Annotated in this window: 35 protein-coding genes; 21 read left to right on the plus strand and 14 right to left on the minus strand. The window is 52.7% G+C overall.

Annotated features, from left to right (window positions below; translation table 11 throughout):
- From VE954_RS09740 to VE954_RS09750, 3 genes are all read right to left on the minus strand, one after another.
- Positions 1–665 (minus strand): hypothetical protein (locus VE954_RS09740; RefSeq protein WP_324952127.1); only part of this gene is annotated, 665 nt, incomplete at its 3' end.
- A 1,598-nt stretch (positions 666–2,263) separates the two neighbouring features.
- Positions 2,264–4,201 carry a di-heme oxidoredictase family protein gene (locus VE954_RS09745; RefSeq protein WP_324952129.1) on the minus strand — a complete coding sequence of 646 codons (1,938 nt, stop codon included), beginning with the start codon at positions 4,199–4,201 and terminating at the stop codon, positions 2,264–2,266.
- A 39-nt stretch (positions 4,202–4,240) separates the two neighbouring features.
- Positions 4,241–5,326, minus strand: coding sequence for a glycosyl hydrolase family 17 protein (locus VE954_RS09750; RefSeq protein ID WP_324952130.1), 1,086 nt, complete (start codon positions 5,324–5,326; stop codon positions 4,241–4,243).
- Positions 5,327–5,653: 327 nt separating this feature from the next.
- Here VE954_RS09750 and VE954_RS09755 point away from each other — a divergent pair, with 327 nt between their 5' ends.
- The 10 genes from VE954_RS09755 to VE954_RS09800 are packed head-to-tail and all read left to right on the plus strand — an operon-like array spanning position 5,654 to position 17,273.
- The gene (locus VE954_RS09755; protein ID WP_324952133.1) at positions 5,654–6,460 is read left to right on the plus strand and encodes an ABC transporter ATP-binding protein; all 807 of its coding nucleotides are present in this window, start codon (positions 5,654–5,656) and stop codon (positions 6,458–6,460) included.
- A complete protein-coding gene (locus tag VE954_RS09760; RefSeq protein WP_324952135.1) occupies positions 6,457–7,809 on the plus strand; it encodes a GH1 family beta-glucosidase in 1,353 nt (450 codons plus the stop codon). The genes VE954_RS09755 and VE954_RS09760 overlap by 4 nt, the downstream gene beginning before the upstream one ends.
- Complete coding sequence (locus VE954_RS09765; protein ID WP_324952137.1) at positions 7,806–10,070, plus strand: glycoside hydrolase family 2 TIM barrel-domain containing protein; 2,265 nt, start codon at positions 7,806–7,808, stop codon at positions 10,068–10,070. The genes VE954_RS09760 and VE954_RS09765 overlap by 4 nt, the downstream gene beginning before the upstream one ends.
- A complete protein-coding gene (locus VE954_RS09770; RefSeq protein ID WP_324952139.1) occupies positions 10,067–10,924 on the plus strand; it encodes a hypothetical protein in 858 nt (285 codons plus the stop codon). The genes VE954_RS09765 and VE954_RS09770 overlap by 4 nt, the downstream gene beginning before the upstream one ends.
- Positions 10,905–11,498 carry a hypothetical protein gene (locus VE954_RS09775; protein ID WP_324952141.1) on the plus strand — a complete coding sequence of 198 codons (594 nt, stop codon included), beginning with the start codon at positions 10,905–10,907 and terminating at the stop codon, positions 11,496–11,498. The genes VE954_RS09770 and VE954_RS09775 overlap by 20 nt, the downstream gene beginning before the upstream one ends.
- Positions 11,499–11,515: 17 nt before the next feature.
- Complete coding sequence (locus VE954_RS09780; protein ID WP_324952143.1) at positions 11,516–12,769, plus strand: ROK family transcriptional regulator; 1,254 nt, start codon at positions 11,516–11,518, stop codon at positions 12,767–12,769.
- A complete protein-coding gene (locus VE954_RS09785; RefSeq protein ID WP_324952145.1) occupies positions 12,753–14,414 on the plus strand; it encodes an ABC transporter substrate-binding protein in 1,662 nt (553 codons plus the stop codon). The genes VE954_RS09780 and VE954_RS09785 overlap by 17 nt, the downstream gene beginning before the upstream one ends.
- Positions 14,415–14,417: 3 nt before the next feature.
- Positions 14,418–15,398: an ABC transporter permease gene (locus VE954_RS09790; RefSeq protein ID WP_324952147.1), complete on the plus strand. Its 981-nt coding sequence runs from the start codon at positions 14,418–14,420 to the stop codon at positions 15,396–15,398.
- A 1-nt stretch (position 15,399) separates the two neighbouring features.
- Positions 15,400–16,290, plus strand: a complete 891-nt coding sequence (locus VE954_RS09795; protein ID WP_324952149.1) for an ABC transporter permease — start codon at positions 15,400–15,402, stop codon at positions 16,288–16,290.
- On the plus strand, positions 16,287–17,273 hold the full coding sequence (locus tag VE954_RS09800; RefSeq protein ID WP_324952151.1) for an ABC transporter ATP-binding protein: 987 nt from the start codon (positions 16,287–16,289) through the stop codon (positions 17,271–17,273). Before VE954_RS09795 ends, VE954_RS09800 begins: the two co-directional genes overlap by 4 nt.
- Here VE954_RS09800 and VE954_RS09805 read toward each other — a convergent pair.
- A complete protein-coding gene (locus VE954_RS09805) occupies positions 17,262–17,711 on the minus strand; it encodes a hypothetical protein (RefSeq protein WP_324952153.1) in 450 nt (149 codons plus the stop codon). The two genes, VE954_RS09800 and VE954_RS09805, sit on opposite strands and share 12 nt — an antisense overlap.
- Before the next feature lie 244 nt (positions 17,712–17,955).
- Positions 17,956–18,561: a hypothetical protein gene (locus tag VE954_RS09810; protein ID WP_324952155.1), complete on the minus strand. Its 606-nt coding sequence runs from the start codon at positions 18,559–18,561 to the stop codon at positions 17,956–17,958.
- Positions 18,562–18,855: 294 nt separating this feature from the next.
- On the opposite strand from VE954_RS09810, the gene VE954_RS09815 reads away from it, so the two are divergent.
- Both VE954_RS09815 and VE954_RS09820 read left to right on the plus strand, forming a co-directional pair.
- Complete coding sequence (locus tag VE954_RS09815; RefSeq protein WP_324952158.1) at positions 18,856–21,627, plus strand: 7TM diverse intracellular signaling domain-containing protein; 2,772 nt, start codon at positions 18,856–18,858, stop codon at positions 21,625–21,627.
- 169 nt (positions 21,628–21,796) lie between these two features.
- On the plus strand, positions 21,797–22,441 hold the full coding sequence (locus VE954_RS09820; protein ID WP_324952160.1) for a hypothetical protein: 645 nt from the start codon (positions 21,797–21,799) through the stop codon (positions 22,439–22,441).
- A 76-nt stretch (positions 22,442–22,517) separates the two neighbouring features.
- Here the strand turns inward: VE954_RS09820 and VE954_RS09825 are convergent, their stop codons facing one another.
- The 3 genes from VE954_RS09825 to VE954_RS44175 all read right to left on the minus strand — a co-directional run bounded on the left by VE954_RS09825 (position 22,518) and on the right by VE954_RS44175 (position 24,726).
- Entirely contained in the window at positions 22,518–22,907 is a 390-nt protein-coding gene (locus VE954_RS09825; RefSeq protein WP_324952161.1) for a hypothetical protein, read from the minus strand.
- A gap of 268 nt (positions 22,908–23,175) precedes the next feature.
- Complete coding sequence (locus VE954_RS09830) at positions 23,176–24,276, minus strand: fatty acid desaturase family protein (protein ID WP_324952163.1); 1,101 nt, start codon at positions 24,274–24,276, stop codon at positions 23,176–23,178.
- Positions 24,277–24,462: 186 nt separating this feature from the next.
- Complete coding sequence (locus tag VE954_RS44175) at positions 24,463–24,726, minus strand: hypothetical protein (RefSeq protein ID WP_414698988.1); 264 nt, start codon at positions 24,724–24,726, stop codon at positions 24,463–24,465.
- Between the two features lie 45 nt (positions 24,727–24,771).
- Between VE954_RS44175 and VE954_RS44180 the strand changes: the two genes are divergently transcribed.
- On the plus strand, positions 24,772–24,957 hold the full coding sequence (locus tag VE954_RS44180) for a hypothetical protein (protein WP_414698989.1): 186 nt from the start codon (positions 24,772–24,774) through the stop codon (positions 24,955–24,957).
- Here the strand turns inward: VE954_RS44180 and VE954_RS09840 are convergent.
- From VE954_RS09840 to VE954_RS09850, 3 genes are all read right to left on the minus strand, one after another.
- Positions 24,934–25,098, minus strand: coding sequence for a hypothetical protein (locus VE954_RS09840; protein WP_324952165.1), 165 nt, complete (start codon positions 25,096–25,098; stop codon positions 24,934–24,936). The two genes, VE954_RS44180 and VE954_RS09840, sit on opposite strands and share 24 nt — an antisense overlap.
- Before the next feature lie 229 nt (positions 25,099–25,327).
- The gene (locus VE954_RS09845; RefSeq protein ID WP_324952167.1) at positions 25,328–25,741 is read right to left on the minus strand and encodes a hypothetical protein; all 414 of its coding nucleotides are present in this window, start codon (positions 25,739–25,741) and stop codon (positions 25,328–25,330) included.
- Between the two features lie 15 nt (positions 25,742–25,756).
- On the minus strand, positions 25,757–28,783 hold the full coding sequence (locus VE954_RS09850) for a hypothetical protein (RefSeq protein WP_324952169.1): 3,027 nt from the start codon (positions 28,781–28,783) through the stop codon (positions 25,757–25,759).
- Between the two features lie 405 nt (positions 28,784–29,188).
- On the opposite strand from VE954_RS09850, the gene VE954_RS09855 reads away from it, so the two are divergent.
- From VE954_RS09855 to VE954_RS09870, 4 genes are all read left to right on the plus strand, one after another.
- Positions 29,189–30,574 (plus strand): cytochrome P450, encoded by a 1,386-nt coding sequence (locus VE954_RS09855; protein ID WP_324952171.1) that lies wholly within the window; start codon positions 29,189–29,191, stop codon positions 30,572–30,574.
- 145 nt (positions 30,575–30,719) lie between these two features.
- Positions 30,720–31,166 carry a hypothetical protein gene (locus tag VE954_RS09860; protein ID WP_324952173.1) on the plus strand — a complete coding sequence of 149 codons (447 nt, stop codon included), beginning with the start codon at positions 30,720–30,722 and terminating at the stop codon, positions 31,164–31,166.
- An 8-nt stretch (positions 31,167–31,174) separates the two neighbouring features.
- Positions 31,175–33,397 (plus strand): adenylate/guanylate cyclase domain-containing protein, encoded by a 2,223-nt coding sequence (locus tag VE954_RS09865; RefSeq protein WP_324952175.1) that lies wholly within the window; start codon positions 31,175–31,177, stop codon positions 33,395–33,397.
- 70 nt (positions 33,398–33,467) lie between these two features.
- Positions 33,468–33,914, plus strand: coding sequence for a response regulator (locus VE954_RS09870; protein ID WP_324952177.1), 447 nt, complete (start codon positions 33,468–33,470; stop codon positions 33,912–33,914).
- A gap of 9 nt (positions 33,915–33,923) precedes the next feature.
- Here VE954_RS09870 and VE954_RS09875 read toward each other — a convergent pair whose 3' ends face one another.
- Both VE954_RS09875 and VE954_RS09880 read right to left on the minus strand, forming a co-directional pair.
- On the minus strand, positions 33,924–34,358 hold the full coding sequence (locus tag VE954_RS09875) for a response regulator (RefSeq protein ID WP_324952179.1): 435 nt from the start codon (positions 34,356–34,358) through the stop codon (positions 33,924–33,926).
- Between the two features lie 201 nt (positions 34,359–34,559).
- Positions 34,560–37,037, minus strand: coding sequence for a response regulator (locus VE954_RS09880; protein ID WP_324952181.1), 2,478 nt, complete (start codon positions 37,035–37,037; stop codon positions 34,560–34,562).
- Positions 37,038–37,301: 264 nt separating this feature from the next.
- Between VE954_RS09880 and VE954_RS09885 the strand changes: the two genes are divergently transcribed.
- From VE954_RS09885 to VE954_RS09900, 4 genes are all read left to right on the plus strand, one after another.
- Positions 37,302–38,021, plus strand: a complete 720-nt coding sequence (locus VE954_RS09885; RefSeq protein ID WP_324952183.1) for a response regulator transcription factor — start codon at positions 37,302–37,304, stop codon at positions 38,019–38,021.
- A gap of 191 nt (positions 38,022–38,212) precedes the next feature.
- Positions 38,213–43,681, plus strand: coding sequence for a HAMP domain-containing protein (locus VE954_RS09890; RefSeq protein WP_324952185.1), 5,469 nt, complete (start codon positions 38,213–38,215; stop codon positions 43,679–43,681).
- A gap of 44 nt (positions 43,682–43,725) precedes the next feature.
- Positions 43,726–45,462: an ATP-binding protein gene (locus VE954_RS09895; RefSeq protein ID WP_324952187.1), complete on the plus strand. Its 1,737-nt coding sequence runs from the start codon at positions 43,726–43,728 to the stop codon at positions 45,460–45,462.
- A gap of 184 nt (positions 45,463–45,646) precedes the next feature.
- Positions 45,647–46,204, plus strand: coding sequence for a DUF2975 domain-containing protein (locus VE954_RS09900; RefSeq protein ID WP_324952189.1), 558 nt, complete (start codon positions 45,647–45,649; stop codon positions 46,202–46,204).
- A gap of 42 nt (positions 46,205–46,246) precedes the next feature.
- On the opposite strand, the gene VE954_RS09905 is transcribed toward VE954_RS09900, so the two are convergent.
- The gene (locus tag VE954_RS09905; protein ID WP_324952191.1) at positions 46,247–47,161 is read right to left on the minus strand and encodes an RluA family pseudouridine synthase; all 915 of its coding nucleotides are present in this window, start codon (positions 47,159–47,161) and stop codon (positions 46,247–46,249) included.
- Positions 47,162–47,317: the final 156 nt, after the last annotated feature.

Below are 47,317 nucleotides of genomic sequence, written 5' to 3' on the forward strand. Positions count from 1 at the left end.
CCTGTGGAGTGCGAGGTAAAGGAATTGCCTGCCTCAAAATCGGCAATTGCATTTCTAAAATTATCGATGTTGAGCCCATGAAATTCCACGGCATCTGGTTCAGGACGTGTATAGCCTTGTTCATTCACCAGGAATTCAAAGGTTCTTGGCGAAACTTTCTCAATTAGGCTGCTTGTCCCTTCCACCAATTTGTCCTGTCCGAACCCCTTGACTACCTCCGCGAATCCGGTGAGTGCTGACGCGAACTGTCCTTGGCTCAGATTTTCAAGATCTGCCTTGAGGCCTTTCTTCATGGCAGAATGCGAGTTTAGAAACGCCGCGGGGACATTGATGCCATCGATCAGCTTTACAAAGTGCTCTTTTGCGTTTTTAAGTTCAGCCGGACTAAGTCTGTGCTCTACTAAATCTCGCTCAATGAGGGCCGACAAAGTTGCGATGTGCGTATGCGGGTGTTGATCCATGGAAATTGAAATATGGCGGGTATTTATTGGCTTGGCGGGCAAGCTCGGTGCAGTCCCAGATGATCCTGTCCCTGGTTTATCGCAATTTCCAGCAACTATATCTACGGTTCGACAAGGTATAGGGCCAAGCCTATCCAATATGGTGCCGGCTGACATTGCAGAGGTTGCGTAAATAAGGGACAATGAAGTTAGAAACTTTTTCAAAGTGTACCTTTCTTTTCTGATTTTCCTGTCATCCAGGTTATTCCTGAGAATTTACAGATCCAGCAAATCCAAATATATTGCAGGGACGCAACCCATAAAAGCCTTACACAGTAAGGGTTCAATGTCATAGAATCGATATGGCAGTATAGGCAAGCAAAAGTTGAGCGCGGTAAAGTTTGTCCATGCGTGACTTACTCCCTCCCGTTCAGAGTTTGCAAACGCAGCAAAGCCAAATTCTTTCACCGCTTCAAGTCCCTTCGATAGTCTTCAGCAGATAAGCCTTAAGCTCGGCTTCCGTATTGTCAAATTTAAGGTAAGCTGAGTCCGGCGTGATGCGGATGTTCATCCCAGAGTCCGATCCCGGGACTCTCGAGCTGCCTCCGGTCTCCACACCAGTGCCCCCTTTGGTCCCGCAAGCTGATTCCAAGCCGACGCCAGCGCCAATGTCCGCATTGCTGGAGTCAGGGATTTCCTGTCAGACGCTGGTTACAGGCCAAATGATTATCGAAACCAAAAGGAAATTTCAAGGTGAAGACCACCCCTAAGAGCGTTGAGCCTCAAACAAACGTTCTCGTTTAAACCCATGATCTATTCACTGTGTTTTTTTGCGTGGCGAGCTATCTGAAATCATCACTGTGCAATAAGCGATATTAAATGCCTGATGTACTTTGGATCCGAATTCTGGGTTTTCGTCAGCCTGCGCGCTTCATATCCCGATCAGACTTTTTCAAGGCCGTCTAGGTTACAGGGCCCCGGAAAGAATGCTTAAGAATTGATCCAGGCGCTGTGTGAGTGGGCTTCATTGGATTGTGATGCCGTTGAAATTCGGGCTGGAGGGCAGAGCCAGTGTTTAATTCATTCGCTTTTTCGCAGAAAGTTCATTTTCTGGCCGCAGCAGTGCCGTAAGAGACGGCGCTCCTGTTTATGAATCGTTATCTCTTTGACTTCAGATTTTTGAGAAGAGGTATCCGAGGTCAGTGTCTTTGCCATAAAGGCAGGAACGGATGGTTTTTGCGATCTGCAACCGGCCTTTTCCTATTTTCATGACATCGAACAGCCGCACATATCGCGTCAAATCTATCGGAAAGTCTGAGAATGGATGGATTCAGTTCAATCTTTAGTCTTGCTCCATCACAGAAATCAATCTGCTGCTGGATCTGAAACTCTAGAGCTTTCATGTGAGAATCGCGGGTTTGCGTTGGATTAGTTGAGTTTTGTCAGCCACTTCCTGCGCAGCTTTTCCCTAATCCCCGATTCGTGATGCTAGTCACCTGAGCAAAAATCCAGGCTCTTTCCGCGGCCGGTTGGATCCCATCAGAGCTTTCGAAAACGCCGCGGTGAGCTCCGATTCAGTCAGATGATCAAAGATATTGACACCTCCTGTCACGGACCTTGGCGCCCCATTTGCGCAACTCGCCGCTCCGCCGGTTGGCACAAATTCTGGCTGCGTGGTTTCACCAGAATGCGGAGCTGAAAGCATGGATGCACAGCCACCACTTTCAGAATCAAGCTGCTGCTTCCGCGCCCCGGTGTGAGAGTTTGGCCCGCCCGAAGATAAATACCAAGGCTGGGGCTCGAACCCAGCCTTTCAAGCTTACCTAAAGATCAAACAAAAAGGTTTCCAGATCGGTGCGTTCATTGGCATTAAGAGCTTTATAGGCCGCGACCGAGGACGAGGCTTCGCCGCCGTGCCACAGGATGGCTTCGATAATGGTGTCCGCACGACCATCATGCAGCCACTGCACGCGGTTGCGATCGGCAGCCCGATGCGCGTCGTGCCACCTCAAGGCTGTATTGCCAGGAGGAAAATCCGCGCGGTGCGAGTCGGTCGCATGGCGTTTGTTTTTTAAACCCCAGAGCGGTGCGGTTCGCCACATTCGCCCAATGGATCCAGGCTGGCCATCGGCGAGATCCGGACCCATGTCATGCAGCAGAAGATCCGTAAAAGGTTGAATCGGCTGATGAGCAAGTTCAGAAAAACGGCTCGGCCCTGTTTTTAAAGCCTTCACATGACAGCTGCTGCAATTCAAACGATCAAAGATCTGCTCACCGCGCTGGACAGCAGGATCCAGGGGCCTCATGCGCGGGGGCACACCCAGAAGCGCGATGTAGGATTCCATATCCGTCAAGGCCTGATCTGGCAGCCAGGCTTTCCCGTTCTGACAAGGACTGGCACAATCCAATGTGCGACGTGAGGCGCTGAGCACTCCCATATCGCTACGCAGAGCTTCTGCAATCTGATCGATCAGGCTCACCTTATCCGCCTTCCAACCGAACCGGCCCACCTGACCGTTGAAGGTACGCAGCGTGCCTTTATTTTTTGCGGCCAGATCACGCAGCGTCGTTTCAGGAATGGCCTCCAGCAAACCCAGGCCCATCATGGCCAAAGGTCGGCGCGGCGAAAGGCTTGGCTCGGTATCAGCGAGGCTGCTTTCCAAGCGAAACCGTGGCTTCTTGAGGATGACCTCGGTGCCATCATTCAGTCGAATGACGCGTGTTTCCCTGCCATCCAGCACAAGCGTTCCCTCCCGATCCGGTCCTGCTGTTTGCAGCTGCTGACCGATGCGGGCATGAGGGTTGCCGGAATTTTTGTCAAACGTCTTCACAACAGTATGATGAATCGCCTCATGATCGCCAGGCAGGAGCATGCTTCCATTGTTCATGTGGCAACTGCTGCAGCTTCGTACATTATAAGCGCTCGCTGCATAGCCGGCCCGCCGCTGTCGTTCGTCTTCAAAAAAGGGCGAGGGCTTATCATCGGAGTCGTCCAGCAGATGCTGACCGTCGACCATATCCGTGTGAAACCAGGTGCGTCCGGTCATAAAACTTTGTGAATGTTCGGGTCGAATATTCCAGGCCTGTTGCTGCAGAGCTTTCCATGGCTCAACCCTGACGGTGGGAATGGTCGTGGCCCCGCCTGCATAGCGAAGGGAGGAAGGCACGGCATCCGTCCGATCCGGATCATCGATCAGGAGTCCTGGTGAACCGATTTGGATGCGAAAGAATTCGGAATAGTAGGCCGAGATATTATGGACGTTGGCTTGCTTTTGCTTCTGCCAGGAATCAAAACCTTCGTTCATGAAGAACCGAAACTCAAACGTCAGCACCTTGCCGACCTGGAGCTGATTCCTATACGCTGCAAAATCCTCAGGCCGGATCTCGGCACTGAAGACCTTATGATCCCCGACATGATTCATGCGAAAATTCAACGCGAATTTACTGCGCTCATTTTCGTTCCCACCATTCGGACTGCCGATATAAACCGCGGAAAAATCAGGGCCACGAGTCGGAATGTAATCCTGGGGCCACTCGGTGAAAAAGGTGAAGCGGATGCGATTGTCCCCATCGGGAGTCATATCTTCGACTTTGAAATGCGCCTGACGCCCTTCCCAATAGAAGGGGTTGTACTTGGAAAAATCCATATCATTTTCATGACGACGACGCGGCCGAATCGATCCCTCGGTCTGGGCTTTGGCATGGGCATAACAATCCCATAGTGCCAACAGCACAAGACCTCCCCAGTAAAAACGTTTCATCAATTTTCCCCCCAATAATTTTCTGCCTGGTTCCGATCCTTACACGCGATCGGGAAAGAGTTCCCGAACCGCTATCTTGGGACGACGATCCTTGGTAAAGAGTCCCCAATGTTTTTCGGGTTCCGCTGGATCAGGCCCGCCTTTCCAATCCTCATCAAAGGCCTCAAAGAAAAACACTGGCACGCCCTGGCTCTGACTCCAGGCGCTCATCTCTTTGAAATATTGCTGCTGCGCGATTTCATTGGCAAAGGCAACAGGAATTCCGACGCCGTTGGTTCCCGTGGTCCAGCCTGTTTCCCCAATGGCTATGGGTTTGTGGGGATGCCGCTGGCGCACGCTTTCGTAATTCTGCTGCGCATAACTCAGCGCGACGTCGATGCCCTTGTTTTCCCAGATGGGATAGGTATGGATGGTGATGAAATCCAAAAGCTCCACCAGCTCTTCATGCCCGTTCTGCCAGGGCACATAGTTGTCGGCCACCGTCACCGCTGTGGTCACGGATCCCTTGATTCGCTTCACATAAGCAATCACCGACGCCGCTGGGACGAGGTGATCGGTCCACTCGACCAGAATTTCATTGCCGACACTGATCGCGCTCACCAGCGACGGATAGGTTTTGGTCAGCTGAATGGCTTGATCCACTTCAGCACTGTTTTCCTGGCGATTTTTGATTAATTCGGCCTCCGGATAGATGCCGCCCCAGGGACAGCCCGGGTTGCTGACCTCAGCCTGGAGCCAGGCGCCAAGCATCACCCGCAGTGGCAGCTTTTCGCGAGCGATCACTTCCAGAACGGTGGCGCTTTGAGGTCCGCTGCCATAGAGACGAATGACATTCCAATGCCGACTGAGCAGAGCAAGGTCTTCCCGAATCTGCTCCGCACTGGGTTCGGCTTTGCCCGGACCCTGACCCGTGCGGTATCCGGAGTACGAAATGGCCCGAACAGGATCGAAGCGGGACGGACCCAGCAGTGTTTTCTGCAGGGAAAATGAGGGAGCTGGTAGCGAGGAAGGTGTAGCCACCGGCGGATCCATCGGTGTTGTCGTCGATTTCGATGATGAGCCTGTACAGCTGATGGCAAGGAGCGACCCAAGGCAGAGCAGAAGCCCGCGTAATCGGTTTTGCATATTTTCTCCACAATATCTTGAATTCATGATTGTACTTATAACAAACAAAATGGTGACCACAGCAAGCAGTTTTCAGCACATAGGTGGCTTACCTTTTTTGAATAGGCCCCAGGATGTCACTTATGAGTTTCGAATTTTGAATGCACACTTATGAGGCATCGCGCAGTAAAACGCCACGTGGTTAGGCTTTTCAGAGCAAAGCTTCTGAATGTCCGCCCGATTCGGGGATTTAGTTCTTAAACAGAACTTGATTTGTAAAGATGAGGGTATTAGTAGTGAGTTCAAACAAAATCGTCTGACGACGGAAAAAGCCTGGAGTGACCCGTCATGGAGCTTCTGCGCCTCTGTAATATCACAAAAACCTATCGCTCGAGCGGAATCCTGCGGCGGCGACCAGATGTTCATGCCCTGCGGGATGTCTCGCTGCATGTGAACCGCAGTGAAATCGTGGGACTGGTGGGGGCATCCGGCTGTGGCAAGAGCACGCTCGGCCGCATCATTCTGCGTTTGGAGCGAGCGGATGGCGGCAAACTGTGGTTGAACGAGCGCGAAATGTTCCACGCGGAGCCGCGGCGGGCCTCCTTTGCGTATCGTTCCCTGGTGCAGATGATCTTTCAGGATCCCTTTGCGTCCCTCAATCCGGCTCATAGTGTTGCGTATCATCTGGAGCGTCCCCTCCTGCGACACGGGCTGGCGACCCAGGGGGAATTTAAGAAACGGGTTCATGACCTTCTTCATATGGTGGGCCTCACTCCCGTAGAACGCATGGCCCAAGCCTATCCCTATGTGCTTTCCGGCGGGCAACGGCAAAGAGTGGCCATTGCCCGGGCCCTGGCCGTTAACCCCAGGTTGATCGTTGCGGATGAGCCGACGTCGATGCTCGATGTCTCCATTCGCATGGACATATTAAATCTTCTCGCACGTCTGCGTCGCGAGCAGGAGCTGGGTCTCCTTCTCATAACCCATGATTTGGCCAGCGCCCGATATCTCACCGATCGGCTGATTGTGTTGAATCAAGGTGTCATCGTTGAAAGCGGACCTACGGAAAGCGTGATTAACGGACCCAAGGATCCTTATACCGCGCTGCTCCTGGATGCCATACGAAACCCAAGGCTGGAAAGAAGACCATCATGAATCAGCAAGCGTTTCCGCAGGATTTTTTGTTTGGGGCGGCGACCTCATCGTTTCAGATCGAGGGAGCCACCGATGTCGATGGCCGCTCACCCTCGATCTGGGATCAATTTTGTCAGGAAGAGGGCCGAATTGCCGATGGCAGTGATGGACGGCGCGCCTGCGAACACTATCTGCGCTTTCGTGATGATGTGGCCCTTATGCATAAGCTAGGGTTGGAGGCCTATCGTTTCTCGATCGCATGGCCACGTGTGATGCCGATGGGCGTGGGCGCGATCAATGAAAAGGGTTTGGCTTTCTATGATCAGTTGATCGATGAGCTTTTGAGCCGGAATATTCAACCCTGGATCACGCTTTATCATTGGGATTTGCCAGCCTGTCTCGGCGATCAGGGCGGCTGGCTCAACCGCGATATCACGCAGCATTTCGCGGAGTATGCCCAAAAAATGGTGGCGCGCCTGGGGGATCGGGTCAAGAACTGGATCACGCACAATGAACCCTGGTGCGTGGCATCCCTCGGCTATCGGCAAGGTGAACATGCCCCAGGTTTGAAGGATCCTCGGTCCGGCTGGATCGCGGCGCATCACGTTCTCCTGTCGCATGGGCTGGGTATGAAGGCCATGCAAAGTGAGCGGCAGGATTTAAACATCGGCATTACCTTGAACCTGACTCCGGCCTTTGCGGCCTCGGATTCCAAAGCGGATCGTGAAGCCACAAGGCGCTTCGATGGAAGTTTCAATCGCTGGTACCTTGATCCCATCTTCAAAGGCTGTTTGCCTGTCGATATGGTGCCTGAAGTGGAAGAGGAATGCGGCGGAGCCCTGGATTTTATCCACAATGGTGACCTGGCGCTCATCCAGCAGAAACTGGATTTCCTCGGCATCAATTATTATTCGCGGGCCATCATCCGTGGGGATGAACAGAGTGAAGGGCAAACGTCTCGCACGTTGCATGCGGATCCTGCTGATATCACGGATATGGATTGGGAGGTCTCACCCGATGGTTTGCGTGAACTGCTGCTTCGACTTCAGCGCGACTACGCGCCCGAAGCGCTCTATATCACTGAAAACGGTGCAGCCTATGATGATTCGCCGGATGCCCAGGGGCGGATCCACGATGCGCGCCGGGTTCGCTATTTGGAGAAACATGCCCGGGCCATGCAGGAGGCCTTAAAACAGGGTGTGAAGCTGAAGGGATATTTCCTATGGTCCCTGTTCGATAATTTTGAATGGGCTTATGGCTATAAGAAGCGATTCGGTATGGTCTGGGTCGACTATGAAACACAGACCCGTCTGCCCAAGGACAGCGCGCTCTGGTATCGGGATCTGATTCAACAAAGGATCATCCCATGAGACTTTTTCTTTTTCTTTTTCTTTGCTCTCTGCTTTGGACGACAGACCTTTGTGCCGCAACGCCGCGCTTTACGATCAAACAGGATGAACGCGGCGCCCGACTCCAGCGCGATGGTCAGGATTTTTTGATCAAAGGCGTCAACTGGGGCGCGATCCCCGTGGGCGAAAATTATGCCTATGATCTTTGGTCCAGGTCTGATGCTGATATCCGTGCGGTGCTCGATGTGGAAATGCCGCTCTTGAAAAATATGGGCGTGAATGCAATTCGGCAGTTTGCCATGATCCCGCCGCGCTGGGTCGCTTACATTTATGAAACCTATGGCATCCACACGGTGATGAATCACCTGATGGGACGGTATGGCTTTACGGTGGATGGTGTCGCGCAGTCTCCGGTGGATTATTCCCAGCCCAAGGTGCGCGACGCTATTAAAAAAGATGTTTTGGACATGGTGCAACGTTACAAGGATACCCCTGGGATCCTGTTCTGGATGCTGGGTAATGAAAATAACTATGGCCTGAGCTGGACTTCAAGTGAAATCGAAAACCTGCCGCAGGGGGAGCGGGACGCAGCCAAGGCTCGGCATCTCTATACCTTGTTCGGTGACATCGCGACCGCGATGAAGGCTGCTGATCAGCAGCACCTGGTCTCAATCTGTAACGGTGACCTGCAGTATCTGGAGCTGATTGCCAAGGAAGCCCCCTCGATTGATCTGCTGGGAACCAACGTATACCGGGGTAAAAACGCGACCGACCTTTTCACGCGGGTCAAGGCTGTGCTCGGCAAGCCCGTGTTTTTCAGTGAATTCGGTGCCGATGCTTTCAATGCCAGGACCGGTCGTGAGGATGGCGTATCCCAAGCCGAACTCTTGAAGAGCCAGTGGCTTGATCTCTATCAAAATACCTATGGTCAAGGTCAGGCCGGAAACGCAGTCGGCGGTTTTATTTTCCAATGGTCGGATGAATGGTGGAAATACAAGCAAACGGAAAACCTGGCCATTCATGATCAAACTGCCTCCTGGTCCAATAAAGGCTATGCCTTTGACTTCCAGGAAGGGTCGGACAACATGAACGAAGAATGGTTCGGCATCATGGCGAAAAGCAAGAATGATGCGCGCGGCCGTTATCAGCTCACGCCACGTCCGGCGTATTTTGTCATGCGCGATATCTTTGCCATGAACCCTTATGATGGGGAACGCAGCAGCTGGGAAAACCGGATCAGCAATCTGCAGCCGCGTGCCTATGAGCCTGATTCCGAAGCTCTGCGTTCCGCCGGACGGCTGGCTGACCTGGAGAAATTCTTTCTCAAAAGCGCCAACATCCATCTGGAATCAGTGCAGAGTTCCGGCCGCAATACCAACAAAACCACGCGAGAGGGCTGGTCGTCCGACGATCATATGGAATCAGCCACTCTCGAATGGGGTTTCCGTCCGGACCCGCGTCTTGAGGCCAGCGCTGCCATTCACGTGCTGGGGCATGTGGCAGAAAACAAGATGGATGAAATCTTCTACGAAAACCGGGGCCGTCCCATCCGGGTGAAAGGGGAGGACGGCAAGGTCGTGACTCTCGCCGATCAGGAACGGGTGAAACTTCATCGCGCGCAGTTTGAATGGAATGAAAACCTCTTTAAACTGGAAGGATTTTATCGGGCTCCGCACGGTCACTGGGCCGATGAGGGTGACTTCTTCGGTCTCTATCAAGAGACTTATGATATGGTCGGTATCGATCGCTACAACTCGGATGCGCCGAACGGTATGGTGTTCACGGGAAAATCGATGCTGGCCGGTCTCAAGGTGGCGTTTGGCCCGCAGATCTATTGGGGCGCCAAGCCCATGGCTATTGTGAAATATAGCGGCCAGCTGATGGATCTGAATTACACCCTTATGCATCAGCAGGCCTTTGCCGCGCAAAAGACGGTGGCCACCAGCAGCATGACCGATCCGGGTGGACGTGCGGCGCGCACCAGTTTGAGTTTTAAAACCGGCTTCTTTGGTTTCGGCAGTGAGTGGGGTCTTTTGCAATCGGGGCGCGAACGGATCGGGGACCTTTATGTTCGCACGGAAGAATCGGACAGCGAAGGTTACAATGGTTCCGATTATAAAGTGACGGAAAACGGTAAAATCAAAACCCTCGATACTCTGGCCGGAAAATTCCGCCTCATTCAGGGCACGGGCCGACTGCCTTGGTATATTCAAGGGGCCTATCGTGGTCTGGTTGCCAACGGCGGCTACGAAGTGCCATTACAATTACCAAGTGGTCCTTGAAACCCTCGGAGCGCGGCAACCAGTATAACGCGGCAGCTGGATTTTCGCTCGGCTCGGGAAGTTTCAGCGTCGCGCCGCAAATCGTTTATCAAAAACCTTTGGTTGGTCCCATTCCGCAGGATCCACTCCTCAATACGGACCAGTTTGATCCAGCGACCGGCACCTATACTCCAGGTCTGCGGCCGCGGAATCTATTGAACGATACGTTTGCAGTGCTGGATAACCGGGAAATGATAGGAGCTGAACTGCTCTTCGTCTTTGATCCAACACCGGATAACTGGTTTTTTGCATGGGATAATGATGATCGCGAATCGGCGCCCTTGGCTGTCAGTCTCGATCTGGTCTATCGACGCTTTCCCACCCGCCGTGACAGTAACCTCGGGGTTCTGGCTGATGGCAGCGTGTTCGCTTTCGCTTCGTCGCCACCTCCCGCCAATCTTTGGGACGCCGTGTTCCGTACCGTGCAGGTCGTTTCCCCTGAGCTGCGGATGATTCATCAGGTTTATGGCGGCACGGGACAGGCCAATGGCGATAGCCCGCGCCTGATCAAACGCTATGGCCTCGGCAGCACCCTTCGCTGGCAGCGCCTTCAGGCTCAGCTTATGGCCAAATGGAATGACTGGGGCCCCTATGATTATTATCGTGACTATAATTTGACCTTTCCCTTTCAAGGCCAGGTGGCGTTGGCTTATGGTCTGGAGACTTTCCGGGTCGATCGCTATATCAGTCAGGTGGGTCTTCGTTATCAGATGCGAACCCTGGATGAGAATTCCCCCCGGTTTCCTTATGCTCCCGGTTCAGGTAAACATGGCAACGAGCAGGAGTGGACAAGTTATGTTGACATCAATATTTAAACGACTGTGCCTGATGGCCTTAATTTTGAGCAGCTGCGGGGGACCCCAGGGTGATGGCGAGACGCTGGCACCGCTGGCCTTGGAAAATCTTTCGCTGCCGGAGCTGAACAATGGCGCCGGGATTTACCCGAGCCAGGCAGTGCTTGAAGACAGCCAGAATCCCTTCACGCGTGCCGCTGTGAGTCCCGCCAACCGTTGGAATATAACGGGCTGGGCTATGGAGGCGGGCGCTCCTGCCACGCGGCTGTCCGCCATGTTTTATGCGTGGGCCACGGAACTGGCCATAGCTCGCAGTGGCGAGAGTCAATTTCAAACGGCCATCGCGCTGCGAACTTTGTCCGCGCATGAAACATTGAGCGAGGACCAGCGCACCCTTTATCGCAATGCAGCGATTCAGGCCTATCAGTCGATGCTCGACAATTTTAAAGATAGCGTCGGCTATACAGCTGAAGGATACTCGTACCGGCTCGTGCCGCTGGCGTTTTACGCGATTCGTGATCTGGGCGGAACTCCCCAGGGACGCTGGGTCGAAACCGTCGACCCCTACGGCAATAAAATCGTCGTGGAAATCTGAAACAAAGGATCAAGGGAATGGAAACAGTCGACTCCTCTCATATGCGAACCATGAACAGCACCACGCTTCTGCGCATGATCTGGCAGGAGCAGGAAATTTCACGGGCGGATATCTCGCGTATGACAGGCATGAGTCGTTCCTCGGTTTCGGCCATTGTCGCCGAACTTTTGGAGCGGGATTTGGTCAGCGAGCAGGGTGTCAGGCATTCCAGCAGCGGGCGCCGCCCGACCATGCTGTCGTTTCATAGCAATGCCTACTCCATCATTGGTGTGGACATGGGTGCCACACACGTGGCGTTTGCGCTGATGAATCTCAAGGGTATGATTCGTGAGTCGCGATTCCGTCTATGCCCCGTGCAATCGGAACCTCAGCAAACGATGCAGCTGATCATCGATACCATTCAATCGATGAAGGATGCCGCCGATCATGATAACTGCCCGGTGATTGGGATAGGTCTTGGTCTGCCCTGTCCTGTGCATCCTGATGAGCAGCAGTCGCCGATTCATGAAGGCATTCTACCCGCCTGGGTAGGTTTGAATCCTCGGAGTCTGTTGCGCGAGCGCTTTGGTTTGCCTGTCCTGTTTGATAATGATGCCAACCTGGGGGCTCTTGCTGAATTGTGGTGGGCCAAGGAACCCGAGCGCAATAATCTGGCCTTTATCAAGCTGGGCACGGGTGTGGGTGCGGGTCTGATTTTGAACGGACGCATTCATCGAGGGCGTTTTGGTTTGGCCGGTGAACTGGGCCATATGCTGGTGCATCTGCAACCGAATTCAGGCATGCAGAATCTGAATGATGTTTTGGGCAGCGTCAGCCTTATGAAACGCGCTCATGAATTGGGCCGGCAGCATCCGCAGAGTCTTCTTTCCGGCTGCAATTTGACTTTACAGCGTTGGCTTGAAGCTGCCTTGGATAAGGATCCCGTCGCGGAGCAGCTGTTCAATGAAGTCATTTTTACCCTGGGTTCCACCGTGGCCAGTCTTCTGGTGATGCTGGATCTGGACGCCATAGTCTTGAGCGGCAACCTGAGCGCAGCGGGTGACATGGTCCTGCACAGGATCCGTGATGTCGTGCGCCAGCACTTGATCTGGAAGGACCTCCACACCATTCCTTTGCGCTGGAGTCAGCTCGGCGAACACCACATTGCCTTGGGCGCTGCGACCATGATTCTCGAAAAGGCCATGAATGACCTCTCATGGTTTCCTTTGAAAACCATCATTAAGCCCGACTGGGATCGGGAAGGGGATGTGAGTCATGCGAGCCCGCATTAGCGTCGTCTGCAGTTTGCTCGGGCTTCTGCTGGCCTGCGTTCCTAAGGCCCGGCAGGAGTCACGACAGGTTCTGAGCATTTCGGTGGAAAAGCAAACGTCCTTCATACGCAATTTTAATCCGCTCCTCACCTCGGGCAGTGCCCGCGAATTTTCAGTGGGCGCCATCTACGAACCGCTGCTTATCTATAATCGCATGACCGGTGAGCTGCTGCCCTGGCTGGCGACAAGCTATAAATGGGAAGGCGAGGATTTCCGAAAACTCCGCCTCACCCTGCGTCCCGGTGTGCAATGGTCCGACGGTCGTGACATGACCGCCGCGGATGTGGTCTTCACCTTTCAATTGCTCAAAAAGTTTCCAGCCCTGGATGCCGGTGGTGTGTGGAGTTTTTTATCGCAGGTGGAAAGTCAGGGGACTCATGACGTTGTTTTTACCATGCAAAGGACCTATACCCCGGGTCTTGCCGTGCTCGCCAATCAGGTGATTGTTCCCGAGCATATTTGGAGTGCCGTCAAAGATCCCGTGCAATTTGCCAATCCCGAGCCGGTGGGCACGGGGCCTTTCACCCGCGTCACGCTCTTTGAAGATCAGGTTTTTGAACTCGGACGTAATCCCAATTACTGGCAGCCCGGCAAACCATCCATTGAAGGGCTACGTTTTCCTGCCTTTGCCAGCAATGATCAGGCGAATCTGGCTTTGATTCAAGGTGATGTTGATCTGGCTGCCAATTTCATTCCGGCCGTCGATCGCATCTTTGTGAAAAAGGATCCGGCGCATCACCATTACTGGTTTCCGCTCGTCGGGCCCATGATTTTCCTTTATCTGAATACGCAAAAGGAACCATTTCAAAGTCCCATCATGCGCAAGGCCCTGAGTATGGCCATCGATCGCCAGCGTATAGCCGATGTGGCCCTTTATCGATACACCGAACCTCCTCATGCCTCGGGCCTTACCGATGCCTATCGACGTTGGCGCAAACAGCCTTCGGCTGAGCAATCGCACTGGACCGGTTTTCATCCCGAGGAAGCCATGTCCCTTCTGGAGCGGGAGGGATGGTCTCGACAACGCGATGGGAAACGTCGTAACGCTGAGGGCAAGGTCCTGAGTCTCGAAATCACTGTTGTGAATGGTTGGTCCGATTGGGTTCGCGCGGCGCAGATTATTGCGAGTCAGCTCGAGGCTGTCGGCGTGGATGCCAAGGTCAAGGCCAAGGATTTCGGATCCTGGTTTGAAGGCCTGCAGAAAGGCCAGTTTGAAGGGTCCATCAGCTGGTCGGGAGAAAGCAGTGATCCTTATGGTTTCTACCGCTGGATTATGGACGAGACCACGGTCAAGCCCTTGGATGAACTGACACCAGGCAACTGGCATCGATTTGCTGATGCGCGTGCGACAGCATTGATGCGGGAATGGGAGCGAACGGTGGATGTGAAACGCCAGGAGGAAATTTCGGCGAGCCTTCAGGATATTTTTATGCAAGAAGCGCCCGCCATTCCCCTCTTCCCCGCTCCAGCCTGGGGTACCTTCAATAGCACTTATTTTGAAGGCTTTCCGCACGCGGGGAATCCTTATGCCACGCTTTCGCCCAATTACCGTCCCGAGATTCTTTTGGTGTTGAATGCGATCAAGCCCAGGCAGAAAGGGTTGTAAACCATGTATCACCTCCTGCGACGGTTCGGTTTTTATGCGCTGGCCGGCTGGTTGTCCCTGACCATCAATTTTTTTCTGCCGCGACTGGCCCCCGGTGATCCGGCAAGTCTGGTTTTTGCCCGATTTCAAGGCCAGATGAAGCCGGAATCGCTCGAGGCCTTGAAACAGGTTTTTGGTTTGACCGATGCCCCGCTTTATCAGCAGTATTTCACTTATCTGAAGCATATGCTCCAGGGCGATTTTGGAATTTCCGTCGTCTATTATCCCGCGCGTGTGGTGGATGTCATTGGCCAGGGTTTTCAGTGGACGCTTTTGCTGGCGGGCACTGCGGTCGTCATCAGTTTCGTATTAGGGACAGGATTGGGTATTGTCGCTGCGGCCCGTCGTGGTTCATGGTTTGATAGCATCCTGCCACCAGTTTTGGCTTTTTTTGGAGCCTTTCCTTATTTCTGGCTCGCCATGCTGCTGCTTTATGTGTTCGCCTTTCGCCTGGGTTGGTTTCCCCTCGGACACGCCATGAGCGATAGACTGGCTGATGATTCCCTTGGTACAAAACTCTATGATGTGATCAGTCATGCTTTTCTTCCGGCACTTTCCATTGTGCTGGCCACGGTCGGTGGCTGGATGCTGAGTATGCGTAATGCCATGATGGGGGCTTTGGGTCAGGATTATGTGGGTCTCGCGGAAGCCAAAGGTTTGTCCCGCTTTCGTATCATCTGGCGTTATGCCGCTCGCAACGCGCTGCTACCGAACATGACAGGATTTGGAATGGCTCTGGGTTTTGTCATGGGTGGTTCGTTGCTCACCGAAGTTATTTTCTCCTATCCAGGTCAAGGTTTTCTTTTAGTGCAGGCCGTGCGCAGTCAGGATTTTCCCTTGATGCAGGGGCTTTTTCTTATGATCACGACCGCTGTTTTGCTTGCGAATTGGCTGGTGGATCTCTTTTCCACAATTTTGGACCCAAGGATACGTTTGGAGAGTTGATATGAACCGACATTTGTGGACCCAGAAAAAATCCATCTGGGGTTTTTCGATTCTGCTCCTCTTTATCCTGATGGCCACCCTGGGACCCTTTTTTACGCAGGATCCCAAGGCTTTTCTGGGCACACCGCTGCAGGCGCCCGATGGAAATTTCTGGTTGGGGACATCAGGACAGGGTCAGGATGTGTGGGCTCAGATGATAGCAGGCGCACGGGCTTCTCTTTTCTCGGCGCTCGCCATTGGGGCCGCCACGACTTTAATCGGAGCGCTATTGGGACTGGCCGGCGCGTTTTGGGGCGGTGTGGTGGATGAATTGATTTCACTGCTCAGCAATATCTTTCTGGTGATACCCGGTCTACCCCTGGCGATTGTCATCGCGGCTTATCTGCCTGCGGGTAACTTAACCATAGCCCTGGTTTTGATTGCCACCGGCTGGGCCTGGAATGCTCGTGTGTTTCGCGCTCAGGCCTTGAGTCTTCGGCAGAGGGATTTTGTTTCGGCGGCTATCGTGGCTGGAGAATCCAGTCTGCGTCTGATGTTCTTTGAGATCCTGCCTAACATGGCTTCGCTCCTGCTCTCGACTTTCTTGGGATCGGTTATCTATGCACTGGGCGCACAGGTGGGCCTGGAATTTTTAGGTCTGGGTGACATCAGCGCCATAACCTGGGGCACCAATCTTTATTGGGCCAGCAATGATGCGGCGCTGATGACAGAATCCTGGTGGACCTTTGTTCCGACCGGACTCTGCATCGCGTTGCTGGGTTTTTCCCTGGCGCTGTTGAATTTTGCCATTGATGAGATCGCGGATCCCCGGCTTCAGGTGCAAAAGATCTGGCGCCGCCGGGTGGGTCGCGTGACCCCTGGTTTGACTCCTGTGGTAAGGACCTCTGTATGATGCAGATTGAAAACCTTTCCATCATGATGGCCGATGCCGCGGGATCCGTGCCGATCATTGAACATCTGGATCTGGAGATCAAGCCTGGTGAAATCCTGGGTTTGGCCGGTGAATCGGGCTGCGGGAAATCGACCCTGGCCAAGGCCCTTTTGCGTATTCTGCCGCCGCCGGCTTATATCAGCAGCGGCCGGATACTTTATCAGGGTCACGACATCCTGGATTATGATGCCCGAGCCATGAAGCGTTTCCGTTGGCGTGAAGCCGCTATGGTGTTTCAGAATGCATTGAATGCTTTGAATCCTGTCCTTCGCATCCGCGAGCAGCTCGTGGATACCCTTCAGGCCCATCGCCGTCTTGGCAAAAAGGAGGCGGTCGCCATCGCTGCCGAGTGGATGGTGCGTGTGGGACTGCATGTCAAACATCTGGAGGCTTATCCGCATGAACTGTCCGGTGGCATGCGGCAGCGGGTGATGATCGCCATGGCCCTGCTTTTGGAAGCACCGCTTCTTATTCTGGATGAGCCGACCACGGCGCTGGATGTTATTGTTCAGCGGGAAATTCTGCAAAAAATCGTGGAGCTACAGGATACGCAGCAATTTTCCGTGCTTTTTGTAACTCATGACCTGCCTTTGATGACGGCGTTCTGTGATCGTATTGCCATTCTCTATGCTGGTAGCATTGTGGAATGTGGTCAGAGTCAGGATATTGCCCGCGCGGCCCAGCATCCCTATACACAGGGACTCATGGCCTCGTTTCCGTCTTTGGATGGACAGCGACTGCAGAAACGAGGCATTGCCGGGTATCCCCCTGGCTTTGCGGCCCAACGTCAAGGCTGTGCCTTTCTTCCTCGATGTCCCAGGCCTTGCGCCCAGGGCGCGCTTCGCCAGCCTCCCCTTCTTTCCTGGACCCCAGGGCATCAGTTGGCCTGTTATCAGGCCGGCTCGGCACAGAATGGAATCCCTAAGGAATATCTATCCCTGTGACTCAGGGCCACGCTTCAGACCATGCTTGCTGATAAGCTTGAGATAAGCCATCGAACGCATGGGAGGACACGCAAGGACTGCGCTCTGGAACTCCATGGGAGGCGCGTAGCCGTGGGCATCGATGTAATGGACGATTGTCGATGGAGCCATATACACAAGCTCGTCCGTCGGAATATAAAGATTGGCACAACCAATACCGACGGAAAGCTGCTTGTACTGAACCAAAGTAGGACCACCCGTATACCGGCAAAGTGAGCATTGATGGAGGCCGGCTGCCACCGCGGCTTCCCAAGGATTGACGGCGAGTTTCATAAGAGCCACGAAGACTTCATCACCGGTGTCGCCGATGGGAAATTCATGACCTCGTTCAAGCCAACCCACAGTGAGAACCCTGGTTTTGGCTCTAGTATTGTAGTCAGTTAGGTCTGGATAATGCATGGGGGTCCTTGTCGCCTTGAGTGGTTCTAGGGCTGTTTGTGCCTTATACCAGCGAGAATGGAACATCAAGGCCTATGTATATTTAACGTTTTCAAGAGTGCGGCCTCTTAGTCACGCAGCCTCTTTCAAAAGAAAGGAAATTCCTCATTGAATTCGAACGACACGGCATCCTCCTCGTCAAACAAGCCATTATAAAGCTGACACGCAGCGTCATCGGGTGGACTGCAGTTTTTCCACGCAGCTCTTAACTCATCAAGGGGAACAGCGAACTCTGGATTGGGTCGCACAATTTGCGAGGCAAAGATGGGGTACCGCCTTGTTTGGAATATTCAAGCGTTGTCCCATGACACGGACCTCCACAGCGCGTTTGGTTTTGACTCGAGCTGAAGATGGATCCAATCGAAACAAACGGAGCGTTATCCGAGAGTGGCTCCTTGATTGGAAACGTCAGTTCATTTTTGATGGAGTAAATCGACTGCCAGATTTCTCCAAATTCCAACGTGGCATCACCAGGAACGATGGAGAGAAGGAGCCCCTCATTCTGCAGAAAGATACGAGGCTTGTCCCGGCTCGTCGCCGGCTGCGCACTGATCACGCTGGTCGTGGCATTCAAGGCCAGAGGGCGCTTGAGGCTCGCCACCAGGCATTCCAGGGTCACAGGCTTGGGCAGACTGTTAATCAGTGCTACCACACCTGCAATGGTCGTGATGGATTCATTGTGGGCGGAACAAAGCTCTGTGTTGGGTTGATTGGCCTCATCCATGACCGGCTGTGTTTCTGAAGACGAACTTCCGTGCCCGCAGGCCACTAGGAAAAATATGCAAAGAATAGAATGATGGAATGGCTGCACGCTGATCCCCTCCTGTTGACCCCTTTCATCTCAGCAATAAACCTGCCAAAGATGCAAGATGCAACGCTTTGCATATTACTGTAATTACTAGATTATTGTGCGTTAAAGGAGGCTGATTTCAAAAGCAAGAAAACCATTTGCTTATTATCCCACGCAGCCAGCTGCAATAGACACACTCTGACAGGAATTTTGCTCTCATAAACCTCTGTATCCTGCCGAAAGAAGAGGAGAAGTGGCAAAGCATTGGAAAGGCCTCCGTTCCAACTCAACACTCATCACCCGAGGGGTGGCCTCTTGGTACCGCAATGCGAAAGATTTAAAACGAAAATACTGTGGATTGTCGCAATCCTCAATATTCTGCTGGCAAGCACCCGTTCCCTTGCCATGGAACCGCCCAGACTTGATATTGCAAGCATTGGGTCGCATCAGGACGTCACCTCATTTGGAATCGCTCTCTTTGATGGGGCAGAGCGCACACCCGCCGCCATTGAGAAGGTGATTTTGGCTGAAGGCGAGGCGATTGGAAAGGTACTTCACGGCGGTTATAGCGATGGAACCTACTGGATACGCCTGCGCCTTTGGAATAGCGCTGACACCCCCAAAATTGTGAATCTAATAGCCAAAAACCTTGTCATATCGCGCTTTGAAGCCGTGATCGTGGATGCTGCTCCCGGCTCGGCCGTCATCGATCGTGTCCACGCTCGTATCCCAACCTTAAGGATCTCATTGCCGCCAGCTCAGGAACTCAATTTGCTCCTTAACATCCAGTTTGGTTTGCATGAAATATTGAGTTTGGAAATGGAGAAGGTGGAGCCCAACGCTCCGGCCACTTCAGATAAAACGATTCAAGGAATGAATATCTTCCTGGGTGCTATCCTCGCCATGACCCTATTCAACGCCGGCCTCTTTCTCCTGACGCGCGACAAGATTTTTATTCTGCATGCGCTGGTTGCGATATTGATATCCGCCAATCTTTTTATCCTGAGCGGGCTCTCCTATTTTATCCTCGGCACCGATTATTGGAACTTCTACATACCTGTTTTGGGAAACTACGGGGTCGCTGGAGCCTTGTTTTTCGGGCAATACTATCTGAACGCCAGGAGCACGCATCCTCGGCTCCACCGATGCTATACCATAGGGGGTATAGTCGGGCTCGTGGGTGGAACCCTCCTCCTGGCCGGTGTGACAAAACGTTTGGTATATCTGACCGACGTGAATCTCCTGATCTCACCCATCATCAGCATGTCCGTAATTTATTACTTTTCTCCGCGCAAGCATCGCATGATGCGTTTCTATGTTATCGGTTGGATGGGTCTTGATCTGATGGTCCTGGTAGGTGTGGCCGCGCAGTATCGATACCTGCCCCTTAATTTCTTTACAGAGAATGCCTTCAGCATCGGCCTGAGCATAGAGATGATCGTCGTATCCCTCGGCCTCGCGGATCAAATCAATCACTATAAAAATAAGCTTGAAGGATACAACCGGGGCCTCGAGGTCATGGTCGAGGAAAAGACCAGGGATATTCGCTCGATCATGGAGCATATCCCTTTGGGCATCTTCATGATCAAGGCTGGCTTGGGGTTTCATGAAGATCGGTCGAAGAACATCCTGGAAATTTTCCCAAACGAAGATCTTGATCATGCCAATGCCGGACAACTCATCTTCGCGAAAAGCAATTTGAGCTCGGATGCCATCAGTCAGGCCCATAGCTGTCTTGAAGCTTCCCTGGGTGAAGACATAGTGAACTTCGATGCAAATTCGCAGACGCTGCCGATTGAAATCGTCAGGACGAGTGCCGGAGGCGAATCCAGGATCTTTGACATGACCTGGAATCCCATCCAGAGTATCGAGAGACGAGTTGACAAGATACTGGTGACAATGCGCGATGTCACCGACATGCGAAATCTTCAGGCTCGCAGCAAGGATCAACAGGAGGAACTGGAATTTATTGGTGAGATTCTGAGCGTGCCAACTCCTCGCTTTCTCAAATTCATTCAGTCCTGCCGGGAACTTCTGCAAGAGAACGCCAAACTCATCCGAGCGCAGGACAAAGAGCAGCAGAATATCGAGGTCCTCAAGCTGCTTTTTATCAATATGCACACCGTTAAGGGTTCGGCACGCTCTCTCTATTTAAAGAAAATGTCCAATGTCTTCCATGAAGTGGAGCAGTACTATGCTCACCTTCAGAAGAGTTCTTCCACTCCATGGGACATCAGTCGGATGGAGAAGGACCTGGCTGAGGCACAGGGAATCATTGATCTCTATGAACGAATCGCGAGGGAAAAACTCGGCCGATCCATGGACTGCAATCAATTGGTTGAATTCCGAATCGATCGAATCGAATCCGCGTATCGCGATCTAAGCCGCGCGATCCGAGGCAAGACCTTGCCAGCTGACGTCATGGCAGGCATTCATCAGGTGAACAACCTCTTCCAAGCCCACATTTTCAAGGATTCCCGTGAGGTCATCAAGGAACTTTGTGGCTGCTTGCCTTTGCTGTCCAAGGACCTGCACAAAGAGATGCCCGAGGTCGTTCTGGATACGGGCCATATCCTTATCGGCGATCGCGGGGAGGAACTCCTCCGCAATGTCTTTGTGCATCTCCTGCGCAATACCATGGATCATGGCATCGAGGATGCAAAACAACGCGTCCTTAAGAACAAAAAGCCTCAGGGAACCATCACGGTCCGGATGGAACACCAGGACGACAACGTCATCGTTACTTACAGTGACGACGGCAAGGGACTTAATATCCCCTCGATTCGCGCCTTAGGTCTGTCCCGTGGTCTATTGGATGCTCGGGAAGCGAATGATATCCACAGCATTGCACAGCTTATTTTTGATTCTGGCCTATCGACAGTCAATAGAGTTACGGAAATATCCGGGCGCGGCGTTGGCATGAATGCCGTAAGGCAGTTCATTCAGAAATATGGTGGCACGATATCGATCGTTCTGCATCCAGAAGACAAAGATCCGGCAAGTCACGTGCCTTTTTCCCTGGTCATGAACCTGCCGTTCCCATTGTTTGAGGAGGCGCTTCCTGAAGACCTTTCCTCGGTGGCATAAATGAGTCTCAGGGCTTGTCATCCCATTTTAGCTTGATTCGGATGCTTTATCCTCCTCTCATCTCCTTTCTGTATACTAGAGATAACAGCCGTTCAGGCTGTCGTTCTTGAGGAACGTGGAACAAGGGTCCTTCAAACCCTCTCTGTATCCTGGAAAGGTGTAGCTCCATATGTCACTAGCCGTTGCTGTCTCAGGAGAGAGCCAATTCACAGCAGGTCATGGTTCAGCCAGCATCATGGCCAAACCTTTGATTATTGGCACCAGTATCAGCGCTGATTTGACGACTGGTAGTCCTGGCAAACGTCTCGCCCTGCGCTATACGAAAGATAGAAATATTAAAATCAAGGCTGAGAGTGGACAATCAGGCTTCCGAACCCTGAGTGAGATTCGAGAACGCGATTATGCGGGTCGCTCCGTTGTTATCGGTTTGGACCTGTTTTTTTGGGATTCTCTTTTGCCGAATATTAGGCCCAGTTTGAAAGCGCTGAGCCAGCTTTTGAAGAAAACTGAAGAGTTGGATTTGCCTCTTATCCTGGGTGACATACCAGAATTAATCCCTGGCTTTCAGCCCGGACGAGAAGCTTTGAATCGAGAAATTCATCGGATCTGTGCAGCGAGCTCCCACTGCAAGCTGATACCGTTGGATCGTATGTATCAGAATATTTCCAAGGACGGGCAGCTGTGCATCAAGGGTAAGGCTTATACTTTGCAGGAACTCATTCCCGATGGTTTGCACGTCAGCTCCGTCGCGGGGGATTATCTTGCGGATGTTTTGCTCGGAGTATTGGAACCCCACAGCAAACTCGCGTCCTAATCACGGATAAGGGCCCTATTCTTCCTAAGGAAAGGGTCCCCGTTTGCAGTTCCCTTACCGAATGGAAAGCTTATGCCTATTGGGGCACCTTGATGGGAGTGTTAAAGAGTTCATAGGTTTTAAAGAAGCCACGAGCTGTTGCGAGAATTTGATTGTCCGTGGGATGATCACTGTTCTCTATGCCGATAACTTTTTTTGAAAGTCCACTGGCATGATGACTCTCAAGGTAATTCTTGAAATGGGATTTTGCAACCCCTGGTCCCATTATCAGCAACTGGACAGCGTCGTTGATTTTTGTTGCCACATCGCGGTAGAAATGCTCGAGGTGAGAATCGTTCGTATGATCTTTTTTATCGTGTGAATGGTGATCGATGCCACTTTTCTTTACATTCGATTTTTCGATTCCCGTAGTATTGAGGCCAAAGATCTGTGCCTTTTCCGAATCCAACCAAACAATATAATCCATGCTAAATCCGCCTGAGAGATAATTTGAGGTTCACAAAGCACACTATGAACCTCGCGAGTGAGAGGCGCAAGCACTCATACGGGTGACCAGACATTCCAGGGAGCTAGGCAACAGTCTCGGCGCACCTGTTTTCTGGCAAATCGTGCCCACCATCCTCGCCGACCTGATGGCCGACCCAAAGAAATTAGATCAGGCCATGAGCGCTGTGTTGAGCATGACCAAACCTGATATTGGAAAACTCAAAAGGGCTTATGAGCAGGGTTGATTCCTATCGGCTCAAGGCCGCAATCTGCCCAAAGACTTTTTTCAACGTAGTGGGCCAGCTGGCTTTATTGTAACGCACGCCATAGCGTTCGCAGCAGGCCTGCACGTCCTGGCTGACTTCCCGCAAGCGATTGGGAGGCAGCCGCGGAAAGAGGTGATGCTCGATCTGATAGTCCAGTGCTCCGCATAAAAGAGAGAGAGGACGGCTCACCGAAAAGTTTTGCGCAGCCTCGATCTGCATCTTATACCACTGACCTCGATGCGTTGGGGTCGAGGAGCTTTCGTAACTCTTGACCTCGCCCGCGACATGCCCACAGAGGATGGTCATGCCTGTGTAAACATCCCGCATCTTATCCGCCATGTAATTACCGAGCATGACTTTCCAAAAAAATGGTCCGGCTAGCATCGGATAGAACACATAGTTCTCGGCATAATAGGGAACCCATTTGCGGAAAGCTTTCCGATGCGCGGCGGCGATTGATTTCCATGAGCGATCTTTCAGGAAATCCGTCCCGCTCGATAAACCGTTGCCCAGATAAACGTCCAGAAGGCCTATCACGTGAGTGTTGATCGCGTTGCTAAAATTCGGAAGTATGATGAAGGTCAGGACCGGAAGCTGAGCATAGTGGAACCACCGATGAGGTGTTTCCCGCGTGAGACGCACGATTCCAAAGTGAATGTCAGGGTCCTTGCCTTCGACGTTGGTGAAGGGGTGATGCCTTGCATTATGCGCATAGCGCCACGACTCTTCATCGACAGGAAATTTCCAGCGAAACGATTTGCCTTGCAGGTTCTTCGGCATGCCGGGTCGATCATAAACACCATGCAAGGCCATATGACCGATTTCCGTGGTTTCCAGTTGCTTGTGTACATAGAGTGCCAGCACGCCCGCGCTGAAAGTAAGGGGTTCAAAACTGAAATGAATCAATGTTCGACCCGTTCCTTCCATAATTCGAGAAAGCTTACATATGTGAGCAATATGCTGATGATCCTTGTCGCCGAGATCAGCCTCAACCTTATGCAGGATGGCTTCGATTTCTTTACCAAATTCAACAAGATGAGGTTCCGTAGCAGTGTTTGGGGTCTTGCGCTTGGCTTTTGACATGATGCGACTCCAGCTTTTTGAAAGGGCAGTAGACTTCCCATCAATAAGCTGATTATTAGATCGCCGCTGAAGGAGTTTTCAAGTTCAATCAAATACACTTGGGAATGCTACCAAATAGAAGTTTGGTACGTCCGGAATTTGGTTTTTGTACACCTGAATTAAAGCGAACAGATGTGTTCCTATGATTCAGTTCACGCCGTATTTGGCTTTCAGTCTTTGGAGACGGCCGTTTTTCTGCAGTTCCACAATGCCTTGATCCAAGGCCAGCAGCAGTTTTTTACGTAAGTCCTGGGAGCGTGCGCAAATTCCCACATGTAAATCCGTGTACAGAGAATCCAGGGGCAAATCACCCGCGATCCGAATGGTATCTTCCAGACCCTGACGCCTTGCATGGTATAAGAAAGCACTCCGATCGGAGGGGGCAATGGCAATTCTTTGTCGAGAGAGCATCTTGACCTGTTGGTCGGTGCCCTGATCGCTGGTGAGGGTGAGTATATGGCGAGCATGCTGAGGATCTTCCACGAGAGCGGTGATGATGGGCGGATAACCATAGTCGCGGATAATCCCGATGGTCTGGCCCTTGAGCGAAGATTCCCCGTTGAATCGCCATGTGCTGCTTTTATGGGTGAAGAGGTGACCATCGATACGTCCGAGGGGCTAAGCGTTGCGATCGATCTTTAACTCTTCTGTTTCGAAACAGGTGAGAGGGACCACCACTTCCAGTTCGCCTTTTTGAGCCAACATTTTCAGGCGAGCCCAGCTGCCTGCCACAGTTGCAATCTTGAAACCTTGAGCCTTGAGCACTTCTTCAACAACATCCACAAAGTATCCACGCTCCTCGCCTTTGAGGCAGCTGTACGGACAAAAATCATCAAAGCCGAGCCTTATGGGGGAATCCGTAGTTGCGGACGAAGAAACGGTTGCGATCAGCCCCTGGCAAAGGGCGAAAGCCCATTAGACATAACGCATCGCGAAAGTTCTCCCGGTGAATCGCTGGAAATGCCTCAATGACAGGGGCAACTCTGGGGGAAATCACCCCATATTTACGAGTTTAGCGATCGGAAAGATCCAACATCAGCATGCGAAACGGTTTGCCATTCATCCAGACGCGCTGGTGGCGATCCACTGTGATGTCTGTCGCGTAGAAGCTGCCGTTTTTCGGAATCATCTTGAGGATGGCCTCGCTGGTGACGAGGGTTTCCTGCTGGGAATTCTTAAGGCGATAGAGGCCTTTGCTTTCCATAAGGATAAGATAATCATCGTTCTTCCATTTGATAACCCGGTGTGGATCCGTGCCGGTGCCGGGGAACGGCATTGCAAAAGGCACAAAGATATGGCTGCCCTGGGTGGCGACAACCCATGATGCATCGGCTCGTTTGCATAGGACTTCCTGCCGATTCACAGCGACGACAGCAACAGTATCAGCGGGCCAGCCCAGGTCCGCATAACTGGTGAGTTGCCACATGAGTTGGCTGACATCCTAGCGATAGAGACGATTGTCATTGGCAAACGCAATAAGATGGGGACCGAGCATCCGAATTCCATCGTAACTTAATGTCGGCGCTTCCGCTGGCAGAGGATGCGGGATCAGGTTGCCCTTCACCAGCTGCCACACGTTGCGTGTCATGGGACGATAGGTCCAAATTTCATCGGTCTCATTCCGCTTGACGATAAAGTCCCGAACATTCGCATCGGGATCGGGTTCCAGCAGACGCTTAAGCTTTTGATCCTGGAGAATGGACAGACCCCTCGTGTCATTCAGGAGATAGTCCTTGTCTGAAATTTTTTCCGCCTGAAGAAAGACTTGATCCGGAGCGGACCAAAAGGGCTGCCATCCGTCTGCAGTGGACTTCATGATGCCCTTGTAAGCGACAAGGGTGGTCGAGGAACCGTCTGCCTCGAACCAATGCTGGGCCACGATGGAAGACTCATTTTTTTCAAAGAGCCCGGCATCCACACCAAAATTATTCCAGGACTGTCGAGCCATACGATACAGACGGGCCTCGCCACGTGCTTCAGCGGATTGAAGAAGGAGTTCGTGATTTGGCAGCAAAAGGATATTCATGGGCTTAAAGGCATTAAGTTCCAGGTTAAACCAGGCCAACGGATAGAGGACCAAATCCCCGGCCTGCCAGGATACAACGCCGCTTTCGGAGCGGAAAAACAGCTCTGACTGGCTATTATAAAAGGCCTTGAGATGCGTATTTGGCCAGTAACGGTCGAGACCAGCGACGCGATCCCAACTATGAGTCTCGTCATTCCATTGAACATCGTTGAGCATGATTCGTCCATTCGTTCCGGTCACCAAGGAAGGAATGTCCTGAGCTTTAAAATCTGGAGAGGGAACATCGAAACGCTGACCGTCCTTGAAATAACCGAGTTTCATCGTATAGCCGGGTGATGCGAAACGGGATTCCATGGTCCAAAGGCGATTCTTTCCGTCGACCGCGATGGCGGAAAGGTCAGAAAGCTCGCTGGATATTTTTTGCCAGGTGCCACCCGGGGCGCGATGATAAAGCTCCTTGCTCAGACAGGTGGTCCAGTAACCCCCGTGAGAATCGACGGCTATCCCCTGGTTGGCATCAGGTAGGATCCACGAACCACAAACGGAAGGCCATGAAGTATTGGCATTTTCAACGGGCCATTCCATTTCTTGCCACTGGCTGCCGTTGAAATGCAAAACTTTGGTGTCGGTCGCACACCAAAATCCTTCGATGGGATGGGCTTTGCTTCGGCTGATGCAAGCATCCATTCCGGGGTGACTGGGAATGACCGCGAATGCCGATCCATTCCAACGAGCGATCTCGACCGGAGTTGTGCCACCGGCCGCCTTGCCCAAACCAACGGCATAAACATCACCGTTCCGACTGGGAATCACTTCGACTTGCTGATAGGGAAATGAAAAAGGCATAGGAGCCAAGCGCCATTTGGGGTCGACGGTGGTTCGCGACGCAATCCCACGACCAAAACTGGCGAGGATTGTACCGTCGGCCGCTCGAAGGATACGATTGAACTGAGCGGAGTCTGGAATCGTCGGCATCAAGGGATCTGGTTGCGGCGTCCAGCGCATAGGATGAATCCAAATGCTACGCTTCACTTCCGCAAAATGACCTGATCCATCATTAGCCCGGACGTGTAAACGCAAGAGACTGGGACGTGCTGTCTGGCGGCTGAAAAATGAATCCAGCGATGCACTCACCTCTGCATCACAGGGAATGAATTGTTCCAGACTTTGGCCCTGGCAACGGCCTTGAGTGCAGATCACGTTGCGACCCGGCATGAGGTTGGCGCCATCCAAAAGAATATCGACCTTGCATTCCAGTTGATTGGCAATATCCAGATCCGACCGTTGCTGATGGGCGATCGCCACCTGGGCTCGAATTCCGGGACGGGGAATTTTCATGACTGCGGTCGGAAGATTCCATTCGGGTTCAGCCCAATCAAGGGTTAAAAAAGGTCTAGCTTCGCTTACGATCAGGCGCTGACAGGAAAGGTCGGAGCGCGTTCCACTTCGGTCCCTGGCGAAGAGGAAATAATCAAAAACTCCGGCCTGATCGGCCTTCTGTGTCTGCACATCCCGAAAGTTGGAATCCTCGAGACACTCAACCTTGGGCACGCAGGCATGGTCGGCTGAAGGCAGCTCGTCTTCGTCCTGGCTCCGTGCTTCCCGACAAACAAAAACCTGTCCCAACGCATGGGATGGTGTCCAGGGGAGCACTTCATTGGTCTTGAGAACGATTTTGCTGGCGGCCATGAATGGGCCCTGGCCTTGGATGCCGGGCTGATGATGGAGAACCTGCAGCGGGCATAATTCATTGGGTCGTTCCGTGGGGAGAAATTGATCCCAGCCCTTCCAACTCTGTCGACCTTCCATGCGAAGGTGATAGGAACCCTCCGTCAGTTCCTTCGTGCTTAAGGCCGAAGGCCATGCATCCAGGTTCGCACCATAGGGCTTACGGAATATCTCCACTTCCACACCATCATTATCCCGCCGTGCGAGGAGGCGCAGGTCGAGACTTGCTGTCGAGCTGCTGCTGGCGACGATGAGGGGAAAGTTCAGCTGTTGATTCACAAAGTAGCCTTCACCCGGGCACGATAGGGACGCAGCAAATTCGGGCGGTTCCTGGAGGATGAGAGGTTGGAGCGAGCCTGAGTTGCTTTCGTCCGCAAGATTCCATGATCCCTGGAGGCCAGGGCTCAGGTTATAGATTTGGAGAACTCCCGCCGCTTGTTTCAGACTTACACACCCACGTGACGAGAGGTCAAGGGCTTCATGAGATCCATCGTCCCTGAGCAGTCGGGCCCTTGTCGTACCCAGCTCGATGGTACTCAGTTCCGCTTGATCGGGTTTCAATATTTTCCAGTAGCTGGTGGTGGCATCGATTTGATCAGGTTGCAGACCGCATTGATAGGGAACATTGGCAAAATAACGATTCATCTGATGGCAAGCCGATGTGCCGATCATGAATAGGAAGAGAATGATGAATCGTACAGTTGATGGCATCACGTCAATCCCCTCAGAAACCATATCCACTTGATAACACAGCAGCAGCGACAGAAAAGGAAAAATAGGACGGAAGCCCAGGCATGGGACTCAGTCCTCTCAAGCAAGGATCGTGCGTGGGACCGGACCCTGCAAGCATCAGCAGTTGATTCCGCCTTCGCTTGAATTCCCGATACAGCTGTCAACCTTATGGCCAGGCCTATGGGAAACCAGGATTTCCACGCCCCTTCACGCGTCTTTTTTACTCTGATATATCCAATAATTAAGATACGTTATGGGTTTGCCTTAAGGCGGCCGAAGCGGTCTTCATCAGTGGGCTTTGCCAGACGCAATGGCCGAAGGGTTGCAAGAACAGCGGTAGAAGATTCGAGTTGAAGATGGATGCTTATTCACGTGCCGGAGCGGTTCATGAAAACAAACACTGTTTTGCCAACTTACCAGGAGCTTGACACGCTGACAGCTGTGCCGCGTGCGCGCAGCCTTTCACCGTTGTCCTGGGGCTACAACATGTCCAAGGATGCCCTGGGATATTCGCGTCGCCTGATGGAAGAATACGGTGATATTGTTCGTGTTCCTTTTCCGCTCAGGCCGACCTATCAGGTCACCGACGCGGATCTGATCGGGCGCATTCTGCTAGGCACGGAAAAGACCAATGCCAAATCCTGGGTTTATGATCGGCTGAAGATTCTGCTGGGCAATGGCCTGATTACCAGCAAAGGTGATCTGTGGCGCAAGCAACGTCGCTTGTCCAATCCCGCGTTTCTGCCCAAGGTTGCCCATTCCTTCGTCCAGATGATGCAGGACGAAACCAATAAAATGGCTGACGAATGGGAAAAAAGGATTGAAAAAGATCCGGTCATAGATATTTCCACCGAGATGATGAAGCTCACGTATACGATCATCGTGCGTGCCCTCTTTTCCCTCGACCTGTCCGAGAAGGCGGGTGTAATCAAAGGCTCACTCCATGAGATGCAGGAGTATGCCAATCATCTGTTCTATTCGATTCTACCCATGCCTCTGTTCGTTCCAACCCGCAAGAACATGCGGGCGAAACATGCGCTCAAGCGGATGGATGAGGTGGTCTATCAAGTGATCCATGAGCACCGGAAAAGCCCAGATAGATACCAGGATCTTCTCTCCATTTACCTGAATGCACGGGATGAGGAGACAGGCGAATCGATGAGTGATCAGCAGCTGCGTGATGAAGTGATCACGCTTATGCTCGCGGGCCACGACACGACAGCCTTTTCACTCTCGATGGCGTTTGACCTGATTGCCAAACATCCGGCTGTCCTGAATAAACTTCAGGACGAGTATACGTCCCTCCCAGGTTCGAGCCTTCGCGCCGAGGACCTGCGCTCTTTGAGCTATACGGGTATGGTCTTTTCCGAGGTTCTGCGTTTGTTTCCAGCTACATGGGTCATCCCCCGTGAATTGACGGAACCGTTGACCTATAAAAACCACATATTCCCTGAGAAGAGTAACTTCATGCTCTTTCAGTATCTGACCCACCGGAATCCGCGGTATTGGGCTCAGCCGGAAGCATTTATCCCCGAACGTTTTGATCCGGAAAATAGCACCAAACATCACCCGTTTGCTTACTTCCCCTTCGGCGGCGGTCAGAGGTCGTGCGTAGGTTCGCACTTTGCAAAAATGGAAGGTCATATCATCCTGGCGACCCTGCTGCAGAGATTTCATATCGAACCCGTTTTAGACCAGCCGTATCAGATCAAAGCGCGTATCACGCTGGTGCTGGATCCTGGAGTCAAAGTCAGGCTCACGAAAAAGGCTTAAACTCCCCGCTTCAACATATTGCAAATATAAAAAATCAATATCAAGTTTCGAACCGAGGCTTGATATTGATTTTATTGTCTGTGATTCGGACTGGAACCGGCCCCATGCCGGGTTTCTTAACCATTTTTTGCAAGGGAGACTTCCCATGTTGAAGCGTCTTGTTCTCGTGGCCGGTCTCGTCATCAGCGCTGAATCTTTTGCATGGAGTGCCATCAGTTTGGGCGGGGGCAACTGGGCCATCATTTGCGCCAATGGAACAGCCTGGTCGTATGCGGGGTCATCGGCGGGACTTGATATCGTGGGTCCTGCTCTCTGTCCGGGTGGCTTCGCAGCGCCTTCACCTCCACCCGGGAGGAGGGTGACGGCTGGAATATCATCCAGTGTCCAGATGAACGTTGTTAAAAATCTTCAGGAACTCAATGAAAGCGAAATTCAGAAGGCCAAAACCTATCCGCCTCACGGCTATCCGTGTCTCGGCTGCGCTCCCTGTCCGGGCAACCCGACTGAATTCTGCGATATCATCAGTTCACGGGTGGTTTACGTCAGCCCAGCCCTTGCGAAAGCGGACGTTTGCGTCGATCCTTTGGACTGAAACCTTGATTGGAATGGGGTTTCCCCACCTCGGCAATTTTTGCTCATGCGCCTCAGGACGGCTTGTGCCGAACAGGTGAATGGGTCCATGGCGAGGTGGGTTTGGTTCAGCGTGCTCTTAAAAAATTAAAAGGTCGTGGCGGTCTTTGGCTCCATGCGATCCTGATGCTCAGCATCTGGTCGTATATGCCTTCTTTTGCCCAGGATTCTCTGGCTGAAGAAGACCAATTGATTTTTGAGGAGGCGGATCACCCGCAGGCTCTTAAGGACAAGCTGCTGCATAGGTTGAGGAGTCAAACCCAAGGGGCCCAGGATGGTGTGAGCTCCATTCGGGATTTGAGCCGACTAACCCACGTCTGTTATTGGCTCGACGACCTGGATACACTGAAGGATCTTATACCCCGCATCCAGCATGATAAACTCCAGGCTCTTCAGCTGAAGCGTTATGGGGAAGCGGCCATCTTGAGCATTGGACTCAGCCTCTGGGAATTCAGTCAGAACAATAGCAAGCGTTCGGTCGAGCTCGCTCACGAAGCGTTGTCCCTGGCAAAACAAAGTCAAAATCCCAATGCCATCCTACGCGTGCTGGCGTTTCAGTCGGATCTCTACTATCGGCTGGATTTCGATCAGGAATCCATTCAGGCTGTGTTGGCAGCCAGGACGGAACTCAAAGAATATCCCAATCTCAGCCCTATTTTGCGCCTGATCGGTGACATCAATGTGGTGCAGCAAAACTTCGAGGCAGATCGTACGGATGACAACCTGCAACTTTTGGAGCGATACTATCATACCATCAAGGATATGAAGCTGCGCTTTCACTCAGGAATTCTGGCCTTTTTCCTGGGGGATGCTTACGATAATCTGAGTCAACCCAATTTAGAAAAGGCCGAGTCGTATTTTAAAGAGTCACTTCAGACAGCCAAGTCGATTGACGACTTCTATACAGCGTCCGCCGCCGCGTACAAGCTGGCCAGTCTTGCCAACAAGAGGAAAGACAGCGAGGCCGCTATGGAATATGGCTACAGAACTCTGGAACTGACCCGGAACACTGGAAGTTTATGGCGATTCAAGGCTTATCGGGAATTGGCTCTCGCTCATCTGCAGCGTAACGAGTTGGATAAGGCTGTGATGGCCATTCAACAATCTCTGCATGATATTAGGCCGGAACAGACCACTGAGAGGATAAAATCCTTGAATGTTGCCGTCCAGGTTTACAAAAAGAAACAGGATGTCGCTCAAGCCTTGGCTTCTGCGGAAGCGATCATCCAGCTTATGGAACAGCAAAAGCAAGTGAGCTCCAGTCAGGATTTCTCCAAGAGCAAAGTCCTTCTTGGCCTTGAGGCGTCCCAGCTGCAGAATCAAATTCTGGACAAGGATCGGCAGCTGGCCTTGAAGGATTCTCAGCTCAAAACAGTTGAACTGGAAAAAATGAAGAAAGACAACGTCATCAAGACAGCTGTGGTTATTTTCCTGCTGATCGTCGTCCCCGTCCTGATTTCTCTTCTGGCTTATGTCTATCGTCAGCAAAAGAAAATTCACGACCTCAACGTCCATCTGCAGACTGACGTCCTGGGGCGCTTTTTGCCACCCTCGCTGGTGCAGGATGTGGTGGATAAAAAAATCGTCTGGAATGCGCATGCTCATCATATGGACGTCACCGTGGTATTTGCTGATCTCGTGGAGTTCATCCGGATCTGTGAAAATAAGGATCCGAAGCGCATCAGTGAGATCATGAATCGATTTTTCAGCGCTATGAGCCGAGTGATTTATTCCGAGCAAGGTACGCTCGATAAGTTCATTGGTGATGCGGTCATGATTATCTTCGGCGCTCCTGTCAGCATGGAACGCGAGGAGCAAATTCATCGCTCCGTGGCCTGCGCGCGGAAGATGATGCTGGCCTTGGATGAGCTGAATCAGCAGCTCGAAGCGGAAGACGGGACCAGCTTTCGTATGCGAATTGGCATTCATGCCGGCTCCGTGATCGCGGGTATGTTTGGCAGCACAGAGCGAAGTGATTATACAGCGGTTGGGACCACGGTGAACATCGCATCACGCATTGAAGGGCTGGCCAGGCCCAATCAGGTCCTGGCTTCGCAGACGGTCATCCAAGGTCTTGATGACAACGAATGGACCACCGCCGGCCTCTTTAAACTCAAAGGCATCAGCGAGCCCCAGGAACTCTTTGAAATTCACCTTGCACAGTCTGATGCCGGGATCTCCAAAGTCAGCTAGTTCTTAATCATCCTTCGATGTACAATAATGAGTTAAGTCGTATACGTTGAAGCCAAGCGCGGAGAATGAGATGCCCAACTCAGGTAAGCCAAGGATCTCCACGAACATACTGCTTGTCGATGATGATGCCGGTGATCGGCTTTTGATCCAGAATATGCTCAAGAGCTGCAACAGTGAACTGATTCTCCATTACGTCGAGGATGGCGAGGAAGCTCTGGCCTTTCTCAGGCGGCAAGGAGCTTATGCTGATGTGCCCCGGCCGCACCTTGTCATGCTCGACCTGAATCTGCCTAAGAAAGACGGTTCTGAAGTGCTGGCCGAAATCCGTGCCGACCCTGACCTTACGAGCATGCCCGTGATCGTTCTTTCCACTTCGAGCGCTCCTTCTGATATCCGCAAGTGCTATGCGCTGCATGCCAACGCATTCATTTCCAAGCCTGGCGATCTCAATCAGCTTCGGCAGGCTATTCAAAATCTCTATACGTTCTGGTTCAACATCGCCCGGCTGCCTGGCTGATGAACCACCTTACATGACTCCTAGTCCGATGGAGCCCGATCCCGACTGTGACGTTAGGGTTTTGGAGCTGGAAAGTTCAAGGGCCGTCGACAGGATGAGGTCATAGCCTTTGTTTTTGTGCATGAAGGGACGGACGAGCCCCGCTTTGATCTCTTCGGGGCCTGGCGTTCTCATGGTTCCGCTGATCAGAAGCATGGGCATGCGATCGAAAAGCACGGAGAGATATTCGCCGATCTCGACGCCTGTCATATTTCCGAGATCATAGTCAAGGATCGCGACATCATAGCGGCCCACCAGAGCAACAAAGCCCAGATCCGCCAGGGACTCAAAGTAATCAAGCTCAATACCGTGCTGGAGAGCACATTGCTTCATGATAAGGCCGAATGAGCGGTCATCATCGATCAGGATTACGCGACGCTTCGCCAGGCTATTACTCTGCGACATGACGTCCTCCCTTTCTGTGCAGTGAGCAAGTGCAGCCATTGCACCTCTTGTCTATTTTATCGAAAATTCGGGAAGGGTTCTTGAGCCCCCTGATTTCACAGAATTGTGGGTCTTTCGAAGGAGGCCCTGTAAACAATCTGATTGACTGGGAAGTTCCTGCCTCTGTCGGGGAAATCTGGTGAATAAGAAAGGTTTGAAACCCTAGCTGATAAGCTTGGGTCGTTCTCTCGTTGAGGAACGGTAACCGTTTAATAGTTCCAGTTTGGCAGCTTCAAACTGCTGCGATAAAAGAGCAGCCACATCGGAAGCACCCTCTAGATTATTTCGGCTCCCTAGCTCTTCAAGGATTTCACAACTCGCGGCTAAATCGCGAGCGCCGAGGTTTCGGCTGGTGCCCTTGAGTTTATGAGCATGACGTTCCAGAGCTCGGGCTTCACGAGCTTGAACGGCATCATGGATCTGCCCAATGATAGGCGGCACGATGTCGAGAAACAGGTCGATGAGCTCGTCAACAAAGGTGGAGGTCGACTCCTTGGCTGAACCTTGAAAGAAAGCTTCGAGGACCTGAGGATCGATGGCCGTGCGGGACACCTTCGGGGATGGTTTCACGTTGGTCATCCGTGGATCGGACCTGGCTGCAGGTCGAGGATTGATCTCACTCTCTGCAAGCCAGCGGCTGAACGCGGTTCGCAGATCGTCCAGGACGATCGGTTTAACAATGACATCATCCATGCCGGCATCAAAGCACAGCTTGGAATAGTCTGACAATGCGTTGGCTGTAACAGCGAGAATAGGGATTTTGCCCTTGCCCTGTGGCAGGGAGCGAATGCTATGTGTCGCCTCAAAACCATCCATCTCCGGCATCTGGCAGTCCATCAGGACCAGCGCATAGGAGCCATTCTCAACGGCTTTGACAGCTTCCCAGCCATTGGCGACGACGTCGCTTTGAAATCCCAGTCGGGCAACCATATTAGCTGCAACCTGCTGGTTCACACTGCTGTCATCAGCAATGAGAATGCGCTGCCCTGAACCTTTCGGTACGAGCTGCAAGGGAGGAGCGATTCTGATGGCTACATCTGGTTTGGCAGGTTTACGTAGCGAGGAATCGGTAAAAATCTGGGCGACCTGCTCATAGAGGGCAACCTGCTTCAGCGGCATTCTGATTCCGAAGACATGTTCAGAGCTCAGCGGAAATCCTGCACCTGCGGTTGCGGGCAGGAGGATCAGAACAGGCATGGTCTGATTGTCCGCTGCCTTATGGACCTCATGCAGCCAGTCTGCACCGGATGCTTCGGCTTCGCTCTGCGCGCCATCCCACAACAAAAGGTCAAAGGCTTCATGATGATCCCGGGCCTTGTGCAGTTCAGTCAGGACGTCTTGGAATCCATCTACAGTTTTGCAGAGGAGCCCTCGTAACTCGAGTTGTTCCCTAAGTATGATGGAATTGCCGGGATTGCTCGATGCAAGAAGAACACGTTTGCCGACGAGGTCGACGCGTTCGCTGCGGCGGATCACTGACTTGTCAAACTGCAGAGTGAACCAGAAGGCTGAACCTCGCCCCAGTTCACTGTCGACACCGATGCTGCCACCCATCATTTCCGCGAGACGTTTGCAGATGGCCAGGCCGAGGCCGGTTCCTCCTATGACATTCTTCGGATTGCCTTTGATCTGGGTAAAGGCCTGGAAGAGCTGCTTGCAATTGTCGGAACTGATGCCCGCTCCTGTGTCTTTGACTTCAAATCGCACGCATGCGGCCCCAGGTTTAGGGCTGGACACGTCGTCCCGCGGCATATTTTCCATCCGTGCATGCACGGTGATTTGACCCGAACTGGTAAATTTGATGGCATTGCTGACAAGGTTGCCCAGGATTTGCCGCAGTCGGGAATCGTCGCCGACCAATTCGCTTGGCAACGAGGGCTGCACGATATTGGCGAGAACCAGGCCTTTGCTTTGGGCCATCTCAGCATAAAGGTCCAGCGTTTCTTCAATCACTCGTCGAATGTTGAAGAGATTCGGCTCCAACTGCATCTTTCCGGCTTCGATTTTTGACAGATCCAAAATATCGTTGATGATGCTGAGAAGGTGTTGGCCCGATTTTCGAATGGTGCTGACGTAGCGCTCCTGTTCCGGCGACAAGGCTGTTTCGGCGAGAAGACTGGTCATCCCGATCACCCCGTTCATGGGTGTGCGGATCTCGTGGCTCATATGAGCCAGGAATTCTGATTTGTATCGCGAGGCCGCCCGCGCCGTTTCCTGATTGGCAATGGCCTGACGGAGCAGCGTCGCACGCTCGATCGCATACGATACAGTCTTGAGCAGTTTGAATTTGCTCAGTTCGATCTTGGGAAGGTAATCCTGGGCTCCGGCTTTCACAGCGATGATCGCCATGGTTTCATCGTTCAGGCCGCTGAGTATAACGACGGGGATAGCAGGATGCTTGCCATGGAGTGTGTTGAACGTTTCCAAACCTTGGCTGTCCGAGACATTGAGATCCATGAGGACCGCATCGAACAGAGCCTTGTCGAGGATCCGGAGAGCGTCTTCAAGGCTATCGACGACTTCGAGGTAGATGCTTTGAAAATAGGGGTTTTCGCCTGCCAGATGATAGCGCAGAAGCTTCGTATCCGCCGCATCGTCCTCAATGGCCAGGAGCCTGAGATGATTGAGACCAACGTCCATACTTACCGCCTCCAGATATGCGATTCGAGGCCCATGCTGTCCTCGCATCACCTCCTCTAGATCGGCTTGGGCTCGCTGAAAGTTGAAGAAAAGCGCAGCAGGTTTACCGCGCGTAAGAATCCCGGCACGGGAACATCCCGCGCGATCCTTCCTTGGCAAAGGAGGTTATTAGTCCCGGAACATCATGGAGATTTTAGGCGGGCTTAGGTTTAGGCCATCCTCGATCGAAAGGGAAAGGTGCAGACGGATTGGAGGAAGCCCGTAATGGAGCAACATGAGCGGCAGCGTTACACAATTACTTTGGACGATGATCCCACTATTCGTTTGATCATTGAACATGCCACTGGCATGATATCGCTTCCTTTCGCATCGGTGGGAACTTTATTGGCACGCGCGGACCGTTATTCACCGGTGGCGCTCTTCGTTGACATCCACCTGGGAGTTGACAGCTGGGGGCTCGACGCCATTCCCACGCTTCGTACGAAATGGTCCTGTCCGATCATCGTTATCACCGCTGATGCGGCCAGCCATCTGATCGGCCAGGCGCTATCCCTGGGCGCTCATGATTTCATTCGAAAACCCATTCAAGTCCCGGAACTGCAGGCTCGCCTTCTGGCGCGCATCGCGGAAATGTCGGAGCGTATTCAGCAGTCCGTTCTTCATATTGGTGATGTGGTCTATACAAGCAAAAGGCGGTTGCTGGAGTTGGAAGACAGAAAGCAATTTCTGGCTCCCTATGAAGCGCAGATTTTCGAGGCCCTGGTTGAGGCCAAGGGCATTCTTATGACAAAAGACGAACTGCGGTGCAAGGTATGGGGGGATATCAAGGTCAGTGACAGCGCCCTGGATAAAAAAATATTCACGATCCGCAGGGCTTTGCGTGATCTCGGTTCGCAAATGACCATAGAGACGAGCTATGGCAAGGGGCTTTGTCTGCTTGTGCCCAGGACAGGGTCGAGGACCGGAAAAGTGCACGCAGCCTAGCCGCTTTGAAATGGGAAAAGATGGCAAGAAAGAGGTCTCTGAAGGACAGAAATTCGAAGATTATCAGGTGTTTCCAACGAGTGCCCACCCACAAAAGGATCACGTGGTTTTAAGTTTGGACGGCAGCGGCACGAATCTATAGGCAGGACATGAGAGGGGGCGCCCTCTCTCACCCAACGCATGAGGTTACCGTGAAGCACTCAAAAAGCCTGATGAACACGAGCTTGCCATTTGAATCATCAGACAAAGATAAGAAGTCACCGAATAAGGGTTGGGACAGTCTTTCGGTTTCCAATAGAGAAGAGATCGAACGGCTGGTTGAAGTCCTGAAAGCCGTCAAGCAGGGTGATTTCTCGGTACGCTTCGAATACAGCAAAGGCGATATCCTGAGCAGTGCAGGTGAGCTTCTGAACGATATCATCGGTCTGAACGAACATCTTTCCACAGAACTTCTCCGCGTCGGCAAGATTGTTGGGCAAGAGGGTCGGATGACGGAGCGAGCCTCGGTTGGTCCCGCCAAGGGTTCGTGGGCCAGCAGCGTTCATTCTGTCAATCAGCTGATCGGTGACCTGGTGGCTCCCACCAATGAAGTGGCGCGTGTTATCACGGCCGTGGCCAAAGGCGACTTGTCCCAAAAGATGTTTCTCGAAATCGAGGGCCGTCCGGTCCGCGGCGAATTCTTCCGCATTGGTACGACGGTAAACTCCATGGTGGATCAGCTCAACTCATTCGCGGCTGAGGTCACCCGTGTGGCCAAGGAAGTAGGTAATGAAGGGAAGCTCGGTGGTCAGGCCGATGTTAAAGGCGTCTCGGGGACCTGGAAGGATCTGACCGACAACGTGAATGGTCTCGCTGGTAACCTGACCGCTCAGGTGCGAAACATCGCCAAGGTTACGACTGCGGTGGCCAAAGGTGACCTCTCCCAGAAAATCACGGTCGATGCCAAAGGCGAAATCCTCGAACTGAAAAATACTATCAACGTCATGGTGGATCAACTTTCATCCTTTGCAGCGGAAGTGACCCGGGTGGCCAAGGAAGTGGGTAATGAAGGGAAGCTCGGTGGCCAGGCCGATGTTAAAGGCGTATCCGGAACCTGGAAGGATCTTACGGATAATGTGAACGGTCTGGCTGCCAACCTCACCGCTCAGGTGCGCAACATCGCCAAGGTTACGACTGCGGTGGCCAACGGTGACCTTTCCCAGAAGATTACAGTTGATGCTCGCGGTGAGATTTATGAGTTGAAGAACACCATCAACACCATGGTCGACGATTTGCGCTCGTTTGCAGCCGAGGTCACCAGGGTGGCGAAGGAAGTCGGTACCGAAGGGAAGCTGGGTGGCCAGGCGGATGTGAAGGGGGTGTCAGGAACCTGGAAGGACTTGACGGATAATGTGAACGGTCTCGCCGGAAACCTGACCGCGCAGGTACGAAATATCGCCAAGGTTACCACGGCGGTGGCCAAAGGTGACCTCTCGCAGAAGATCACCGTCGATGCCAAGGGCGAAATCCTGGAGCTGAAGAACACCATCAACGTGATGGTGGATCAGCTCAACTCGTTTGCGTCTGAGGTTACACGCGTGGCCAAGGAAGTGGGTACGGAAGGGAAGCTGGGTGGTCAGGCGGATGTGAAGGGTGTCGGCGGTACCTGGAAGGATTTAACGGATAATGTGAACGGTCTCGCGGGCAACCTGACCGACCAGGTGCGTAACATTGCGAAGGTAACAACCGCTGTTGCGAAGGGTGACCTTTCACAAAAAATCACCGTCGATGCCAAAGGCGAAATCCTCGAACTCAAGAATACCATCAACGTAATGGTGGACCAGCTCAACTCGTTCGCTGCGGAAGTGACCCGCGTGGCCAAGGAAGTCGGTACGGAAGGGAAGCTGGGTGGCCAGGCTGATGTGAAGGACGTTGCAGGGACCTGGAAGGATCTTACAGACAATGTAAACGGTCTTGCCGGCAACCTGACCGCTCAGGTTCGTAACATCGCGAAAGTGACCACGGCGGTTGCCAATGGTGACCTTTCGCAGAAAATTACGGTCGATGCCAAGGGCGAAATTCTCGAACTTAAGAACACGATTAACACGATGGTGGACACACTGCGTTCGTTTGCAGCTGAGGTGACTCGTGTGGCCAAGGAAGTCGGTACGGAAGGGAAATTAGGTGGCCAGGCGGATGTGAAGGGTGTGTCCGGAACCTGGAAAGACTTGACGGATAACGTGAATGGTCTCGCCGCGAATCTTACCGCTCAGGTGCGAAATATTGCGAACGTGACGACGGCGGTGGCCAACGGTGACCTGTCCCAGAAGATTACTGTGGATGCCAAAGGTGAAATTCTGGAGCTGAAAAACACGATCAACGTGATGGTGGACCAGCTCAACTCCTTTGCTGCGGAGGTCACACGCGTAGCGAAGGAAGTGGGAACGGAAGGAAAGTTAGGTGGCCAGGCGGATGTGAAAGGCGTTTTGGGAACCTGGAAGAACCTCACGGATAACGTGAACGGTCTCGCCGCCAATCTCACAACCCAGGTGCGAAACATTGCCAAGGTTACCACGGCCGTTGCACAGGGTGACTTGTCGCAAAAAATTACCGTCGATGCGAAGGGTGAAATCCTGGAGCTAAAGAATACGATCAACACCATGGTGGATCAGCTCAACTCCTTCGCCGCCGAGGTTACGCGTGTGGCAAAAGAGGTCGGTACTGAGGGGAAACTCGGCGGACAGGCGGAGGTGAAAGGCGTCTCTGGGACCTGGAAAGATCTTACAGATAATGTGAACGGCCTGGCGGGTAATCTTACGGCCCAGGTTCGAAACATTGCCAAAGTTACAACGGCTGTTGCGAAAGGTGACTTGTCGCAGAAGATTACGGTGGATGCAAAAGGCGAAATCCTCGAGCTGAAGAATACCATCAACGTGATGGTGGATCAGCTCAACTCCTTTGCTGCTGAGGTTACAAGGGTGGCGAAAGAGGTCGGTACCGAGGGTAAACTCGGTGGTCAGGCCGAGGTGAAAGGTGTGTCGGGTACCTGGAAGGACCTTACCGATAACGTGAATTTCATGGCCAGCAACCTCACCAAGCAGGTCCGAGGTATCATCAAAGTCGTGACGGCGGTTGCCAACGGTAACCTCAATGAAAAGTTCGTTCTTGAAGCCAAAGGTGAAGTGGCAGCCCTCGCGGAAACCATCAACAGCATGACCGATACCCTGCGCATTTTCGCTGATCAGGTGACGACCGTCGCCCGGGAAGTCGGTATTGAAGGCAAGCTGGGAGCGCAGGCGCGAGTCCCTGGGGTTGCAGGAACGTGGAAAGACCTTACCGACAATGTGAACTTCATGGCCTCAAACCTGACCATGCAGGTGCGCGGTATCGTCAAGGTCGTGACGGCTGTTGCACGAGGTAATCTGAACGAGAAGTTCGTCCTGGAAGCCAAAGGTGAGGTGGCAGCCCTCGCTGAAACCATCAATAGCATGACCGACACGCTGCGAACCTTTGCCGATCAGGTTACGACGGTGGCTCGCGAGGTCGGTATCGAAGGTAAACTCGGGGGTCAGGCGAAGGTGCCTGGTGCGGCCGGTACCTGGCGCGACCTTACAGATAACGTGAACCAGCTGGCCGGTAACCTGACCGCTCAGGTGCGAGCGATTGCCGAGGTGTCCACTGCGGTAACGAAAGGTGACTTGACCCGTTCCATCAATGTGGAGGCCATGGGTGAGGTTGCTGCCCTTAAAGATAACATCAACCAGATGATCAGCAATCTCAAGGACACAACGCAGAAAAACAAGGAACAGGACTGGTTGAAAACCAACCTGGCCAAGTTCTCGGGCATGATGCAAGGTCAGCGGAATATCATCTCGGTGGCCCAGCTTATCATGTCCGACCTGACCCCACTGGTCGATGCCCAGCATGGTGCCTTCTTCATGGTTGAAGGATCTGAAAAAGACAAGAAAATGCCGGTGCTGAACCTTATTGCGAGCTACGGTTTCTCCGAACGGAAAAACCCTGCTCACTCGTACCGACTCAAGGAAGGCCTGATCGGCCAGTGCGCGTTCGAGAAAAAACGTATCCTGCTCTCGGATGTGCCCGAAAATTTCATCCATATCGCTTCAGGCCTGGGGGATGCTCCGGCCCGGAACGTCACGGTTCTTCCGGTGCTCTTCGAGGGCGAAATCAAAGCCGTTATTGAGCTGGCTTCGTTCAAGGTCTTCAGTCAGAACCACCTGACGTTCCTTGACCAGCTCATGGATTCGATCGGGGTTATCGTGAATATGATCTCGTCGTCCATGCGCACGGAGGAGCTCCTGCAGGAGCTCAAACGTTCAAACGCCGAACTGGAAGCGCAAGCCAATGAACTGAACGATAAAGCCATGCTGCTCGAAATCAAGAATCAGGAAGTCGAGCTGGCCAGCCGCAGCGTCGAGGAGAAGGCCGAGCAGCTGCAACTCATTTCCAAGTACAAATCTGAATTCCTGGCTAACATGTCCCATGAGCTGCGGACGCCCCTCAACAGTCTTTTGATCCTCTCGAAAACGCTGGCTGAAAACAAGAGCCGAAACCTGACCCAGGAGCAGGTGAAATTCGCAGCCACCGTGTATTCGTCGGGCAATGATCTTCTGGCCCTGATCAATGAGATCCTGGATCTGTCGAAGATTGAAGCTGGAAAAATGCCCATCCATGCACAGGATGTGGAGCTGCCAGACGTGGCTGAATATCTGGAGCGTACCTTCCGGCATATGGCGGATCAGAAGGGCTTGGAATTTGCGATCGAAATGCATTCCGATCTGCCGGATTATATCTACACCGACGTCACCCGGCTCCAGCAGATCTTGAAAAATCTGCTGTCCAATGCCTTCAAGTTTACAGAAAAAGGCTCGATCCACGTGACGATAGGGCCGATGCCGAGCGACCGTAAGCTCGATGATGGTGTGGTGCTGCCCGCCAAAGGCATGCTGGCCTTCACTGTGAAGGATACAGGCATAGGCATTCCCCTCAACAAACAGAGGTTGATCTTCGAGGCCTTTCAGCAGGCGGACGGTACCACAAGCCGGAAATATGGTGGCACAGGGTTGGGTCTCACCATCAGTCGGGAGATCACCCGTCTGCTCGGCGGTTGGCTGGCAGTCGACAGTCTGCCCGACCTCGGCAGCACGTTCACACTCTATCTGCCTCAGAAATATGTGACGGCTGAACTGGGTCAAAGTTCTGATATCGTGGTCAACATCGAGGATGATACGGATGTTCCTCGCCTGCCAAAGAACGCCGACTTCTCAGGATACAAGATTCTCGTCGTGGATGATGATAGCCGCAATATTTTCGCGATCGATACGATACTTGAGGGGCAGGGCATGCATGTGCTCCATGCGGAAAATGGCAAGGTGGCCATGAAGATCCTCAACGAACATGCGGATGTTGATCTGATCCTGATGGATCTTATGATGCCGGAAATGGATGGTTTCGAGGCCACCCAGAAGATCCGGGCGGATGAACGCTTCAAGCAGCTGCCTATCATCTCGCTGACAGCCAAAGCCATGAAAGGAGACCGCGAAAAGGCCATCCATGCAGGAGCATCCGATTATGTGACCAAGCCTGTGGACCCGGATAAACTCCTGGCTATCATGCATCGCTGGTTGCAAAAGAAGACCTTTTTACCAAGATCTGCGTAGTCTCGGTACCTGTAAGTCTCTGAACGCGGAATGAGAGGAAGACCATGACGGCAAGGTTCCAAGCGGATGATCGAGTGAGCATTCTCCTGGTCGATGACAAGCCGGCGAACCTGATTGCCTTGGAGTCATTCCTCTGCACCGAAGATTTTGACATCGTCACGGCGACTTCGGGGGCGAAGGCTTTGTCGCTCCTGCAGTCGCGCGATTTCGCTCTCATCCTGACGGATGTCATGATGCCTAATATGGATGGTTTCGAGTTTGCGACCCAGGTCAAACAGATTGGAACTCTCCGTGACATCCCGATTATCTTTATGACAGCCATGACCAACGATGTGGCGGATATTTTCCGTGGCTACGCAATCGGTGCCGTCGATTACCTGCAGAAGCCTTTGGAACCTGAGGTGGTCAAAGCGAAAGTCGGCGTCTTCGTCCAGCTTGTCCGGCAGAAGAGGCTGATTCAAAGGCAGGCTGCTCAACTTTTAGAGAATGAGCGACGCGAGAAGGAATACCGACTTTTGGAGATGGAGCGAACCGCTTTACAGGAACGCAAACAGGCGGCAGCCACGCAGCAGGAACTGGAAACGCGCGTGGCTCAGCAGCTGGCTCTGGCCAAGCTGAGCCGTCTGGCGTTGCTGCGTCGCAAGAGTGACGAATTGATGCATGATGCCGCTTCTGTGGTCCAGCAGACTCTCAGCGTGAATATGGGGCTGCTCACGGGACTTAAGGAGCACGCAACCACGTGGGAGGTGAAGGCAAGCTTTGGCTGGAAAGAGGGAGCGATCGTCTCTGGCAACAGTCCTCTCAAAGCCGATGCCTGGGTTCAGATGCATGGCGAGGCCAAGGAGCCCGTTATTTTCCGTGACATGAGTACGCTGCAACTCTTTCCGCTTCATGCCGAGCTCAAGGTGCATGGCGTCGTCACGGGGGCCAGTGTCGCGATCCATGGCGAAACGGAACCGTTCGGCGTCCTCAGCGTTTTCAGCAGCTCCCCGCACACCTTCAGCCCGGAAGAAACCAGCTTTCTGCAAGCCGTGGGCAATATCCTGGGCATCGCTTGCGAGCGGCAGAAGAGCGAGTCGGCGATTCGTGAGCTGACGCGCTCGAACAACGACCTCGAACAATTTTCCTTTGCGGCGTCCCATGATTTGCAAGAGCCCCTGCGCAAGATGACAAGCTTTTCTCAGCTTTTGGCCCAGGACTATCGATCCAAGCTCGACGGTGATGGTCTGATGTATCTGGAGTTTATCGTCGATGGCGCCAATCGCATGAAGACCATGATCGAGGATCTGCTGGAACTATCCCGCGTCACGGTTGGCAAGATCAGCCGGGATCCAATCGCTTTGAAGATGACGGTTGAGGCTGCCATCAATAATCTGGCCGTTTCCATTGCTGAGCAGGAAGCCCGTATTACAGTTGGCCCCTTGCCGAGCCTATGCGTCGACACTTCGAACTTCGTGCGTCTTTTTCAAAATCTTATCAGCAATTCCCTTAAATACCGTGCAGAGGCTCCCCCGACGATCGATATTTCCTGTGAGAGAGTTGGCAAGGAATGGCGTTTCTGCGTCCGCGACAATGGAATCGGTATCAATCCTTGCTATCTCGACAAGATCTTCGTTATTTTCAAGCGCCTTCACAGCAAAACCAAATACCCAGGAACAGGCATAGGCCTCGCGCTCTGTAAGAAGATTGTGGATCGGCATGGTGGCCGTATTTGGGCGGAATCGTCAGGGCAGGGCGGCACTGCTTTCTACTTTACATTGCCGGTTGAGCCCGAGGCTTAATCGGTTTTTGCATTCCGAGTGAGTGGTCCGCCAGTAGCGCAAGTTTGGCGGCTCTGGATGAACCCCTTCAACCTCTTATTTTGATTAAAGATGATTTTTTATCGTTTATCGATAAGTTAATCTTGATTAACGACGGCGAATTTGGGTAAGTAAGGCATGAGACATCCTAAGAAAGGATACGAACATGGACAAAGTTAAAAAATACAGCCGTTGGATTAAGATCTTTCACGCCCTGGCTTTCGGGGTCTTCCTTTTCTGTGGCCTTTTGAATCTCGTCACACATAAGCCTTATGGGATTACCAGCCAATGCATCGGCGATGTCGAGATTACCGACTACAAATGCTGGGTGGAAACCCGTACAGAAGGGTTAAAAATCACCGAAGCCGCTGGGATAAAAAGCACTTTCATCTGGTTCCCACTCTTCGCCGTCAGCATGTTCGGGCTTTGGCAATTCATCCGTCTGATGGGCTCCTTCCAGCTGGGGGTGATCTTCTCTCTGGAAAATTTTCGCAGAATGCGCTGGATCGGCTATACCTACATTGGGCTGTTTTTTGGTGAGACCTTTTATATCAGCCTCACGCAGGCCATCACCAAACTCCTCATGCCAGGTCTTCCCGGGGAGAGCCATCTCACGTTGGCTACAGGTACGACGTCGCTCCTTCCCGGTCTGCTCTTCCTCATCATGGCTCATGCAGTTGAAGCCGCACTGCAAATGAAACAGGAGCTCGAAGAAGTCGTTTGAGAGGAATCCCGCCTAGCCATTCCAAGGCGAGTCACTCTTTGTTCAAGAGTAAGCCCGGGTAAATTTCTTGAACTCGTCCGGCAAGTCCGATTCGAAGCGCAATTCACGGCGTGTCATCGGATGACTAAAACCCAACATACGCGCATGAAGGGCAAGCCGCTTATACGGCCACGCCGGGTGGCTGGCGCGATCCGCTTCATAACGTGTATCACCGAGGATGGGATGGCCCATTTCAGCAAAATGAACGCGGATTTGATTCCTGCGTCCGGTTTCCAGGTTCACCGCGACCATGGTCGCATCCTGATAGCGGGTGATGACCCGATAGTGGGTAATTGCGAGTTCACCGGTCGAGCTCGATCTTTGATTCAAGGCCTTGTCAGTCTGTAGAAGACTGCGAATTTCACCTTTATCCTGGCTCAATTTTCCCGCAACGATTGCATAGTATTCGCGTTCCGGTTTGCGTGCCGAGAACTGTTTGATCAGATTTTCGGCAATCGCGGGCCTTTGCCCAAAAACCAAAAGACCGGAGGTGTCACGGTCGAGGCGGTGCACCACCGAGACCTTGGGTCCGCGCGCCTGGCCACCGGCAAGAAAGTTGGAAAGAAGATCCACGAGAGTATTTTTCTCGCGACGATCGGTGGGGACGGTCAGGATCCCGGCATCCTTATTGACGATCGCCAGATGCTCATCGCGGAAGATCAGAGTAAATCCATGGGTTTTACGCTCAGGGGGTTTTTCCCTGTACTTGCGCTCGGGGTCATACGTTAAGACCACAACATCATCGGCCGCCACGTGAGTCCCATAATCCTGGCATTCTTCGCCATTCAAAGTCACGCCTTCGTGGTCCATCAAACCCCGAACCCGGGCCCTGGAAAAATCCAAAAGCCTGGCGACCAGGATATCAATGCGTCCGGCGTCGGCTTCGAGGACAGAATAAGTCAGCTTTTTCATAGGCATGGCGAGACTCTTTCGCAGGCTGTGAGCTGCCCTTGTAGCAGTTCTTATGGGAAAAGGCTGCAAAAAAAGGGTCGATTCGGTCGAAAAGTCCTGGCGCCGGGTTGATCAAGTGAGGCGTGCAAAATCGTCTTCCACCAGGGCATAAAGCAGCGAATC

It is taken from the genome of Oligoflexus sp. (assembly GCF_035638955.1).
Taxonomy (GTDB): domain Bacteria; phylum Bdellovibrionota_B; class Oligoflexia; order Oligoflexales; family Oligoflexaceae; genus Oligoflexus.

Coding starts and splice junctions, on each gene's coding strand:
- VE954_RS09745 (WP_324952129.1), bottom strand. CDS start 4,201: ATGAAACGTTTTTACTGGGGAGGTCTTGTGCTGTTGGCACTATGGGAT.
- VE954_RS09750 (WP_324952130.1), bottom strand. CDS start 5,326: ATGCAAAACCGATTACGCGGGCTTCTGCTCTGCCTTGGGTCGCTCCTT.
- VE954_RS09755 (WP_324952133.1), top strand. CDS start 5,654: ATGGAGCTTCTGCGCCTCTGTAATATCACAAAAACCTATCGCTCGAGC.
- VE954_RS09760 (WP_324952135.1), top strand. CDS start 6,457: ATGAATCAGCAAGCGTTTCCGCAGGATTTTTTGTTTGGGGCGGCGACC.
- VE954_RS09765 (WP_324952137.1), top strand. CDS start 7,806: ATGAGACTTTTTCTTTTTCTTTTTCTTTGCTCTCTGCTTTGGACGACA.
- VE954_RS09775 (WP_324952141.1), top strand. CDS start 10,905: ATGTTGACATCAATATTTAAACGACTGTGCCTGATGGCCTTAATTTTG.
- VE954_RS09780 (WP_324952143.1), top strand. CDS start 11,516: ATGGAAACAGTCGACTCCTCTCATATGCGAACCATGAACAGCACCACG.
- VE954_RS09785 (WP_324952145.1), top strand. CDS start 12,753: ATGCGAGCCCGCATTAGCGTCGTCTGCAGTTTGCTCGGGCTTCTGCTG.
- VE954_RS09790 (WP_324952147.1), top strand. CDS start 14,418: ATGTATCACCTCCTGCGACGGTTCGGTTTTTATGCGCTGGCCGGCTGG.
- VE954_RS09795 (WP_324952149.1), top strand. CDS start 15,400: ATGAACCGACATTTGTGGACCCAGAAAAAATCCATCTGGGGTTTTTCG.
- VE954_RS09800 (WP_324952151.1), top strand. CDS start 16,287: ATGATGCAGATTGAAAACCTTTCCATCATGATGGCCGATGCCGCGGGA.
- VE954_RS09805 (WP_324952153.1), bottom strand. CDS start 17,711: ATGCATTATCCAGACCTAACTGACTACAATACTAGAGCCAAAACCAGG.
- VE954_RS09820 (WP_324952160.1), top strand. CDS start 21,797: ATGTCACTAGCCGTTGCTGTCTCAGGAGAGAGCCAATTCACAGCAGGT.
- VE954_RS09825 (WP_324952161.1), bottom strand. CDS start 22,907: ATGGATTATATTGTTTGGTTGGATTCGGAAAAGGCACAGATCTTTGGC.
- VE954_RS09830 (WP_324952163.1), bottom strand. CDS start 24,276: ATGTCAAAAGCCAAGCGCAAGACCCCAAACACTGCTACGGAACCTCAT.
- VE954_RS44175 (WP_414698988.1), bottom strand. CDS start 24,726: ATGCTCTCTCGACAAAGAATTGCCATTGCCCCCTCCGATCGGAGTGCT.
- VE954_RS44180 (WP_414698989.1), top strand. CDS start 24,772: ATGGCGAGCATGCTGAGGATCTTCCACGAGAGCGGTGATGATGGGCGG.
- VE954_RS09845 (WP_324952167.1), bottom strand. CDS start 25,741: ATGTGGCAACTCACCAGTTATGCGGACCTGGGCTGGCCCGCTGATACT.
- VE954_RS09855 (WP_324952171.1), top strand. CDS start 29,189: ATGAAAACAAACACTGTTTTGCCAACTTACCAGGAGCTTGACACGCTG.
- VE954_RS09860 (WP_324952173.1), top strand. CDS start 30,720: ATGTTGAAGCGTCTTGTTCTCGTGGCCGGTCTCGTCATCAGCGCTGAA.
- VE954_RS09870 (WP_324952177.1), top strand. CDS start 33,468: ATGCCCAACTCAGGTAAGCCAAGGATCTCCACGAACATACTGCTTGTC.
- VE954_RS09875 (WP_324952179.1), bottom strand. CDS start 34,358: ATGTCGCAGAGTAATAGCCTGGCGAAGCGTCGCGTAATCCTGATCGAT.
- VE954_RS09880 (WP_324952181.1), bottom strand. CDS start 37,037: ATGGACGTTGGTCTCAATCATCTCAGGCTCCTGGCCATTGAGGACGAT.
- VE954_RS09885 (WP_324952183.1), top strand. CDS start 37,302: ATGGAGCAACATGAGCGGCAGCGTTACACAATTACTTTGGACGATGAT.
- VE954_RS09895 (WP_324952187.1), top strand. CDS start 43,726: ATGACGGCAAGGTTCCAAGCGGATGATCGAGTGAGCATTCTCCTGGTC.
- VE954_RS09900 (WP_324952189.1), top strand. CDS start 45,647: ATGGACAAAGTTAAAAAATACAGCCGTTGGATTAAGATCTTTCACGCC.
- VE954_RS09905 (WP_324952191.1), bottom strand. CDS start 47,161: ATGCCTATGAAAAAGCTGACTTATTCTGTCCTCGAAGCCGACGCCGGA.